The following is a 53769-nucleotide window of genomic DNA, read 5'->3' as shown; positions in this document are numbered from 1 at the left end:
TGTCGGCCGCGTTTGCCGGTCGGCGCAGCATCCCAGATCATCTCGGGATCGAACCAGATTGTCAGCGAGCCTCGACGCTTGAGCGCTTCATTATAGGCTGGCCAGTTCCTGGTCTTGTAGGTCGGGGGTGTGGGTCTGCTCATGTCGTCCAGCTACCACGCTGGATTCACGACATGAATCCCTCACAGGATTTGTGCAACAGAGCCAGGCTCAGCCCAAGACCCGATTTCAACCAATTTCAGTTCAAAGTTTCATCCTATTGGCGAATAGCCGTGAGAAATCCGCCTGCGCGCCCCAAAGCTGCCACGATTCGGTGCCATTTCAGACGCTGACCGTTAAGGACAGGAGTCCCTGATGCCAAAGATCGAGCTGCCGAAAATCGAATCCTCCTCGCTGCTGACGCAGATCAAGGAGCGCAAGAAATCCTTCGTCCTGGCCGGTGCGACGCTCGTCTGCGCCCTGGGGGTTGGATATGTCATGCAATACACGCTGCCGGGCATGTCCCGTCAGGCTGCTGCAACGGGTCCTGTCGACCTGACCGGCATCACCCCCACCTCGTCCAGCAGCCTCGGCGCGCCGCGTGCCCCCATTGTCTCGGGCAATGCAAGCCCGCAAGCCGCTTTTGCGGGTGGCTCGCCCACCTTCCTGTCCGGCGCACCCATTGCCGCAAGCGCTGCACCTGTCGCCTACGTCAGCCCGCCGAGCACCGCACCGGCGCCCATCCCTTCAGAGACGCCGCAGGTCACACTGGCCGCTGCCGAACCTCTGGCAGAGGCCATGCCCGACGCTCCCGGCACCGAGGCTGCGACCGGTTTCGCCTGCGACGTGACCATGGAAGCCAAGCCCGCCGCAGGCGCGCTGATCGACGTCACGCTCCTTGCGCCCTGCCACGGTGCAGAGCGGGTCACCCTGCATCACCAGGGCATGATGTTCACTCAGGTCATGAGCAAGGACGGCACCCTGTCCGCAACCCTGCCTGCATTGTCCGAACGGGCACTCGTGATCGCCTCCTTCGCGTCCGGCGCCGGGGCCACCGCGATGACCGACGTTCCGACACTGCCGCTTTATGATCGCGTGGCCGTTCAATGGAAGGGCGACGCCGGGCTTGGGCTGCACGCCCGCGAATTCGGCGCGGCATACTTCGGTGCCGGGCATGTCTTCTCGGGCGCGCGTGGCGACCTGTCCGCCACGGCCCGCGGCGACGGTGGTTTTCTGACTGTCCTTGGCGACCCGACGTCGCCCGAAGCGCTCCGCGCCGAGGTCTATTCCTTCCCCAAGGGCGCCGCGACCCACGCAGGGACCATCGCCTTGACGGTCGAGGCAGAAATCACGGCATCCAACTGCGACCAGACGATCGAGGCGCAGACACTGGAAATCCGCGAGGATGATGACCTGCGCACCCGAAATCTGACGCTGGAAATGCCGGGTTGCGACAGCTCGGGGGACTTCCTGGTCTTGAATAATCTCGTCGAAGACCTGACAATCGCCTCGAGGTAAGAACAGGCGAACGAGGGCCTTTATGAGCATCCGGCGTGCGGCGATCTTCGCCGCACTTTTCTGCGTACAGGCCTTTGCCAACACCGCTGCGGCACAGGACGTCACCCTGCGCTCGAGCGATGGGTCCATTCAGCTCGAGGGGAATCTTCTGGGCTTCGACGGTCAGTTCTACCGTATCGACACCAAGTTCGGCGTGTTGACGGTGGATGGCTCCGGCGTTTCCTGCGAAGGGATTGGCTGCCCCTCCCTCATCGACTACGTCGCCGAAATCAGCATATCCGGTTCTGCCACGCTGGGCCGCGTCATGCTGCCCGCGCTGATCGAGGCCTTTGCCCTGCGCAACGGTCTATCCGCCGAGCGGACCCCAGACGACGACACGCATTTCACATACACGCTGACGAACCTGCGGACCGAAAAACCCGTGGGCCGGTTCCACTTTCGCGTGACCAATACCGACGAGGGTTTTGCCGACCTTCTGGCGGACGAAGCGGACATCGTCATGTCCTTGCGCGAAATCCGCACAGAGGAAGCCCGTCTGGCACGCGAGGCCGGCCTCGGTGACCTCACCCTGGCGAACCGCTCGACCGTGCTGGCGCTGGATGCGCTGGTGGCCATCGTCGCGCCCGGAAACCCGGTGGATCGCCTGTCGCTGTCGGACCTCGTGGCGATCCTCTCCGGCAAGCAGAGCAACTGGCAGGCTTTTGGTGGTCCCGACGCTCCGATCACCGTGCATATGCGTGACGAGACCTCGGGCCTCGCGCAGGGCATTCAGGACAGCCTTCTGAAACCCGCGCGCGCAGCCCTCGGCCCCGCCACGCGGCACAAATCCAACACGGCGCTTTCCGAAGCCGTGGCCAAGGATCCTTTCGGCATAGGCCTCTCATCGTTCTCCGAAATCGGCAACACGAAGCCCCTCCCGCTGTCTGGTCCCTGCGGGTTCCAGATGCGCGCCGCCCGCCGCACCGTGAAAACCGAAGACTACCCGCTCACCGCGCCCGCCTTCCTTTACATCCCGGCGCGCCGCCTGCCCGCGCTGGCGCGCGATTTCCTGCGCTTTACCCGCAGTCCTCCCGCCCAGATCGTCATTCGCCGCGCCGGGTTCGTCGATCAGGCGCCCGAAGAGATCGGCCTCGACCTGCAAGGCGACCGATTTTCCAACGCGATTCTTGTCACCGAGGGCAACGCGGGCCTGGCTGAGCTGCAACGCATGACAAAGACGCTGACACCACTGCGCCGCCTCACCACATCCTTCCGCTTCGAACCGGGATCGTCGCGTCTGGACGCGCAGTCGCGCTCCAACGTCCTGCAACTGGCCCGTGCGCTCGAGGCCGGAACCTACGACGGGCGGCAGTTGCTGTTCGTGGGCTTCTCGGACGGTCAGGGCCCTGCCGATGCCAATCTCAGGATCGCCGCAAGACGTGCCGAGGCCGTGCGGATCGCCGTGGAACTGGCTGCTGAAACTGCCGATCTGCAGCGCGTCCAGATCGGCTCTGACGCCTTTGGTGAGGCCATGCCCATGGCCTGCGACGACACCTCTTGGGGTCGCGAAGTCAACCGCAGGGTCGAGATATGGGTGCGGTGAGGCCCCTGTTTCTTTGGTTTCAGAAATACCCTCGGGGGAGTCGCTCCGCAGGAGCGGCGGGGGCAGAGCCCCCTACAGCAACCCCTCGGACCGGAAACTGATTTCCGAGGATTTGCCGATAATCAGGTGGTCGTGGATGACGATTCCCAGCGCCTCGGCGGCCGCCTGGATCTGCTCTGTCACGACGATATCGGCCTCGGAAGGCGTGGGGTCGCCGGACGGGTGATTGTGCACAAGGATCATGGCCGTCGCATTCAGTTCCAACGCCCGTTTGACGACCTCCCGCGGGTAGACCGGGACATGGTCGACCGTACCGCGGGCCTGTAGCTCATCCGCGATCAGCACGTTTTTGCGGTCAAGGAACAGCACGCGAAACTGCTCGATGTCGCGATGCGCCATGGAGGTCTGGCAGTACTCCAGCAAGGCCGCCCAGCTGCTCAGCACGGGTTTCTTCATGACCCGCGATTGCGCCAACCGGTGCGCGGCGGCTTCGATGATCTTCAATTCGCAGATCACCGCGTCGCCCACGCCCTTCACTTCGGCCAGACGGGACGCCGGCGCAGACAGCACCGCGTTGAAATCACCAAAAACCTCCAGCAGTTCCCGCGCGAGGGGTTTGACGTCGCGACGCGGAATGGCGCGAAACAGTACAAGTTCCAGCATCTCGTAATCCGGCAAGGCATCGGCACCCCCGACAAGGAAACGCTCGCGCAGGCGGGCCCGATGGTCGCGGATATAGGATGGCTGCCCTTTTGCTTCGGGGCCCGCGTCTTCGGGAACCTCGTCGTGCGCAAAAAGCGCAGCTTGGGAATCAGAGAAATGGCGGATGCGGCTCATATCCACAGCCTGCGCCCGTCTTGGTGAACAGGCGGTTAACGCGCGTCCTGCGTCTGCCGCTTCTCCTCGCGGCGATTGTAGGTCACGACCCGCCAGACGTAGATCGCCAGCAAACCGACGACCACCGCCGTGGATATGGGGTTCAGCCACTCGCTGACCGTATCATAGCCCCCCTCCAGCCAATAGCCCGCAAGGGTCAGAGCGGTGGTCCAGCCTACGGTGCCAACCGCGCTGAGCCCCAGAAACCACACACGCGGCATCCGGCGCACCCCGGCGGGGACCGAGATCAAGGTCCGGATGGTGGGGATCAGTCGCCCAAAGAGCACCGCGCTCCCATCGTGGCGATCAAACCAACCATTCGCACGGTCAAGTTCGTCCGGAGAGACCGACAGCCAGCGGCCATGTTTCTGCGACAGATGGCAGATGCGGTCAAAGCCGATCTTGCGCGCGATCCAGTACCAAAGGTACGCCCCCGCCAGAGAACCTGCGCTGCCCGCCGCGATCACCAGAACCAAAGACATGTCGCCCCGAGCGGCATTGAACCCGGCCAAAGGCATGATGAGCTCTGAGGGGATGGGCGGAAAGACGTTCTCGAGAAACATCAGCAGGGCGATGCCAAAGGCCCCCATGCCGTCGATAAGGCTCGTGATCCAGTCGAACATGTCCAATCATCCATAAACAAGGGGCCCACAGGTTGAACCCGGGCCCCTTGCGATTCGTTCCATTCTGGCGCGACACGATTTTTCGCAGGCCCGGCGACTTTCTTGCGAAAGCCGCGTTCAGCGCTGAAGGGTGTCCACTGGACACCCTTCCGGGCGCGCCTCACCCCTTCATCGAATCCCAGAAGTTCTTGACCGAGCTGAAAAAGCTCGAGCTTTCGGGGTTGTTGTCCTCCGACAGTTCGTCGAATTCCTTCAACAGTTCCTTCTGCCGGGCCGTCAGGTTGACCGGAGTCTCGACCGCCAGCTCGATGAACATGTCACCGGCAACACCGCCACGCAGGGCGGGCATGCCCTTGCCGCGCAAGCGCATCTGGCGACCGGACTGCGACCCAGCCGGGATCTTCACCCGCGACCGGCCACCGTCGATGGTCGGAACCTCGATGTCACCGCCCAGCGCCGCGTCGGTCATCGACACGGGCACGCGGCAATGAAGCTCGGTCCCCTCGCGTTCAAAGATCTTGTGCGGCTCCACCTCGATGAAGATATACAGGTCTCCCGGAGGCCCCCCGCGCATCCCCGCCTCGCCTTCGCCCGCCAGACGGATCCGGGTCCCGGTTTCCACGCCGGCCGGGATGTTCACCGACAACGCGCGCTCCTTCTGAACGCGACCGGCACCGTGGCACTTGCCACAGGGGTTCTTGATGATCTGGCCCAGGCCCGAGCAGGTCGGGCAGGTCCGTTCGACGGTAAAGAACCCTTGGGTCGCGCGCACCTTGCCCATGCCCGAACAGGTCGGGCAGGTCGTGGGCTCGGACCCGCCTTCGGAGCCGGTGCCGTTGCACTGGCCGCAGGCGACCGAGGTCGGCACGTTGATCGTCTTGGCGAGACCGGAGAACGCGTCCTCCAGCGACACACGCAGATTGTAGCGCAGGTCCGCACCACGCGCCGCGCGTTGCCGCCCGCCGCCTTGCCGCCCGCCCATGAAGTCGCCGAACAGGTCGTCGAACACGTCCGAAAATGCGCTGGCAAAGTCGGGGTTGCCCCCCATGCCACCGCCCGGACGCGGGCCACCGCCCATGCCGCCCTCGAACGCCGCATGGCCGTAACGGTCATAGGCCGCCTTCTTGTCAGCGTCCTTCAGGACCTCGTAAGCCTCGTTCACTTCCTTGAACTTGGCCTCGGCGGTCGGGTCATCCTTGTTGCGGTCCGGGTGCAGTTCCTTGGCCTTGGCGCGATACGCCTTCTTCAGCTCGTCCGCCGAAGCGCCCTTCTTTGCCCCCAGAACATCGTAATAATCACGCTTGGACATTCATGCCCTCCTCTAATCGAAAGGGCCGGTCCGGCGGTACGGACCGGCCCCTCGATGTGGTTCCGAGAGCGGGATCAGCCGCGCTTGTTGTCGCCCAAGTCCTCGAAGTCAGCATCGACGATGTTGTCGTCGTCCGAGCCGCCGCGGGAGGAGCCGCCCATGTCGACGTCGTCATTGCCGCCTTCGGCCTGCGCCTTGTAGATCGCCTCGCCCAGACGCATCGCCGCCTCGGTGACGTTCTGGATGCCGCCCTTCAGCTTGTCAGCCGAAATATCGGACTTCTCCAAGTCGTCCTTGAGCGACGCCAGTGCCAGTTCGATCGCCTCGACGGTCGAGGGGTCAACCTTGTCGCCATGCTCCTCGATCGACTTCTCGGTCGAGTGGATGAGGCTCTCGGCCTGGTTCTTCGCCTCGACAAGCTCCTTGCGGGCCTTGTCGGCATCGGCGTTTTCCTCGGCCTCGCGCACCATGCGCTCGATGTCATCATCCGACAGACCACCGGACGCCTGGATCGTGATCTTCTGCTCCTTGTTGGTGCCCTTGTCCTTGGCCCCAACCGACACGATGCCGTTGGCGTCGATGTCGAAGGTCACTTCGATCTGCGGCATGCCGCGCGGCGCGGGCGGGATGTCCTCGAGATTGAACTGGCCGAGCATCTTGTTGTCGGCAGCCATCTCGCGTTCACCCTGGAACACGCGGATCGTCACGGCGTTCTGGTTGTCCTCGGCGGTCGAGAAGACCTGGGACTTCTTCGTCGGGATCGTCGTGTTGCGGTCGATCAGGCGGGTGAAGACACCACCCAGCGTCTCGATGCCCAGCGACAGCGGGGTAACGTCGAGCAGAACCACGTCTTTCACGTCACCCTGCAGAACACCGGCCTGGATGGCGGCGCCCATGGCGACGACTTCGTCCGGGTTCACACCCTTGTGAGGCTCCTTGCCGAAGAACTTGGTCACCTCTTCGATGACCTTCGGCATACGGGTCTGACCGCCGACCAGCACGACTTCGTCGATGTCGGAGGTGGTCAGGCCTGCGTCCTTCAGGGCCGCCTGGCAGGGCTTGATCGACGCCTTGATGAGATCACCCACCAAGCTTTCCAGCTTGGCGCGGGTCAGCTTCATCACGAGGTGCAGCGGCGTGCCGCCCGAGCCCATCGAGATGAACGGCTGGTTGATCTCGGTCTGGGTTGCTGAGGACAGCTCAATCTTGGCCTTTTCCGCAGCTTCCTTCAGACGCTGCAGCGCCATCTTGTCCTTGCGCAGGTCGACCGAGTGCTCTTTCTTGAACTCGTCCGCCAGGTAGTTGACGATCCGCATGTCGAAGTCTTCGCCACCCAGGAAGGTGTCGCCGTTGGTCGACTTCACTTCGAACAGGCCGTCGTCGATCTCGAGGATGGTCACGTCGAAAGTACCGCCGCCGAGGTCATACACGGCAATGGTCTTCGCGTCCTTCTTGTCGAGACCGTAGGCCAGCGCGGCCGCGGTCGGTTCGTTGATGATGCGCAGCACTTCGAGGCCCGCGATCTTGCCCGCGTCCTTCGTGGCCTGACGCTGTGCGTCGTTGAAATAGGCCGGAACCGTGATGACCGCCTGGGTCACTTCCTCGCCGAGGTACGATTCAGCGGTTTCCTTCATCTTTTGCAGCGTGAAGGCCGAGATCTGCGAGGGCGAGAACTTCTCGCCACGGATTTCGACCCATGCGTCGCCGTTGCCGCCGTCCACGATCTTGTACGGAACGATGTCCTTGTCCTTCGTCACCTCCGGGTCGGTGGTGCGACGGCCGATCAGGCGCTTGACTGCAAAGACGGTGTTTTCGGGGTTCGTCACTGCCTGACGCTTTGCCGGCTGACCGACCAGCCGTTCGTCTTCGGTGAAGCCCACGATGGACGGCGTGGTGCGCGCGCCCTCTGCGTTTTCGATCACCCGGGCTTGCGAGCCGTCCATGATGGCGACGCAGGAGTTGGTGGTCCCGAGGTCGATGCCGATAACCTTACCCATGTTTTCGATCCCTTATCCTGTTCAAGGCGATACCACGAGGCGATGGACCCATTTTGGCGTCCTTACCCCGCATTTCATGACGCTGGCAGAACCCTGCCATCGCGTTCGGACGACATATAAGGAGGCCCCCCCGCTTTGCCAAGCGCCTGCCCCCACGCAAATTCACGGAATCTTGTCGTTTCCGTCACGGGCACTCCTCCTGCCTGCCGATCCCAACGATTCTCAACAAAGTGGGGGCGATATAGCGGGAATTCCTTGGCAACCGGTTTCCGCGCGCCCACAAACGGCGCATGACCATGATCGACATAAAGGACTTTCGGGTCTTCCCCGGCCACCTCGACCGCCCCGCACAAGAGACCCTCGTCGCGGCGGTGCGTGATGTCCTGCGGCACGCGCCCCTGTTCCGCCCCCGGACGCGGCGCGGACCCATGTCGGTGCGGATGTCAGCGGCGGGCGATTTCGGCTGGATCAGCGACCCGAAGGGCTATCGCTACGAAGCTCACCATCCCGACGGGCAGCCATGGCCGCCAATCCCCGAGCCGGTCATGAGCCTCTGGCGCGATCTGGCCGACTGCCCGCGCGACCCCGAATGCTGCCTCATCAACTGGTACGACGGCGACGCCCGCATGGGCTTGCATCAGGATGTGGACGAACAGGATTTCGACTGTCCGGTGCTGTCGGTGTCACTGGGCGACGAGGCGCTTTTCCGCATGGGCGGCACGGACCGACGCGATCCGACCACGTCGCACTGGCTGAAATCCGGCGACGTGGTGTTGCTGAGGGGCGCGTCCCGCCGCGCCTTTCATGGCATCGACCGGCTGCGCCCCGGCACCTCGACCCTGTTTCCCGATGGCGGGCGGCTGAACCTGACGCTGCGGGTGGTGACCTAGTCGGCCAGCGAACAGCACCCGGCGTAGGTCGGCCCCTGCGCGCCAGTGACGATCACCGTCACGTCCAGCGCGTAACTCCGGTCAGACATGCCGTCGCTACATTGCGCCGGTTGCACGACCACCGCCAGTTCCCGCGCGGCCCCGACACCGCGCAGCACGTGTTTCTCGACCATGGCAGGAGCCCGCTCCAGCGCGCCCACCTGGAACACATCCACCAGCGGCGAATCCGGCTTGCGCAGCCGCGCGGTGTCGCCCGGCGTGATGTCCAGCTCCCAGAAAGGTTCGGTGCCAAAGCAACGCAGGCCCTTCGCATCGGCCAAAGGCTCTGCCGGACGCGGTTCGAGGAACTTCAGCGAGGCCCAACCGGCCACCTCCCCGGTGTTGACCTGCGCCCAGTTGCCCTGCACGCCCAGCACCTCGACCCGCTTCTGGTCATGCGCCAGCGCGCCGACGACTCCGTGGTTCACCCCCGGCCCTGCCCGCACGTTCAGCGCGTCATCCGCGCCCACGCCCGACACGTCATACAGCGCCGGGAACCCCTCCTGCGCGTTCGCCACCGAGGCGGCGCAGATCATCACGAAGGCCAGAACGAAACGCAGCATCCAGATTACCCTCTCCCGCGCCCGGGACACATGCCCCTTAGCGGCGCGCGCTCCACGAAGCCGAGGCATGTTTGCGAGTGTAGAATTCACCCATCAGCCCGATCATGAGCAGAACGATAGACACGTAAAAGGCATATTCCCAGCTTGAATTTCGCGGATTGTAGTTGGCGAAGGCATAGCCGCGCGACTGGTCGATAGTGTGGAACAGCGGATTCCAGTCGAACATCACCAGCATGTAGCCGGGCAGCGTGTTCGCCACGAACATCTTGCCCGAGGCGATCATGTTCGCGCGCTGGAAAATGGTCGAGATGATGCTGATCGGCGTGGGCGCCCAAGGCTTTGCCGCAAGGAAGACCATCCCGATCGACGCCCCCGAGAACCACGACAGGATCAGCATCCCCAGACAGCCCATCGGGTCATGGATTTCCGTCATCACGAAGGGATTGAAGGCCACATCATAGACGAACAGGATGCAGATCAACGACAGCACCTGGATATACAGCGTCGACAGCATGGCGCTGATGATGGCGATGGCCGTGTTCATCGGCGCATGCTGCATCATCGGACTGGCTGGCCCCTCGGACCCGGCGACAGCGCCCAGCGTCTTGGAGAACGTCATGTACAGGAAGATTCCCGTCATGATGTAAATCAGGAAATCGCCCCGCACCGCATTCCCGCGCATCCCCATGATCGAGAACATTGCAAAGAAAGCGAGCACAAAGATGATCGTCTGCAGCAGGTTCATGAAAATCGCCATGACGGCGTTGCCATGGGCCTTGCGCACGGAACGTACTGCGTTGTGATAGATGAGTTCGGCGATGTTCACCGCCGATTGCAGGTTGGATTTCGGTCGCGTGGTTTGAAACATGGGATGCCCCGCTCGTGCGGCCCGTGACCGCTGTCTGCCTCTCGTCTACGGCATGTATGACGATTTATCGTTATCTTGCCGTTTATTGTTATCCGCAGCATAAGGCGCGGCAGGCATCAAATCAATAAAGCGTGCAGATTGCGGGCAAAGGAGACTTTCATGAACTATTCCGAACTGACCACGATCATGCGCCGCCTCGCCATCGAAGCCGGCAACAAGATCATGGAGATCTACAATGCCGACGATTTCGAGGTAAAGACGAAGTCCGACGCCTCCCCCGTGACCGAGGCCGACGAAGCCGCCGACGCCCTGATCTCGGCCGGCCTGCGCGCTGCCTTCCCCGATGTCGCGCTCGTGACCGAAGAGCAGGCCGCATCGCACAGCGTCGATGCGATGACCTTCCTCATCGTCGATCCGCTCGACGGGACCAAGGAATTCATCAACCGCCGCGGTGACTTCACCGTCAATATCGCGCTGGTCGAGGAAGGCGTCCCCACCCGTGGCGTCGTCTATGCCCCGGCGCGCGAACGCATGTTCTACACCAATTCCGTCGGCCACTCGGTCGAGGAAACCGGCCCCTTCGACCTGGACACCGTGGGCGAGGTGAAAGACATCCGCGTCACCGAACCCGATAATGGCGCGCTGATGGTCGTGGCGTCGAAATCGCACCGCGATCAGGCGACCGACGATTACATCAACCTTTACAATGTGAAGGACATGCGCTCGGCAGGGTCCTCGTTGAAGTTCTGCCTCGTGGCGACCGGCGAGGCAGACATTTACCCGCGCCTTGGCCGCACGATGGAATGGGACACCGCCGCGGGCCACGCCGTTCTGGCGGGCGCGGGCGGCCGCGTCGTCCGCTTCGACGACCACACGCCGCTGGCCTATGGCAAGGCCGGGTTCGCCAACCCGTTCTTCATCGCCTACGCGCCGGGCGTGGACCTGAAGAAAGGCTGATGCAGCCGCCGGTCAGCATCGTCGTCGTCAGCAGGCATCGCCCCGATGCCCTGACCCGTTGCCTGACCGGCATCTCCCAACTCGATTACCCCGATTTCGAGGTCATCATCGTCGCCTGCCCTAACGGGATGGCTGCGGTCGCGGCACACCCCTTGGGCGAATACGCCAAGACCGTCGCCTATGACGAGCCCAACATCAGCGCCGCCCGCAATCTGGGTATCGCGCAGGCGGCGGGCGAGATCGTGGCCTTCATCGACGACGACGCCGTGCCGGAGCCGCTCTGGCTGTTCCACCTCGCCGCGCCCTTCGCCACCGAGGACATCGCCGCCGCCGGGGGCTACGTGCTGGGGCGCAACGGCATTTCCTTCCAATGGCGCGCGCGCACCGTGGACAGCACCGGCAGCGCCACGGCCCTGGATGTGAACGACACCCGCCCCACCGTCCTGCACCCCGCCAACGATCGCGCGATCAAGACCGAGGGCACCAACATGGCCGTCCGCCGCGACGTGCTGGCCGAGATGGGCGGCTTTGACCCGGCGTTCCGCTTCTTCCTCGACGAGACCGACCTGAACATGCGCCTTGCCCGCGCGGGCCATGCCACCGCCATCGTGCCACTGGCGCAGGTCCATCACGGCTTTGCTGCCTCTGCCCGCCGCACCGCAGACCGCACCCCCACCGACCTGACCGAGATCGGTGCCAGCCAGCAGGTGTTCCTGCGTAAATACTGCCCCCGCGCCGCCCGCGCCGCCGCATGGGACAGCTTTCGCGCCGATCAGCGCCTGCGCCTGCTTCGGCTGATGCAGCGCGGCCCCCTTCAGGCCGACGACGTGGCCCGCCTTCTGCGCGGGCTGAAAAAAGGCGGCACCGACGGCATGGGGCGCCCGCTCGACGAAACTCCGCGCATCGCCCGCGCCCCGGAGGGCTTTCGCCCCTTCCCCGGCCGTCCCGGAGCACCGCGCCGCGCCATGACCGGGCGTCTCTGGCAGTCGCGCAGATTGCGCAGCGAAGCCGCCGATGCCGCCGCCGCCGGAGACATCGTCACCCTGATTCTCCTCGACCCCAGCGCGCGCTATCACCACGTCCATTTCTCCCCGGAAGGGGTCTGGGAACAGTCCGGCGGCCTTTTCGGAAGGAGCCTTCGCTCTGCTTCCCTGATTCAACCGTGGCGTTTCTCACGCCGCATTGCTGCAGAGCAGCATCGAGTCGCCCCGGTGCGCGGTCATTTTCCGGACAGATTCACGAATTAGTATGAAATATTGACCTTCGGGGAACCAAACCACTGGTGTTTTCGCTTAATAAAAGCAAAGGTCGTTAGCAAAATACGCGGGCTTTGCCCCATGTTTATACCGTAGCAACGAAGGAGCAGGCGGATGCGTAAAAAGGTCACGAAGGCGATCTTCCCGGTCGCGGGCCTTGGAACCCGCTTCCTTCCGGCGACCAAGTCGGTCCCGAAGGAAATCATGACATTGGTGGACCGCCCGCTGGTCCAATACGCCATCGACGAATGCCGCGCCGCCGGCATCAAGGAATTCATCTTCGTCACCTCGCGCGGCAAGGGCGCGCTCGAGGACTACTTCGACGTGGCCCCCACGCTGGAGCAGGAACTGAAGAAGAAGAACAAGGACGACCTGCTGGAAATCCTGAAGTCCACCAACATGGACTCCGGCGAAATCGCCTACATCCGCCAGCACAAGGCGCTTGGCCTCGGCCACGCCATCTGGTGCGCCCGCCGCCTGGTCGGCAACGAACCCTTCGCCGTTGTTCTGCCCGACGACGTGATCGCGGCGGAAAAGCCCTGCCTCCAGCAGATGGTCGAAGCCTACGAGGAAACCGGCGGCAACATGGTCGCCGCCATGGAAGTCCCGCAGGAAAAGACCAAGGCCTACGGCGTTCTCGACATCGAGGACGACATGGGCTCGCTGGTCAAGGTCAAGGGCATGGTCGAAAAGCCTGAACCGTCCGAGGCGCCGTCCAACCTCGCCGTGATCGGCCGCTACATCCTGTCGCCGCAGATCTTCAAGAACCTGAACCAGAAGAAGACCGGTGCAGGCGGCGAGATCCAGTTGACCGACGCCATCGCCGAGGAAATCGGCAAGGAAGAAAGCGGCGTCTACGGCTACCGCTTCCGCGGCCAGCGGTTCGACTGCGGTTCGAAATCGGGCTTCCTGCAGGCAACCGTCGCCTTCGGTCTCGCCCGCGACGAGTTGCGTGATGACCTCGAGGGCTTCCTTCAGGAAATCATGGCCTCGCGCAAGGCCGCCGAGTAAGCGGACGAACCATGACCACTGTACTGGTAACAGGCGGCGCGGGCTATATCGGCTCGCACGCCTGCAAGGCTTTGAAGGCGGCGGGCTACACGCCCGTCACCTACGACAATCTCGTCACAGGCTGGCAGGACGCGGTGAAATTCGGCCCCTTCGAACAGGGCGACCTGATGGACCGCGCCCGGCTGGACGAGGTCTTTCGCATCCACCAACCCGTTGCCGTGATGCACTTCGCAGCCCTCAGCCAAGTCGGCGAGGCCATGGCCAAGCCCGGCATGTACTGGCGCAACAACGTGGCCGGTTCGCTGACCCTGATCGAGGCCGCCGTGGCTGCAGGTTGCATGGACTTCGTTTTCTCCTCGACCTGCGCCACCTACGGCGAACACGACAACGTCGTTCTGGATGAAAACACCCCGCAGGAACCGCTGAACGCCTACGGCGCCTCGAAACGCGCCGTGGAAAACATCCTGCGCGATTTCGAGGCAGCCTACGGTCTGCGCTCGGTGATCTTCCGCTACTTCAACGTGGCCGGCGCCGACCCCGAGGGCGAAGTCGGCGAACATCACCGCCCGGAAACCCACCTGATCCCTGTCATGCTCGAGGCCGTCGACGGCCAACGCGCCGCCCTGACGGTGCATGGCACCGACTACGACACGCCGGACGGCACCTGCATACGCGACTACGTGCATGTCTGCGACCTTGTGGATGCACATGTACTGGGCCTGAAATGGCTGGCGGATGGCAAGGGCAGCCGGGTCTTCAACCTCGGCACCGGCAAGGGCTTCTCCGTCCGTGAGGTCATCACCTCCGCACGCGCGGTGACCAACGCCGAAGTCCCCCATTCCGAGGGTCCCCGCCGTGCAGGTGACGCCACCAAACTGGTGTCTGGCTCGACCCGTGCCGCGCAGGAACTGGGCTGGCAGCCGCACCGCTCGACCATGCCGCAGATGATCGCCGACGCTTGGCGCTGGCACAAGAACGGCCATTACGACAAGTGACCAGGTCGGATGCGAGGGGCCAGCCCCTCGCGCTCCCCGGAGTATTTGACCCAAGAATAAGCAGGAACGCACCCTTGTCTTCTTCTTGGTCAAAATACTCTGGGGGTTCGGGGGCTTTGCCCCCGAGCGGTCGCCTGAGCGGAGCGAAGGCGAAACCGGACAGGTGGACAAGCGCCCCGCCCCGGCCTTAACTGGCGCCATGACCCGCCTGCTCGACCTTTCCCGCCTCGTCAGCCGCGCCGGACGCCCGCTGACCGGCGTGGACCGGGTAGAATTCGCATGGCTCGACCATCTTCTGACGGTGGACACTCCGCTTTTCGGACTGGTCCGTTCCGCCTTCGGCTACATCCTTCTGGACCGCGCGGGCTGTGCGCGCTTGCGGGATCGCATTACCCAAGGCGGCTGGGGCGCGCCGGATCGGCTGTCGCGCCTCAAACGCATGGACCCGATCCGCGCCGGGGCGGAGGCCGAACTGCGCCGGATCGCCATCGCCCGAACGCTATCGCCCGGCCTGCCCCGGATGCTGCGCCGCCACCTGCCGCGCGGCGTGCATTACATCAACACGGGCCATACCAACTTCACCCGCCGCCTGATCCGCGCGCTCGACCGTCTGGGCGCACGCAAGGCGGTGCTGATCCACGACACCATTCCGCTGGACCACCCCGAATACCAGCGCGACGGCACGGTCGAGACCTTTCGCAGCTTCCTCGCCCGCGTGGGAGAGCATGCCGACCTCATTCTCTGCAACTCGCACCAGACGGAACGCGACCTGCATCGGCATCTGCCGCAGGTCCCCGAGACCCTCGTCACCCCGCTTGGCGTCGACCTGCCGCAGCCCGGAACTGCGCCCGAAGGGCCTTGGACGCGACCTTACTTCGTCACCCTCGGCACCATCGAGCCGCGCAAGAACCACGCCCTGCTGCTGGACCTTTGGGAGCAGGGAATCGACGCCGACCTGCTGATCCTTGGCAATCGCGGATGGGAGAACCATGCCACCTTCGCCCGACTCGACGCGCACCCGCCTCGCGTGCACGAAATCGCAGACCTCCCGGATGAGGCGGTGTTCGCCCTGATCCGCGATGCGGCAGGCTTCCTCTTTCCCAGCTTCGCCGAGGGCTACGGCCTTCCTCCGATCGAGGCGGCGAGCCTTGGAGTGCCGATTCTGTGCAACAATTTAGGTATTTACCGGGAGACTTTGGGTGATATTCCCGCTTACGCAGATGTACAGAACGTATATTTGTGGCACAAAACAATCGGGCAAATGATTGCGGATTATCACGCCGGGCGGAAACAATCGCCGGAGTTTGCGCCCCCGACTTGGGCGGCGCACTTCAACACGGCTTTAACCCGCATCTGATAGCCCAAGGGGACGCGCCCGCCAAAAGGCGGGAAAAGGGCAGGCAATTTGGGCGCATGGCAGTCATACCGGCTGAGGCTTCAACGCAGGCGTTGGCGCATTCGCGCCTTTCGCAAGCGTCGTGACTTGCGTCCTGTTGCCAACCGAACGGACCAGCTGCGGCCCTCGGACCTGTTGGTGTTCTCGACCCAGCGCAACGAGGGCGTCCGCCTGCCGTACTTTCTGAAGTACTACCGCGACATGGGCGTGAACCACTTCTTCTTTGTCGACAATGATTCCACAGACGGGTCGCTGGACTATCTGGCCAAGCAGCCCGATGTCTCCGTCTGGACGACGAAGCAAAGCTACAAGCGCTCGCGCTTTGGCGTCGACTGGATGAACTGGCTGTTGATGAAATACGGCCACGACCACTGGTGCCTGACCGTCGACCCGGACGAGCTGTTCCTCTATCCGTTCTGCGACACGCGCCCCCTGCGCGCGCTCACCGACTGGCTGGATGCCTCGTCGATCAAGTCGTTCAGCGCCATGCTCTTGGACATGTACCCCAAAGGCCGGTTGGACCATCATCCCTACAGCCCGGGCCAGGACCCGCTGGAGGTCGCCAGCTGGTTCGACGCCGGCAACTACACGATCCAGAAGAACCCGCAGTTCGGGAACCTCTGGATCCAAGGCGGGCCGCGCGCCCGCATGTTCTTTACCGAGACGCCGGAACTGGCCCCGGCTTTGAACAAGATCCCGTTGGTGCGCTGGGACCGGCGCTATGCCTACGTGTCATCGACCCATAACCTGCTGCCGCGCGGGTTGAACCAGGTCTACGACGAATGGGGCGGGGAAAAGGCCTCGGGCGTGCTGCTCCACACGAAGTTCCTCGACACCTTCAGCGCAAAGGCCGAGGAGGAGTTGGAGCGCCGCCAGCACTACGGCGCATCACGCGAATACATCGCCTATGCCGAGGGGGTGAAGGAGAACCCCGACCTCTGGTGCAAGTGGTCGGAAAAGTACATCAACTGGCGACAGCTGGAGATCCTCGGGATCATGTCCAAGGGGAACTGGGCATGAGTGCGCGCGCGGGGACCCCGACATGAGTGTCGGCATCGTCATGCTGGTGCACACTGCCTTTGACCGGGCCGAGCAGGTCGCGCTGCACTGGGCGCGCGGCGGCTGCCCGGTGGTGATCCACGTGGACAGCGCCGTGCCCCGGTCAAGGTTCGACGACTTCCGCGAACGCCTGTCCGCCGTGCCGGGCATCCTGTTTTCCAAACGCCACCGCTGCGAATGGGGCACATGGGGGCTGGTCGCCGCCTCGCAGGACGCCTCCGAACTGATGCTGAAATCCTTCGAGGAAGTGCGCCACGTCTACCTCGCCTCTGGCTCCTGCCTGCCGCTCAGGCCCGTCGAGGAACTGGTCAGCTACCTAGCGGAACGCCCCCGCACCGACTTCATCGAAAGCGCCACCACGGCGGACGTCCCCTGGACCGTCGGCGGGCTGGACCACGAGCGGTTCACCCTGCATTTCCCCTTCAGCTGGCGCAACAACCGCTTCCTTTTCGACAAGTTCGTCGAACTGCAACGCCTCACCGGCTACAAGCGCCACATCCCCAACGGCATCATCCCGCACATGGGCAGCCAGTGGTGGTGCCTGACGCGCCAGACCCTGTCCGCCATCCTCGGGGACCCGGAACGCCGCCGCTACGACGCCTATTTCCGCCATGTGTGGATTCCGGATGAATCCTATTTCCAGACGCTTGCCCGCCTGTATAGCACCCAGATCGAAAGCCGCTCGCTGACGCTGTCGAAATTCGACTTCCAGGGCAAACCGCACATCTTCTACGACGATCACCTGCAACTGCTGCGCCGATCCGACTGCTTCGTCGCGCGCAAGATCTGGCCGCACGCGGATCGTTTGTACGAGGCGTTTCTGACCGACCCCAACCGCGCCATGTCGCGGCAGGAACCCAACCCCGGCAAGATCGACCGCATCTTTGCCAAGGCGGTGGACCGCAGGACGCGTGGCCGCCCGGGCCTGTATATGCAATCGCGCTTCCCTAACTGGGGGTGGGAAAACGGCGTCACGGCTGGCAAATACTCCGTCTTCCAGGGCTTCTCCGAGCTGTTCATCGACTTTGAACAATGGCTCTCCCGCGCCACCGGCGCACAGGTCCACGGCCACCTCTACGGACCGGCACGCGCCGAATTCACCGGCGGACAGACCCTCATCAACGGCGCGCTCTCGGACAATGCTCTGCTGCGCGACGCCAACCCCAAGGCCTTCCTGACCAACCTCGTCTGGAACACGCGCGGCGAACGCCAGTGCTTTCAATACGGCCCGCGCGACAATCCGAAAATCCTCTATGCCATGGCCACCGACCCCAACGCCCAGATCAGCGTGATCTCGGGCGCCTGGGCCGTGCCGCTGTTCAAATCGAACGCCAATTTCGCCGACATCCGGGCCGAGGCGGCCAAGCTGCAAAAGGTCGAGTCCAAGATGCTCGACACGCTCCGCTCTCCGGATGTGAAGGCCCGCATCCGCATCTGGTCCATGGCGGAATTCATCGAAAGCCCCATGGAGCCGCTTCAGGTCATCATCGACGAGATCGGTCAGAAATCCCTGCGCCGCCTCGCCGAGGCACCGCGACTGGAAAACCTTGTGGGCTTCGGCCAGTTCCTGCAAAACCTGAAAAACCAGGGCATGCACCCCTACCTGATGGGCGACTTCCCCGTCGACCCGGCCCGGCGCAACACGCGCTCAGGCACGCGCAAGCCCTACCTGGTCAAGAAATGACCGGGCCAACGGATAAAGGCGCCCTGAATGTCCCAGTTCGACTGCTTCGTGATCTTCGCCGAAATGCGCACCGGCTCCAACTTCCTCGAAGCGAACATCAACGCCTTTGACGGGCTCTCCTGCCTGGGCGAAGCCTTCAACCCGCATTTCATCGGCTATCCCAATTCCGAGGACGTGCTGGGCATCACGCAGGAGGAACGCGACCGCGACCCGACCCGCCTGCTGAACCAGGTGCGCATGGCAACACCTGGCGCGCTGGGGGGATTCCGCTACTTCCACGACCACGATCCGCGTGTCCTTGACACGCTGCTGACCGATCCGAAGATCGCCAAGATCGTGCTGACCCGGAACCCCGTCGACAGCTACGTCAGCTGGAAGATCGCCCGCGCCACCGGCCAATGGAAGCTGACCAACGTGAAGCGCCGGAAGGAGGCGCAGGCCCATTTCGACGCCCGCGAGTTCGAGGAACACGTGGCCGACCTGCAGGCCTTCCAGGTGCAGATCCTCAACACGCTGCAACGCACGGCGCAGACGGCCTTTTACATCGACTTCGACGACCTGCACGATCTCGAGGTGATGAACGGCCTCGCCCGCTGGCTGGGCTGCAAGGACCAGAAGGACAGCCTGAACACCGCGTTGAAGCGGCAGAACCCGGAACCCGTCTCGGAAAAGGTCGAGAACTTTGACGAGATGGAGCGCGCGCTGACACGCCTTGACACCTTCAACCTGACGCGCACGCCGAATTTCGAACCCCGCCGCGGCCCGGTCGTCCCCGGCTACCTCGCCTGCGCCGAGACGCCGCTGCTCTACATGCCGATCCGCTCCGGCCCCGAGGCCATGGTCGCTGACTGGATGGCGGCCCTCGACGGCGTAAAGGTCAACCAGCTGACCAAGGACTTTTCCCAGGGCACGCTGCGCGCCTGGAAACGAGACCGTCCGGGGCATCGCAGCTTTACCGTGATCCGGCATCCGCTGGCCCGCGCACATGAATGCTTCTGCTCCAAGATCCTCTCGACCGGCAAGGGTAGCTTCAAGGGCATCCGCCACACCCTGCGCCGCGTGCATGCCCTGCCCATCCCCGAGGGCGAGCCCGGCGCCGACTACGATGAAAACGCCCACCGCGAGGCCTTCACCGCCTGGCTGCGCTGGGTCAAGGCGAACCTCGCAGGCCAGACCGCTGTGCGCGTCGATGGCCACTGGGCGACGCAATCACAATGCCTACAAGGCATGGGCGACTTCACCCTGCCCGACATGGTCATCCGTGAAAGCGAGGCAGACACATACCTGCCCGCCCTCGCCATGCAAGTCGGCCACCCGGCTCCGGCCGACCCGAAACCGCATGCAAACGCGGCACCCTTCAGCCTGGCGCAGATCTACGACGACCAGATCGAAAGCCTCTCCCGCGATGCCTACCAGCGCGACTACGTCATGTTCGGCTTCGACGACTGGACCTGAAGGCGCGCGCTACGCGCGCACATATGCCTCGTTCGTCCGCCTCCGGCGGCCTCCTCGGGTTTGCCTCCGGCAGGGGTATTTATGAAACCAAAGAAGCTAGACGCCACGCCCCTGCTTCTTTGGTTTCATAAATACCCTCGGGGGAATCGCTTCACAGAAGCGATGGGGGCAGCGCCCCCAGAACCTCGTGACGACACCCGCACAACGCAGGGATAGAGGCTCGCCGAGGGTCGGCGGGCGGGCGAATTGCCGAAGGCAAGAGTCCCGCGCGCAGACCCGCAGCAGTCAGGCGGCCTTCACGGCCTCAGCTTCAGTCAGGATGGTGTAAAGGGTAGCCGGTTCCGGGTTGGCGCGCAGCTTCGTGCACAGACCCGCATCGCGCAGCGTGCGCGAGACCAGTGCCAACGCCTTGAGGTGTTCAACCCCGGCTTCCTCCGGCGCGAACAACGCAAAGACGATGTCAACCGGCTGCCGGTCCACCGCGTCGAAGTCGATCGGTTTTTCCAGCAGCAGGAAGACACCCAGTACTTCCTCCAGCCCGGCGATGCGAGCATGGGGCAACGCCACCCCGTGGCCCACGCCGGTGGGCCCCAGGGTTTCGCGTTCGAGCAGGGCTTCGACCAGCGTCTGGGCATGAAGGCCATGCGCGCTCTCGGCGAGGTCGGCGATGTCATGCATCAGCCGCTTCTTTGAGGAACACGAGGCCATGACCTTCACGGCCTGGGGTTTCAGCAGATCGACAAACTTCATGTGTGTGCCCTGTGGGTCAACGGGTCAGCGCCCCGACAACCGTTTGGATCACGGATCGATCCAGCCGATGTTGCCGTCTTCGCGCCGGTAAACGACGTTCACCCCATCCTTCTTCTCGTTCCGGAACACCAGCACCGGGGCGCCGGCCAGTTCCATCTGCATCACTGCTTCGCCCACGGACAGCGACGGGATCTTGGTCTCCATCTCTGCGACGATGATCGGCTGAAGCGACTCCGGTTCGGCCACATCGTCGCCGTCGCCGTGACGAGCAAGGATGTTATACGCGGCCTCGATCATTTCAACCGGCTCTGTACGGTCCTTGTGGTGATCTTTCAACCGCCGTTTATAGCGACGCAGCTGTTTGTCCATTTTCTCGACGCAGGCATCGAAGGCAGCGTAGATCTCGGTCGCATGCCCCTTGGCGGCAGCGTTCAGGCCGCTCGACAGGTGGACGACGGTCTCGCAGACATATTCGTGGGCCGACTTGGAAAAAATAACGGTCGCGTCGGTCGGGCGCTGCGAATACTTGTCCAGCGCCGAGCCGAGCTCGGTCTTGACGTGGGTTTGCAGTGCATCGCCAATATCGATCTGTTTGCCCGTGATCTGGTAACGCATGTTCCGTCCTTCTCTTTATTAGCACCGACAAATCGGCCGGGGCGACGGGCCCCTTGGTGGAGTCATCGGTTCAGGAAGGGCGCCCCGCTGCGGCATGTGCACGACCGTGGCCCGAAGCTCGGGAAACTGTCGTTCTGCCATGCCGCGATACAAAGCACCATGTCTTCATTTGGAGGTGAAAGCCCTTCGCCTGTCAATCGAAACCGATAGGAGAACTGTGCCCTTCAGGGTGAAATCTGCCCTTGATTTGCATCAGAAACTGACAGGTTGTTAACACTCGCCACGCGAAGGTGTCAGGCCAGACGGAAATTGTCGCCAAGGTAGACCCGGCGCACATTCTCGTTCTGCACCACTTCTTCGGGGGTGCCCGACATCAGCACCTGACCGTCGTGCAGGATGTAGGCGCGGTCGACCAGGGCGAGCGTCTCGGCCACGTTGTGATCGGTGATCAGCACGCCCAGGCCGCGAGTTTTCAGATCCGCCACGAGGTGCCGGATATCCCCGACCGAAATCGGATCGACCCCGGCAAAGGGTTCGTCCAGCAGCAGGTACTTCGGGTCCGCCGCCAGACAGCGCGCGATCTCCACCCGTCGCCGCTCCCCGCCCGAGAGCGCCAGCGCGGGCGCGCGGCGCAGATGCTCGATGGAGAACTCGCCCAGCAACTCCTCCAACCGCTCGCGACGGCGCGTCGCGTCGCGCTCCGCGATGTCTAGAACCGCGCCGATGTTGTCCTCGACCGACAGCCCGCGGAAAATACTCATCTCCTGCGGCAGGTAGCCGATTCCCATCCTCGCACGGCGGTACATCGGCAGATAGGTCGCGTCGCGCCCGTCGATCAGCACCTGCCCGGCGTCCGGGTTCACCAGACCGGCGATGGCATAGAACGACGTGGTCTTGCCCGACCCGTTCGGACCTAGCAAGGCGACCACCTCGCCCCGATCCAGCCTCATGGTCACGTCGCGGATCACGACGCGCTTGCGGTAGGCCTTGCGAAGGTGGTTCACCCGCAGACCGCTTGACCCTTCTGTCACCGTCAGGTTGGGGCGCGCCATTACTGGCCCTCCTCCTGCCGGATCACCGTCTTCACCCGTCCGGTCATCTGCGCCGTTCCGGTATCGAGGTTCACCACCATCCGTTCGGACGTCAGCGCGCTCTGGCCCTGGGTCAGCAGCACGTCGCCCGACATCACGACCAGTCCGTCCTCGATGTTGTAATCGGCGCGCTCTGCCTCGGCGGCCTCTTCACCGCTGACAAGCACCACCCCGCCGGTGGCCTCCATGCGCTGGATCTTGTTCTGATCCTCGGAAAATATCACCAGAACGCGCGGCGCCGCCAACCGCATGTCGCCCTGCACGATGACCACGTTGCCGGTATACAGCGCCGTCCCGTCCTTCTGGTTGACCGCCAGATTGTCCGCCGTGACCTCGACCGGAGCACTGGTGTCCTGCTGCAACCCGCCGCCAAAGGACACGTTCGCCCCCTGCGCGCTGGCCGCGAGGGGCATCAATGTCTGGAAAAGCAAGCAGAAAATCGCCGCTCGAAAGGGTCGCGTCATTCTTCAATATCCTTGTCTGGCGGCTGGTATATCATCTTGACGCCCTGCGTGAACAGCATTTGCACGTCGCCCTCGTCACCTTCGGGACGGATTTCCATCTTCCCGGCTTCGAGATGGCCCAGCGGCCCGTCCCCGGTGACCGCCCCGTCCGAAACCGCCTCCACGCGGTCCAGCGCCGACACCATCGCCTCTGTCACCAGCGTGTAGCCCTGGCTGTTGTTGATGTTGACCCCGCCGTCCAGATAGATGCGGCGTTCGCCGTCGCGCATCGTCGCCTGCACCGCGTCCAGGTCGATCGCCGCACCGTCCTTCAGCAGCAGCCGGGCGCGCAGCGCGTCCGCCTCGACATCGCCGCCGTCGAGGGGGCGGGCGCGCCGCGCCGTCATGGTCAGCACGTCACCGCTGCTCGTCGTTCCGGAGTAATACGGAGAAGACACGCCCGGAGTTGCCGTTTCGCCCTGCTGCAGCGCATCCGCAAAAGGCATGCTGTCCAGGTCATCGCGGCTGTCCGACAAAAGAAAGAGCATGGACAGCAGGCCCAGCGCCGCAAGTGGCAGCAGGATCTTCAACCAGGCGATCACCCGGGAATATAAGCCGTCGCCGCGCGCCATCTCGGTCTCAGGCGTGGGCAAAGATGTCGGTGTCGGGCCACCCTTCAAGGTCCAGCCGTGCCCGCATCGGCAGGAAGTCGAAACAGGCCTGCGCCATCTCCAGCCGCCCTTCACGTTCCAGCATCGCGGCCAGCGCCGCGCGCAGCCGATGCAGGTGCAACACGTCCGAGGCGGCGTAATCCATCTGCGCCGAGGTCAGCTTTTCCGCGCCCCAGTCCGACGATTGCTGCTGTTTCGAAATGTCCACCGACAGCAGTTCCTGCGTCAGCGTCTTCAGCCCGTGACGGTCGGTGTAGGTCCGCACCAGGCGGCTGGCGATCTTGGTACACCAGACCGGGGCGGCCAGCGCCCCAAAGCTGTGATACATCGCAGCAATGTCAAAGCGCCCATAGTGGAACAGCTTCAGCACCTCCGGGTCCTCCAGCAGCCGCGCGAGGTTCGGCGCCTCGGTCTGGCCCTTGGCGATCTGCACCAGATGCGCGTTGCCATCCCCCGCTGAAAGCTGCACGACGCACAGCCGGTCGCGGTGCGGGTTCAGCCCCATGGTCTCGCAGTCGATGGCCACGACAGGCCCAAGGTCGAGATCGTCAGGCAGGTCGCCCTTGTGCAGATGGTTGGCCATGGCTGTGCGTATCCCGTCCTTTTCGACTGTTCCGCACATATCCGCAGGGTGCCCTGCTTTCAACAGTCCGGACTTGGGCAGCCCGCCACATTTCGCCGAGGGAATCGGAGAATAAGGCGTCCGAGGGGCGATTTGAGGCCCAAATGTGGCCGCTTGCGGTCGCGATTCGGGCGCCACACTTCACGGAAACCGCAGCACTGTAACATTTCGTGAACATCCTCACTCACTCAGAAATTGTTAGAAACAAAGTGTTCAGAAATCCGAAGCAGTTAACCAATCTTCGGTTTGCGTCGGGGGACACCAAAATCACGAAATGGCGAGTCCGCCTCCTCAGTCGCCGCGATTGCCGCTTTCGTCACCAACGATCACGCCCCTTGCCAAAGTTTGAATGTGTGCAGGAAACAAAAACGGGTGGGAATGACCGCCAGTTTCTCCCCTGCGACAGGACCCGCCAAAGAGCTATCCCTTAGCGCAACGCTCGATTCTGCAGCGCAGGGATGCAACAATGCCGCAACAGCACAACCCAAAACCCCCACGCCCAACGCCGCCAAAACACTTCCATTTCAACCAAAACTTGTGCGCGCAAGCGTTCATTGACGGAAACGTGGCATCTGGGCATAACGGTCTGGTCGAGCGGATTTGACAAAGTCTTGCCACAATCCGCACTAACACGGCACTTGGGGGTTGGTGCTTCCACACGGGAGTCATTGGGTACGTCTGCTGCGATCTGCCTTGGATTTTAATTGGTGAACTGAACGGGGCCTGAACCGCCCTGCCGGCCATGGCGCTATCTGCTGCGCCCGGCGAAGCCATGCCAAGTCCAAGCCTGTCCTGCCGATTTATCCGCTCCGTCAACGCATGACTGAGGGAGGTCATCTTGACACTGCACATTCGCCAGCCGCTGCCGACGGCGACCATCGAGAACCTGATCGAAGATGCCCTCTTCGTTGCCGCCCAGCCGACTCCGTACCGCGACAGCTTGAAGCGCGCGCTGGACGTCACCCTCGTCCTGCTGGCCGCCCTGCCTGTCCTGATGATCACCGCGGTCTTTGCCGTGCTGGTCGCCCTCGACGGTAACAACCCGTTCTACACCCAGACCCGCGTTGGTCGGAACGACCGCGCCTTCCGCATGTGGAAGCTGCGTTCCATGGTGCCGAACGCGGACGCCCTGCTGGAAGCCCACCTGTCCGCGAACCCCGACGCCCGCGCCGAGTGGGATCGCGACCAGAAGCTTCGCCATGACCCGCGCATCACGCCCATTGGCCGCCTGATCCGCAAGACCTCCATCGACGAGCTGCCGCAGCTGTGGAACGTGCTCATCGGGGACATGTCCCTCGTCGGTCCGCGCCCGATGATGCCCTCGCAGAAGCCCATTTACCCGGGCACCGCCTACTATTCACTGCGCCCCGGCATCACCGGTTTCTGGCAGACCTCCGTGCGCAACGAATCCAGCTTTGCCGAGCGCGCCCGCTTCGACAGCGACTACCTGCGCGACATTTCCTTCGGCACCGACCTGCGCGTCCTGCTGAAGACCGTGCGCGTCGTGATCCACGGCACCGGCTGCTGACCTCTATCGGGCGTCTCTCTCGATCTCTCTCAACGCCCACCGACAGGCCCCGCCCCCAACGGCGGGGTCTTTCAGTTTGGATCGCCTACCCCGTGACGCCGACAATCGCGCCATAGATCGTCTCCGCCCGCGCCCAAGGCGTGCCCATAAGCAGGCTGCGGCGTCCGACGTCGTCCAGTTCGTCACACCGGTCGATGTCGGTGCCCTGGTTGTACGCGCCCATGCCGACAAAAACGTTGCCGGGCTTCCAGCACATGGTGTTCGCGACAGTCGTCCAGGCCCCGGCACGCCCCGGTCCATGCTGCATGTCCTTGGCCTGACGCGCGGCAAAGGCGACATCCTCGCCAAAATAGTTGAACACCTCGATCGTGCGGCTCCAGTCGTCCCTGTTGAACCCGTACCCGGCGGCCCAAGTCGCAAAGAGACGGATCTTTGCCCACGGCACGATATGGCGGCGATGCAACTGGTTGAGAACCCCAGTGGTCAGGGCCGTGGGGTGATGGGTCAGGAACTGCGCCAAGGTGGTCTCGCGCGCAAATGGCGTCTCTATGAAGCGGTCCAGCAAGTGACGGGAGAAGGCGGCGGGCTTTGCGGGGCGTTCCGTGGATCCGGTCCAGTTGTAGGATGAACCGCCGGTGTGGGTGACAGGCATTTCAGGCTCCTTTGCGATGATCTGCAAATTGTGCGCCCGATACCGCGATACGCGAAGAACTCTTACCGATGTACAATCAAAAACTGTACACTGGACCCAAACTTCCCGCGCCTGCGCCTCTACCCCGCGTTCACCTCCGCCTGCATCACCTGCCGTCCGTCCGGCCCCCGCACCCACATGCGCGACCCGTTGCGACACAGTGTGGCGCTCTCGTGGTGCATCAACGCCGAGGTCCCGCGAAAGCGGAACGTCCTGACAGCCTCCTGCCGCTCCGCCAGCAGCAACAAGCGTTGCGCCAGCAGCGGCCCATGCACCACCAGCCCGTCGTAGCCTTCGGTCCCGCGCGCATAGTCTTCGTCGTAATGGATACGGTGCCCGTTGAAGGTCAGCGCCGAGTAGCGGAACAACACGGTCGGGTTGAACCCGACCTCCTCGCGCGTCACCTCGTCCACCGGGGCCAACGGTGGCGTGGGCTTGGGCGCGTCCAGCGCCGCCTCCTCGCGGTACACGAGGTCCTGCACATCGCGGATGCACAGCGCGCCCTCCTGCCAGACCTGATGCTCCAGCGTCACGAACCCCAGCGCGCCCGAGCGCCCCTCCTTACGCGCGACCTTCACGCGCCGCGTCCGCTTCTCCGCCACCACACCAGCACGCAGGGGAGCGAGGAATTCCAGCTGTCCCCCCGCCCACATCCGGCGCGGCAATCCCAGATCGGGGATCAGATCATCCCCGGTGCGCGGATGCCCGTCCCGGCCCAGCCGACCCGGCGGGCGCGCGTCCCAGAAATAGACCTGATGAAAGAATGGCGGCAGCGGAGTGCCCTCCGCGATCTCTCCGGGCAGACCCAGCGTCGCCAGCAAGGCCTGCGCGCGGGCCGGGTCCATGACGTCGGTTTGACGGCGCTCGGGGGTTTGGTCATCCTGCATGGGCATCTCCCTTTGCTGCCCGAGGTATCGCCCATGCCCTTCAAGGTCCAGTCGCTCGACCACCTCGTCCTGACCGTTGCGGATATGGACGAGACCTGCGCCTTTTACACCCTGCTCGGCATGCAGGTGGCGGACTTCCAGCCCACCACGGGCGCGCCGCGCAAGGCGCTGCACTTCGGCACGCAAAAGATCAATCTCCATCCTGCCAGCGGCCCGTTCGACCCAAAGGCCGAATACCCGACCCCCGGCTCCGCCGATCTGTGCTTTCTCAGTGATACGCCCATCGACGACTGGGTCAGCCACCTGCGCGCGCAGGGCATCGAGATCGAGGAAGGCCCCGTCCCGCGTTCCGGCGCGCAGGGGCCGATCCTCTCGATCTACCTGCGCGACCCGGACGGCAACCTGATCGAGATATCAAACCCGGCCTAGCGCTCGGCTGCGCGGCGCAGGTCGGCCATCAACTCGTCCAGCAGCTTGATCGCCACGGGGTCGGTCAAACGCCCCTCATCGTCCCACTTGGTCGAGGTATTGCCGACCATGACCTCCGGCCCCGGCAGCAGCAGCGGGCGAAAGGCCGTCAGGCACAGCCGCGTCATCGCCTGCGACCGTGGCCCGCCCGCAGCGCCCGAGGCTGCCGACATCAGCGCCACGGGCTTGTCCCGCCACGGCGTGCCGCCCGTCCGGCTGATCCAGTCCAGCGCGTTCTTCAGCGCGCCCGAGATGCCCTTGTTGTACTCTGGCGTGGCGACGATCACCGCATCCGCCTGCGCGATCTGGTCGGCGGCGCGCGTCACCTCCTCCGGAATGCCCGACCCGTCCTGCATATCCTGATCGAACAGCGGAAAGCGGATGTCGATCTCGGTATACTCCGCCGCGCCAAAGCGCCGCGCGGCCTCGGCCAGCAGCAGGCGGTTGGTAGAGGCGGCGCGCAGCGACCCGCAAAGGCCGACAAGGTTCAGAGTGGTCATGGAAACTCCCGGTCCGTTTCCCTGACTATCTAAACGAAAAAGCGCCGCGACAAGGCGCGGCGCTTTGGAATTGCTCTGAAAGCCGGATCAGGCGTTCGGCAGGATCACGATTTCCACGCGACGGTTCTGCTGCTTGCCTTCCGGCGTCAGGTTCGACGCGATCGGCTGGTCCTCGCCACGCCCGATGACCTGGATACGGCCCGCCGGCACACCCTGCGAGATGAACACGTTGGCCACGGACTGCGCGCGGCGCTGCGACAGATTCTGGTTGTACGCCGCATCGCCATCCGAGTCGGTGTGGCCGATGACCTGCACCGTGGTGTTCGGATACTGCAGCAGCGAAGAGCCCACATCCTTGATGTCGCCCAGCAGGCCGCCGGACAGCGACGCGCTGTCGGTGGCGAACAGGATGTCCTGCGGCATGGTGACGATCAGGCGGTCGCCGGTGTTCTGGATGCCGACGTTGTTGCCCAGCTGCGCGCGCAGTTCGGCTTCCTGCTTGTCCAGCTGGTTGCCGATGGCGGCACCGGCGGCAGCACCGATCAGGGCGCCCGCGACGGTTGCGCGATTGCGCTCGCCCACGTCATTGCCACCAGCCAGACGGCCAGCCACGGCACCCGCAGCCGCGCCGACCAGCGCGCCGGTCTTTGCCTTGGCGTTGGGGTCTTCGTAGCCGGTCGGGCCGGTGGTGCAGGCCGTCAGGCCCAGAACGGCGACGGTGGAAAGCAGGATGGTTGAGCGGATCATAGTCTACTGTGCCTCTGGTATTGGAGCCCCGCCCTTCGCGGGACGTTGTGATGCTGAATGCTTAATGCCACAGCAGGGAAGAAGGTTCCCGCACAAATGATCCGTTGCGGCCGGATTTGGCGGCAATTCGCCCATTGCCAGGCCCCGGGGGAGCCATTTGGGAGAGGTTTCGCGGCGAAACATCCTTGGGGTACAGATGGTTAACGAAACGTTGCCTGCCCACGGCATCGGCCCGCCCGTCTCTTTGGTATAGTTTCCCTGTCGCGGATGGCCCCGACAAAAAGATGCCGCTAAAGCGCGCCAACAAACAGTTGTTGAGGTGTTTACCATGAAGAAAGTCCTTGCCTGCGCAGTGGGTTGCGCGCCTGCCCTGTTGCCCGATGCGCTAAGCCTCGGGATGCAGTTCAGCTATTGGGGCGCGGCGCTGTCCGGCGTTTTGCTGGCCGTGGCGCTGGTGCATTACAAGCCCTGGCGGAACACCGAGGACCCGCAGGCCGAAAAGGGGCTGGAGGTGGTCGGCGTCCTTTCGCTGGCCTTTGTCGTCTCGGTCGCCTTCACCGTCTACCAGCTGGGCGCCAAGAAGACCGTCACCGCCGAGCTTGCCCCGGAACTGGCCGCAGCCTTTGCCAAGGTCGCGGGCACGCAGGACGAGCTGCGCGACATGATCGCGGCGGCCGACGAACGCACGCAGGCGGTGCAGCGGGTGGTCGAGCTGGAAGCACAGCTGAACACCGCAGAACGCGCATTGGCGGCGAATGAACGCAATGCACAGGAACGCGAGCGGGAATTGCAGGCAGAGTTCCGGGCGAAGGTGCAGGAGATGCAGGCGCATATGGCGGAAGACGAGGAAGAAGCGCTGAACGAGGTCCTTCTTCTTCTCAGTCCCGGAAACTTCAACACTTACCTCAGAGACGCCCTGCCGGGCTACATCAACAAGAATGACGTGGAGTTGATCCAAAAGTGGACCGAGGCGACCGCCGCCGACCTCGATGCCTCGGCGGGTCCCATTACGGCCTCCACCTTCATGGCGCGCCCGAGGCCTGTTGATTTCGCGCTTCGATTGGGCACATCGGACGGTGTCGAGCTATGGCACCACGAAGACAGCTTTTCTGTAGAGGACCTCATTAGCGAAGGAACAGATGCGTGGACGGCGGAAACGGTCGTTGGAGCAGTCGCGCTCTCCGCGGAAACCTTGCAGACAGGGGACTATTTTTTCTGCATGACAGTCACCGACAGGGATACAGGCGACAAATGGACCGCCTGGACGGTCGAAACCTTCGAGCTGGAGACCAAGGAAATCGAGGTGCGCGACACGGTCATCAACACCCTGCCCCGATCCTGGACGCACAGCCACACGGCGGATGCTCGGCCTTACAAGGCAGCGCTCGACGCCTTTTGTGGCGCCTGAACCCGCGCTGACGACCAACGAGATGATACAGCCCCGGTGAGACCCACCGGGGCTGTCGCGTTTCAGAATACGAATGCCCCGGCGTCGACGAAGGCCTGAACGTCCAGCGCCTCGCCCGTCGCCGCCATGGCGATCTCTGCCGTGTCACCTTCGGGCGCGAACTGGATCAGCGTCCACATCTTCACCTGCCGCAGGCTGATCTGATCTGCCGAGATGCCCAGAAGGCTCACGTCGATCCGGTCGCCCCCGGCGATGTCGAGGTTGCACATCATCACGTAGTCTTCGAGCATGTCGGTAAAGACGAAAGTATCCGCCCCCGCTCCGCCATCCACCCGGTCCCCCGATCCGACAAAGATCAGGTCGTCGCCGTCATTGCCTTGCAGGCTGTCCGCGCCGTCGCCACCAACGATAATGTCATTGCCTCCGCCGCCGCGCAGCTGGTCATTGCCCGCGCCGCCAAAGATCACGTCATCGCCGTTCCCGGCCTTGACGAAGTCATCCCCCTCCCCCGTCAGAAAGGACCGCCCCGTCTCGGCGTCGAGATCGTGATAGATCAAGAAGCGGTCGTCGCCCCCGGTGCCCAGCGCCTCCTCTGCAATCGCGTGTTCGAGGTCCGCGAGGATCACGTCCCAGCCCGGCGGGGTGTTGAGACTGACCACCTCCAGCGGGTCCACCGGCGTCCCCAGTCCGGCGATCACAGCCTCTACCGGCTGATCGGGATAGGCGAACTGCCCCGCCCAGCCTTCCATGTTCGGTGTCACGGCCCAGACGCTGGTGTAGCTCTTCATCACCCCCGCGTACCAGGTGTTGCCGGGCATGTCCTCCGCCCCGAAGGACCCCACCACGGCCCCGTCGATCCTGAAATCGGCGCGGTCTTCCATCACCTCGATCTCGTACAGGTGGAACCCTTCGGCCGCGTCAAAGCCCAGATCCACCGTGTACGGCCCGTCTGCATTGCTTTGCGCCTGCATCACGTGCCGCCCGTCGGCGTCGAGCATATGGACGTTCAGCTCTACCCTGGTGGTGTCGCCCTTCACGAACTCGAAATCGAACTCGATCCAGTCCTGCGTCTGGTGGAACGCCTTGTAAGTGAACATGGCAAAGACCACGCCTTCGGGCAGAACCGGCGCCTTTGCCAGCCAGCTCCAGGTGCCATAGGTCGCCCGCACGGCAGACTGGAATTCGGCCCCGTCGTAGGGCGTGGCCCCGTCAGATCGGTCCAGGACCATGCGGATGGTGCCATCCCCCGGTTGCGTCACGTTGTCAGCGGACCACCCCATGAGGCTGCTCTTGCCCCATGTGCTGATGATCCAGTCGTCCCGGTTCCAACTGGACTGAGCCAGCGTGATAAGAGTTTCGTCTCCAGCCTTGTTTACGGCTTCATAGGTCACTGCAGCGCCCCCGTTTTTTGCCTGCGTTTCGATGACGAGCGCAAACAATCACAGGGCATAACGGCGCAAACCCGACGCTCGCGGGGCGTTTATCTGATCCGGGTTTAATCCGAGCTAACGTGACATCTTTTGCGGTCCTATCGGGCGCGCATCACGCTTCCAGCCGGGCGGCTTCCCAGGCCAGAAGGGCGCGTTTTACCGGCAAGCCCCAGTGATACCCGCCAAGCCCGCCCGACTTGCGCAATGCGCGGTGGCAGGGGATCAGGTAGCTGATCGGGTTGCGCCCCACCGCCGTGCCGACGGCACGCACGGCCTTTGGATGGCCGATACATTGGGCGATCTCCGAGTAGGTGGTGACATGGCCCGAAGGGATTCGCATCAGCGCCTCCCAGACCTTGATCTGGAACGGCGCGCCGATCATGAACAGCGGGACGTCGCCCTTGGCCTGACCAAAGGCCGCCTCGACCCAGGGCCGCAGCGGGTCCGGGTCCTCGACATAGGTTGCGCCGGGCCAGCGCGCGGTCAGATCCTCCATCGCCAGGTCCGGCGTCGTCTCTGCCATGAACCCGATCCCGCAGATCCCCCGGTCGGTGCCCATCACCAGCGCAGGCCCAAAGGGGCTGTCGAAGGTGCCGTACCGGATCACCAGCCCCTCGCCGCCCTTGGCATACTCGCCGGGGGACATGGCCTCCCACCGCAGGAACAGGTCATGCAGCCGCCCACCGCCCGACAGGCCGGCGGCATGAGAGGCCTCCAGCGTGGTAAACCGCTCGTCCAGCAATGCCTTGGCATGGCCCAGCGTCAGGTACTGCTGCAACCGCTTCGGAGAGACCCCGGCCCAGCGGCTGAACAGGCGTTGGAAATGCGCCGGGCTCATCTTCATTTCCGCCGCCAGCGCATCCAGAGAAGCCTGCGGCCCCAGCCGGTCCACCGCTTCGATGGCGCGGCCCATCACGGCGTAATGATAGCTCTGGTCGGTATCGGGCATGGCAGTCTCCTTTGTGGTCAGACTAGCGCGGGGCGGGGGCGCGATGCAGCCCGGAACTTGCGCTTTTGGCGGGCGATCGCGGGTCTCCCCCCGCTGGGTGAAGCCCCCGAAAACACGCTCGCGCGCGACGCCCGCGCGGGCGCTTGCGATACGGGGCGCAAGCGGGCATAGGTCGGGCATGGCAAAGCAGATGGATTATCACACCCTGCGCGAGGTCTTTACGCGCTTTCGCGACAGCGAACCCGAACCCAAGGGCGAGCTGAACCACGTCAACGCCTACACGTTGGTCGTGGCGGTTGCCTTGTCCGCGCAGGCGACCGACGCGGGCGTCAACAAGGCGACGGAAAAGCTGTTCCAGATCGCCGACACGCCGGAAAAGATGCTGGCCCTCGGGCTGGACGGCGTGACCGAGCACATCAAGACCATCGGCCTGTTCCGCAACAAGGCCAAGAACGTCATCAAGCTCAGCCAGATCCTCGTCGATGAATACAACTCCGAGGTTCCCTGCTCCCGCGCCGCACTGGAATCGCTTCCGGGCGTTGGCCGCAAGACGGCGAATGTCGTGCTGAACATGTGGTGGCACTATCCGGCACAGGCGGTCGACACGCATATCTTCCGCGTCGGCAATCGGGCAGGCATCTGCCCCGGCAAGGACGTGGTCGCGGTCGAGCGCGCCATCGAGGATCACATCCCCGTCGACTTTCAACAACACGCGCATCACTGGCTGATCCTGCATGGCCGGTACATCTGCGTGGCACGCAAACCCAAATGCGGGGCCTGCATCATCAGGGACCTGTGCCAGTACGAGGACAAGACCGAATGAAAAAGTACCAGCTCGCCGGGATCGGCAATGCCGTGGTGGACGTGATCGCCCGCGCCGATGACAGCTTTCTCGACCTCATGGGCATCGAGAAGGGCATCATGCAACTGATCGAACGCGAACGCGGCGAGACGCTGTATGCCGCCATGGGCAACCGCGTGCAGACGCCGGGCGGGTCTCTGGCGAACACCATCGCGGGCGCAGGGGCGCTGGGGCTGAAGACGGCGTTCTTTGGCCGGGTGAAGGATGACGCGCTGGGGCGGTTCTACGCGGATGCGATGACCAACGAGGGGATCGCCTTCGTCAACGCCCCGGTCGAAGGTGCCGAACTGCCGACCTCGCGCTGCATGATCTTTGTCACCCCGGATGGCGAGCGGTCGATGAACACCTACCTCGGGATTTCCTCGGAACTCGGGCCGGAGGACGTGGCCGACGAGATCGCCGCCGACTCCGAGGTGATCTTTCTCGAAGGTTACCTGTTTGACAAGGACAAGGGCAAAGAGGCCTTCCTGAAGGCCGCGCGGGCCTGCAAGGCGGCGGGCGGGAAGGCCGGGATCGCCATCTCCGACCCGTTCTGCGTCGAACGCCACCGCGCCGACTTCCTGACCCTGATCGAGAACGAGATGGATTTCGTCATCGGTAACGAGGCCGAGATCCGCTCGCTCTACCAGAACGACGACCTCGAATCCGACCTCGCCGCTGTCTCCGCGATCTGTCCGCTGGTGGTCTGCACCCGCTCGGGCGACGGCGTGACCATCGTTCAGAACGGCGTGCGCACCGATGTCCCGGTGAAAAAGGTCGTTCCCGTGGATGCCACAGGTGCCGGTGACCAGTTCGCGGCCGGGTTCCTCTATGGCCTCGTGACGGGCCGCGAGATGGAAACCTGCGGCCGCATGGGCACCCTCGCGGCGGGCGAAGTCATCGGCCACATGGGCCCGCGCCCCGAGGCCAGCGTGCAGGCCCTGTTCAAGAACGCCGGGCTGCTCTGAGCCACCGGCCTCTCCGACCCGTGGAAATCGCGACACGTCACGCGCTTTTCACGGGTTTTTCACGAGTGCGTCCTTTCCGATCCAATCTCCGCAAGAGTAGCCTGTACAAAGGAAACTATTGAGTTCCGGAGATTTTATGAACCGCTATCTCGTTCTGCGTGATCGGACCGACAATTGGCGTCGGTCAGAGGTGCCGCTTGAAGTCTCCCTGGCGCCGCGCCACCCCGGCGTGCCCGCAGAACCGCAGATCGACGGGCTTGAACTGTCGCCAGAGGAACTGCGCGACATCGTCCGCGATCCGAAGAACCTGACCGTTGCCCCGGTCATGCCGACGCGCATGGTCAACCCGGAACCGCTGGACGATCTGCGCGCCGATGACGTGGTGCCCGGCTGGGGGCTGAACGCGGTGGGGGCCAACCGGACCCAGGCCACCGGCGCCGGAGTGCGCGTGGCGCTGCTGGACACGGGTATCGAACGCAGCCACCCGGCCTTTCATGGGGTCAGGCTGACCACCCACGACTTCGTCGGCACCGGGATCAGCGACGCCAACGGCCACGGCACCCATCTGGCCGGTACGATCCTTGGCCGCGACCAGGGCGGCACGCGGATCGGCGTGGCGCGCGGTGTCACGGATATGCTGGTGGGCAAGACCCTTGCGGACAACGGTCTGGGCCGATCCGACATCTTCCTGAACGCCGTGCTCTGGGCGATGGAACAGAAGGCCGACATCATCGCCTTCGCGCTCAGCTTTGACACGGCCGCCCATGTCGAAGCGCTGACCACCGCCGGCTACCCCCGCGTGCAGGCCAACACGGCTGCCGTGAACGCCTATCGCGGCAACCTGCGGCTCTTCGAACTGATGATGGACATGCTCGCCCCCAAGGACGGCCCCCTCTTGCTGGGAGCGATCGGCAATGACAGCATGCGCGTGATCTCTCCCACCTTCGAGACGGGGCCTTCGGCACCGGGTGCCGCGCGCCACGTCATTGCCACCGGCGCACACGGCCCCGGTCCCGACGGCGCCATGGACCAACTGGAACCGGCGCTGTTCTCCAATCTCGGTCCGGCGGTGGTGGCGCCGGGGGTCGGCGTGGTCTCGGCCAGCCTCGGTGGCGGGCTGCGCACGCTGAACGGTTCCTCCATGGCCATGGCCCACACCGTCGGCGTCGCTGCGCTTTGGGCCGAGGTCATGCGGGCAGAGGGCGAGACCGTGACCGCCCGCACCCTCGCGGCAAAGCTCGTCTCGACCGCCACGCGCAAAGGGTTGCGCAAAGGCCAGACGGTCCTCGATTGCGGTCACGGGCTGGTACAGGCCCCGCGCGGCACGCTGGACTAAACCGCGATCTCGCCGCGCAGGGCCGCGTCGATGGCGGCCTGCCCGAACTGCAACCCGCATTCGAACTTGCCGAACAGGAAGTCGTCGTTCGCGCCCGAGGCCAGACCCTTCTGGATGCCTTCACCGATGACGAAGTCCTCCTCGAACACCACCCGGATCAGGTCGTAGTTCTTGGTGAAATAGCGCTCGGCCTTTTCGGTCGCGGGGGCTTCGGCGATCAGCATCATGCATTGGAACACGCAGGTGCCCGGCCCGGTGGGGATCACCGTGTGGATGTAGACGTGGTCCGTCTGCACCTGCACGAAATTCGCCGGGAAGATGTAGTTCTGCGTCATGAAGTACTTGCGGTACTCCCATTCGCTTTCCGGCTTGTCGCGCAGTTCCACGATGTTGGGCTGCGGCAGGGCGTGGCGCACATGTGGGTTGAAATTCAGGTGGACACTCTGGTTGTCGAGGTAGCCCGCGCAGGCGGTGTCGCGGTGGGCGTGGCAGAAGTGGTAGCTTTCCTGAAAGCCCTCCAGCAGCAGCCGCCAACTCATGTTCTTGTGCAGCTCCCACTTGCGGAAGACGTGGTGCGTGCCCAGCGACAGGCCGTTCAGCTGCTCGGCCAGCGGCGCCAGCCACGCGTCGATATCCACCTCGTGATCCGGCACCGAAGGCATGACCCAGATCAGGCCGAAGCGTTCCCAGACGGGCAGTTCCTTCAGCCCGATCTTGGACTTGTCCACGCCGTCAAAGCCGAAGGCCTGCGGCATCCCGCGCAGCTTGCCGTCCAGCCCGTAGGTCCACGAATGATAGGGGCAGGAGAAGGTCCGCGCCTTGCCGCAGGGCTTGTCCTCCAGCCGCGCGCCGCGATGGCGGCAGACATTTAGGAAAGCCTTCAGCTCGCCGTCCTGCGTGCGCGTGATGAGGATCGGCACGCCGGTGGCGTCATGGGTGAGGAAATCGCCCGGCTCCGCCAGATCAGAGACATGCCCCATGACCAGCGGGAACTTGCGGAACAGCGTGTTGATCTCTTTGTCCAGCTGCTCGGGGCTGGTGTAGTTGGTGACGGGATTGGCCATCACCTCGGGCAGCATATGGGTGGTCTTGGTCTCTGCCATCTCCAGGATTTCCCGGATGATGTCGCGTTCCTGCGTGCTGATGGCCATTTCGTCACTCCTCCTGCACGGCCGCCCGTCCCCTTGCGGCGGGACGGGCCTGACGCCCATCCCTTCGAGTTGCTGCATGTATTGGACAGGCAGCACGCATCACGCAATACGCTTTTGCCTACGGATTGGTGTGACACGTTGCGTCAGAGCCTTTGGCGGTCAGTGCGCCTCCGCCCAGTTCGGACCTTGGCCCGCGTCGACCACCAGCGGGACGTCCAGTTTCACCACCGGATCGGCGGCGTTCTCCATGACGTCGCGCGCGACTTTGACGAGGTCGTCGACGGCGTTGGTCTCCACCTCGAAGACAAGTTCGTCGTGCACCTGCAACAGCATGGTGGCGGGGATGCCCTTGATGGCCTCGGGCATGCGGACCATGGCGCGGCGGATGATGTCGGCGGCGGTGCCCTGGATCGGGGCGTTGATGGCGGCGCGTTTCGCGAACCCCGCGCGCGGACCTTTGGCACCGATTTCCGGCGTGTGGATGACGCGGCCAAAGAGGGTTTCGACGCGCTTGTTCTGTTCCGCGAACTTGATGGTGTCGTCCATGTATTGCTTGATGCCGGGGAAGCGTTCGAAATAGCGGTCGATGAAGCCCTGCGCCTCGGCGCGCGGGATGCGCAGGTTGCGGGCGAGGCCGAAGCCCGAGATGCCGTAGATCACGCCAAAGTTGATCGCCTTGGCCTGGCGGCGGATGTCGGGAGTCATCTGGTCGAGCGGCACGTTGAACATCTCGGACGCGGTCATGGCGTGGATGTCCTGGCCCTCGCGGAAGGCCTGTTTCAGCGCGTCGATCCCCGCCATATGCGCGAGGATGCGCAATTCGATCTGGGAATAGTCGAGCGATACCAGCACCTTGCCTTCGGGCGCGATGAAAGCCTCGCGGATGCGGCGGCCTTCCTCGGACCGGACGGGGATGTTCTGGAGGTTCGGTTCGGACGAGGCCATCCGCCCGGTCACCGCCCCGGTCTGCACGTAAGAGGTATGCACGCGCCCGGTGTCGGGGTTGATGTGCTCTTGCAACGCATCCGTGTAGGTGGATTTCAGTTTCGACAGCTGCCGCCAGTCCAGCACGCGGCCCGGCAGGTCGTGTTCCGTGGCGAGATCCTCGAGCACATCGGCGGGGGTGGAGTATTTCCCGGTCTTGCCGGTCTTGCCACCGGGCAGTCCCATCTTGTCGAACAGGATCTCGCCCAGCTGCGCCGGGGAGCCGACGTTGAACTTTTCCCCGGCGAGCTCGTGGATCTCCTCCTCGAGCATCGCCATCTTTTGACTGAAGGCGTTGGACATGCGCGACAGCACGTCGCGATCCACCTTGATCCCGGCCATTTCCATGCCCTTGAGCACGGGGACCAAGGGCCGTTCCAAGGTCTCGTACACCCGCGTCACCCGCGCGCGGTGCAGCTGCGGCTTGAAGGTCAGCGCAAGGCGCAGGGTGATATCCGCATCCTCGGCGGCATAGCCCACGGCCTTGTCGATCGGAACCCGGTCAAAGGTGATCTGCCCCTTGCCCGTCCCCAGCAAGTCCTTGATCGGAATGGGGGTATGCGCCAGATAGCGCTCCGACAGCGCGTCCATGCCATGCCCATGCAACCCGCCGTGCAGCGCGTAGGACATCAGCATCGTATCGTCGAACGGCCCGACCTCTATGCCGTAGCGGCTCAGCACCTTGGCATCGTATTTCATGTTCTGGCCGATCTTCATCACGGCGGGGTCTTCGAGCAGCGGTTTCAACACCTTGAGCGCATCGTCCAGACCGATCTGCCCCGGCGCCTTTTCCTCGGAGGCGAACAGCCCCTCGCCGCCCCCTTCCGCCAGATGCCCCAAGGGGATGTAGCAGGCCTCACCCGGCGCAACCGCCAGCGACACGCCCACCAGATCACAGAGCATTTCGTCCAGACCCGTCGTCTCGGTGTCCACCGCGACCGTCCCCAGATCCCGTGCCCGCGCGATCCAGCGCTCCAGCGCCGCCATGTCCGACACGCACTCATAGCTGGACGGATCAATCGCGGGCCAATCCGGCGCCGCCTCCTCGGCCACGGCCGCCTTGGGCTCGGGGATGGCGGGTGCCTCCACCCCGGCGCTCTCGGCGATGCGCTTGGTCAGGGTGCGGAATTCCATCTTGGTCAGGAAGGCCAGCAGCACCTCCGGGTCCGGCTCCTTTACCTCCAGATCATCCAGACCAAAGGGCAGCTCCATCTCGTCGTCCAGCTTCACCAGCTTCTTAGACAGCTCGATCTGGTCGCGCTTCTCGATCAGCGTCTCACGCCGCTTGGGCTGCTTGATCTCCTCCGCGCGGTCCAGCAATTCCTCCAGCGACCCGAACTCGTTTATCAACAAGGCCGCCGTCTTGATCCCGATCCCCGGCGCGCCCGGCACGTTGTCCACCGAATCTCCGGCCAGCGCCTGCACGTCCACCACGCGCTCCGGCCCAACGCCGAACTTCTCGATCACGCCGTCGCGGTCGATGCGCTTGTTCTTCATCGGGTCGAGCATCTCGACCCCATCGCCCACCAGCTGCATCAGGTCCTTGTCCGAGGACAGGATCGTCACCCGCCCCCCGGCCTCGCGCCCCATGCGCGCCAGCGTCGCCATGATGTCGTCCGCCTCGAAGCCCTCCATCTCCTTGCAGGCGATGTTGAAGGCCTCCGTCGCCTCGCGCGTCAGCGGGATCTGCGGGCGCAGGTCCTCGGGCATGGCCTCGCGGTTGGCCTTGTACTGGTCATACAGATCGTTGCGGAAGGTATGCGAGCCCTTGTCGAAGATCACCGCCACATGGGTCGGCGCATCCGGCCCGTGGTTGTCCTCGACGTAGCGCTGCAACATGTTGCAAAAGCCGGACACCGCCCCGATGGGCAGCTCGTCCGACTTGCGCGTCAACGGCGGCAAGGCATGGAAGGCCCGAAAGATATAGGCCGATCCGTCGATCAGATGCAGGTGACAACCCTTGCCGAAAGCCATGGCGCGCGCTCCTTCAAAGCGTTTCGGGTTTGACGCGAAACGCTGGTCCGCCGCCAGATGTGCCACGCACAGCGCCCGAGGGCCAGCCCCGGAACGCCCTTCACGTCAGGGCAAAGGTGTCAGACCTTGCCTTCGAAATCCTTGTGGACGAGCTTGGCATCGCAATAGGGGCATTCGACAAAGCCCTTGTCCTCGGGGATCTGCAACCAGACGCGCGGATGGCCCAGCGCGCCCTCGCCCCCGTCGCAGGGAACGCGATAGGCTTGCACGATGCGGGTCTCGGGGGCTTCGGTCGTCATGGCGGTCCCTCTTCAGCGATAACCTGAACTCGACAGCGTTATGACCAAAGCCGCGCACGGGGGCAAGCCTGCCCAATGCCGCGCCCCAGCTTCTTCTTGGTAAAAATACTCCGGCCGGAGGCAGCTCCGAGGCGCAGCCGAGGTATCCAGCGCGCGGCGCAGCCGCGCTCGATCAGATCACGGCTGGTAGGCCGCCAATGACAGCGTCACCGCATAAGGCGTGGGCGTCCAGCGCCCGAACCGCACTCCGGCCTCTGCCAGAACCTCCGCCACCCAGACATTGCAGGTGCGCAGCAGGTGAAACCTGCCCCGCGCTGCAAAGAACCGGTCATAGGCCGTGAACCCGGCCCCGGCGATCAAATCCGGCTCCGGCGCGCTCGCCAGAATCGCCGCCCTGAGGCGCGCATACTCCGCCTCGGTCAGGTCCAGGGGCCGCCCCCTCGGCCCCGGCCCTCCGGCCACCGACACATGCAGCACCGACCGATCCCCGGTCACGGCGCGCCACACAGGTCCCGCCTGCACGTCGGCATAACCGCCCGTCGCGGTGTAAAACGCCCGCGCGCCCCAGCCCGCCACGATCCACGCTGCCCCGGGATCGCCCAGCGGCACACCCGCCGCCGCAGCGAAATCAAACGCCGCCCGCGTTTCGGCATCGTTGGGCAAGAGAAAGTCGTAGTGAATCGGCCCCGCCACCAGCCAGACGGTGACCGGCCCGTCACCGCCGCCCGCGTGACCGTTGGGCCACAGCGCGCCCACCACGGCGGCCAGCAGGTAGATCGACACGAAAACGGGCCCCGCCAGCAGGGCCCGCCATAACCACCTCACCCGGGTCACGCCGGTTGCAGCATCCGGCCCAGACGCCGCCCTGCCAGCACGTGTACGTGCAGATGCGGCACCTCCTGCACGCCGTTCTCGCCCGCGTTGGCGATCAGTCGCCAGCCATCGGCCTCCAGACCCTCCATCCGGCAGACCTCGCCCACGGCACGGATGTAATCGACGATCTCAGCGTCCGACGCCTCCTGCGCGAAGTGGTCAAAGCACACATACGGCCCCTTGGGGATCACCAGCACATGCACCGGAGCCTGCGGGGCGATGTCCCGGAAGGCCAGCGAATGCTCGGTCTCCAGCACGGTGTTGTTGGGAATCTCGCCGCGCAGGATCTTCGCAAAGATGTTCTGGTCGTCGTAGGTATGGGCCATGTCGTCCTCATGTGCAGATTTGCCCGCATCAAGGCGCAAATCCGGACGGGGCGCAAGCCACCTGCCTTAGCGCACCCGCTCGACATACCCACCGAAACCACAGGCCGCGCCGTGCAACGATGTGCATTCCGGTCCGGGCTTCAGATACATGTAAAACGCGCCATCCACCTCAAGCCGCACGGCGCAACCATCCGTCTTGTACCCACTCGACAGCAGGAAAACCTCGCCACGCGGGTTCCGCGCCAGATGCCCCTCGACGAAGCCCACGCAATTCGCCGCCTTGAGGAAGATCGCCGCCTCGCGCCCATCCACAACCACCCTCAGCCGCCCGTTGTATTCCGCCGAACCTTCATAGGTGCCGCTCTTGGGAAAAGGCTCCGCCGCCAAAGGCGCGGCCATCAGCAACAAGACGAAAAGGAACCGCATGAGCCGCCTCCGGAGAAAACCCCAGTCTCGGCGGTGGCAATGAAAAAGCCGTTAAATCCCCATGTCCCGCGCCTTGAGCGCCGCCTCGACCCGGTTCCGCACCTGCAACTTCTGCAAGATGTTGGTCATGTAGTGCTTCACCGTCTTTTCCTGCAAATCCAGTGCGCGGGCGATTTCCTTGTTGCTCTGGCCCGTCGCCACGAGCCGCAGGATGGACACCTCGCGTTCGCTCAGCCCCTCGTCGTCGGTCTCCCGCCGAGCGGATCGGTCCTGCATCGCCGCCAGTACCCGGGCCGCCAGCGCGGGCGAGACGTAGGAATTCCCCTCCGCCACGTTGAGCAGGATGCCGGTCAGTTCGTCCGCCGCCACGCCCTTCAGCGCGTAGCCCCGCGCCCCGGCCTTCAGCGCGGCGATGACGTCCTCGTCGGCCTCCGACACGGTCAGCATGACGATGCGCACCGCCGGAAAGCGCCGGGCGATCTCGGACGCGGCCTCCAGCCCCGAGCCGGGCATGGAGATGTCCAGAAGCGCGATGTCGGGCATATGCGCCTCGACCGCCGCCACAGCCTCTTCAGCCGATCCGGCCTGCGCCACCACGTCGAAACTGCCGTGTTCCTGCAAGGTCAGCACCACGCCGCCGCGAAACAGCGGGTGGTCGTCGGCCACGACGATCTGCACGCGCCCGGTCAAGCCAGCGCCTCGGCATGCAGGACCATGGACAGATGGGTGCCCATGCCGGGGTGCGTCTCGACGTTGAATTCGCCGCCGATGCTTTCGACCCGTTCGCGCAGCCCGTTCAGGCCAAGGCCGATGCCCGCCGTCTGCTCCATGTCGAAGCCCGGCCCGCGGTCCGTCACCGCCACCATCAGGCAGCCACCTGCCCACCAGGCATTGACCTCCACCGGAGCCTCCGGCGCATGGCGAAAGGCGTTCATCAGCCCTTCCTGCACGAAGCGGTAGATGCAGATCAGGATCGGATGCGGCAGCACGGCGGGCAGGTCGGTGTCGCCGAAACCGCGCACGACTCGCGCGCCGGTCCGCCGTTCATGCGCGTCGATGGCCATTTCCAAAGTTTCCGCCGCAGACCGCCCGCTGAGCACCGGCAGGGTCAGCCCCCGGCACAGGTCGCGCACGTCCTTCAAGGCCTCGTCCAGCGTGGCGCGCAGATTCTGCGCCTCGGGGTCGTCCTTCGCCACCGAGGCGCGCCGCATCAGCGCATCCAGCCGCAGCGAGGCCAGCGCAAGCGCCTGCGCCGGACCGTCATGCAATTCGGCACTGACCCGGCGCATGTAACGCTCATTGGTCTCGGCCCCACGGCGCGAGGCATCCTGAACCCGCGTCCTAAGCGCCTCGTTCTGCGCGCTGACCCTCGCCAGTTCCGCCAGCTGCCCGGTCAGGGCGCGCGTCTGGCTGGCGATGGTGCGACTGCCCGACCGCACGATGCCAAACAGCGCGAGGAAGGTCACCAGCGTCACCGCCGCCACCACGGCCCAGGCGCGAGCATGGGCCGCGCGCAGGTCTGCCTCCAGCTCGGTTGCATCGAGGTAGAATTCCGCCACGGCGATGATCTCTCCGCTCAGGATCGAATGGATGGGGTTGTAGACCTCCAACAACGCCACACCCTGCTCGCGCTCGCGCGCGTTCTCGGCGTCGGTCAGGTCGTCGAAGGAGGCGTTCAGATGCCCCTGCCACGCCTCGCGCAGGTCCTCGCTGGGGTCGAAGATCTGTCCGATCAACTCGGGATCGCTGCTGAAGGCGATCAGCCCGTCATGGCGCCAGATCTTTACCCCGACGACCCGTTCCGACAGGGGCGACTGCATCAAAAGCGCCTGCATCCGCGCAATGGTGTCGGGCGACAGGCGTTCGGCGTCCACCAGTTCCTGGCTCAGCGGTGCGATGAAGCTTTCCATGTAGACGGCGCTGGAAATGGCGGAATTGCGCACCACGCCGTCCTCGATGGAACGGCTGACGATGCTGCCGGTCACCAGCATCCCCACAAGCGTCACGAGGCTCCCCGTCAAGGCAAAGCGGTGGTGCAGGGGCAAGGCCCGCACGCGCGACACGAGGTGTCCGAGCCGTGCCCTGAGGGGCGTCCGCTCTGCCTCGATCTCTGTCACGACGGTCATTGCCCCTGCTTTCCGTGAGTGTCGTCCTCGCCATCAGGCCGCCTGCGCCGCTGTTGCGCAAGCCCTTTCAGACCTTGGTCCGAAGCGCTGCACGACAGACGTCCGACCCGCCTCAGCAGAGGTCTACCCCCCGTCGCGCTCTTTTCCCGGGTGTGTTTGGCTGGTCTCAGCCGGGCAATGACGCCCCGCCCAAGGCATTCATTATCGGAGGAGAAGACCATGACCACAAAGCTGCACACGTCACTGTTGGCCCTCGTCGCCAGCGCATTGGCCCTCGGCCTGCCCGCCACCGCCAACGCGGCGGCGCCCGGCTTTTCCGTCGCAAAGGGGTGGACGGTGAACCGCGCGACCGACGCACCGATCCTGGCCCGCCGTGGGCGCGGTGCCGACGATGGCGCGGACCATGACGCAGGCGACGACCGCCGGGGACGCGGGCGCGGCACCGATGATGCGGTCCTCCCCTTCACCCCCCGCTTCAGCCTTGCCAAGGGCTTTGGCTCGGACGACATTTCGGGGATGATTATCCTCGCCCGCCAGGGCCGGGACGGCGATGATCGCGGCGGCGACGATCGGGGACGCGGCGGGGACGACTCCCGTGGCGGCGACGACCGCGGCCGGGGCCGGGGCAGCGACGATGGCCCCAACCACGACGCAAACGATGACCGTGGGCGCGGTCGCGACCGGGGCTTCGACGACAGCCCCAGCCGCAGCGCGAATGACGATCACGGCCGGCGCGGGCGGGGTGCCGACGATGGCGCGGCCCACCACGCCGGGGGAGACGACCACCGGTCGCGCAGCCGCACGGGCGGCACGGCCAGCGGACCGGGCTATTACATCGCCGAGGACGGCTTTACCCACATCCGTCGCGGACGTGGCACGGACGATGGCCCCAACCATCGCTGACCGCGCTGCGACCCGGGCGCGGGCCTGAATCCCAACCCGGACACAAGCCCACGCCCGAACGGGTCAGCCCTGCCACGCCGTCCCGGCGTGCCCGGCTGGCCCGTTTCCGTTCTGGACTCCGGGCCCCGGATCAATCCGCGAAAAGGTGATCCAGCCTGACAATATCCTGCGCCACGCCCTCCGGCACGGTCAGGAATTCGGCAACGGCACGTGCGTTGATCTCCATCGGGTCGATTTCGCGCATATGCATGTGGTGATCGAACTCCGCATCCCGGATGCGATCCGACTCGTGGATCATGTCATTGCGCACCGTTGGCAGCAGGCGTTCGATGGTCTCACGCGGGGTGCGGTCGCCCGCCAGACCGACGCGCATGGCATGGCCGATCAGGTAATCGTCCGAGAACTGGCACTCGATCTCCAGGAACCGCGTCGTGGACCGGTCGCGCCCGAAATCCTCCAGCAGGTCAAGGTTCGCCGGGTCCATGCAGACCAGCAGCCGATCCGTTTCATAGTAATCGAACAGCATCCGCATCAGCGCCCGGCGGTGGCGGTGGCGTTTGCCCATGGTGGACTGAATGCCGCCCAGATCGGGCAACTGGCAGCTGTCCTCGTTGAACAGGTATTCGACGCAGGGGATATTGGTCATCTTGCGCACGCGCTCCACCAGTCGCTTGGCGACGTGCCATTTCTTGCAGACCACGATCAGCAGCTCGCGCTCGCGGCCCAGCGAGCTTTCCTTCTCCCAGAAACGCGGCGCGAAACGGCGCCCGATCCGGCCCTTGCCGGACAGGAACTTGAACAGCGACCGCCCCTCGTTGGAGATCTGGAACTTTGCCCCCTCGGACGAGAACAGCACGCCCAAGCGACGCTTCAGCTCCAGCGCCTCGGGGCTGATCTTGCGCGCAAACAGAAAGTCCTGGCTCAGCAACAGATCGTAGTGGTCGTTGTAGAACACCACCGGCATCCCGTATTCCGTGAACATCAGGAAGGTCAGCGTGCGGCTTTCGATCTCGTGTTCGGGCACGAGGTGGCGCACAAGCGTCTGGAAAAACGTCTCGTCAGGGATCCACGTGGTCGAGAAGAACCGCATTACGTCCCGACGCTTGCGCGTGAAATCGAGGATCCACTCGATCGTCCGCCGCCGCAGGCACCACCATTGGGACCCGATCATCACGTCGATGTCGTGCGGGATCTCGCGCGTCATCCCCAGCCGTTTCTGCGCCTCGAACATCCAGTAGAACCGCCGCTTCTGCGTGCGTTCGTTGAACCAGTGACGGTAGATCAGCCGCTCTTCCTTCCAGCCGGTCTTGATCCAGTCGGAATTGAAGTAATCGAAGCTTTCGATGTAGTCCTTGTCGTGCTTGTCGAGAAAGTCGTGCGCGTATTCCGCCGACTTGATCGCCATGCAGTCCCCCGACAGCATGTAGAAATGTGTCGCGCGGGGAAAGGCATCCACCGCCGCCTCCACCGCCTTCAGCGTCGCAGCCACCAGCGACCATTCCCCCCAGCCACACCTCACGCGCTTCCGGGCAAAGGCGACATTCGGGTTGTTCTTCAGGGCATTGCGAATCTTTGCGTAATGCTCGGGGCTGGCGGAAGCGTCAAAGTGAATGGCCATGTAGTCGCCCACCGCGGTCAGGCTCTGCGCCTGGCGGATGATGGCGTCTGGGTCCTTGTGACACAGCAGGATGAAGGCAATTTTCGCCATTCAGGAAACGGTCTGCCTTAGTTTTGCCAGATTGTTTATGGTATTAGAGGTGAACGGGCGTTGAATAAACCGTAAATCTTTGGTTTTTTGGCATAGCTGCGCCGCAGCACACCAAAGAACAACAGGCAACCGGGGCAGAGTTACATGGGTTTTCCAGGAACGTGGATGACCGAGAGCGAGAGCGTGGTGTATCGGGTCGTCCCGAAATGCGCCTGCTCGACCATTGGTCAGATCATGTATTACTCCGATCATGGCGAATTCTTCGACGGTGACATCCACGACGCCACGGCGGGGATGCACAAATGGGCCATCGAAGACAGCCAGCCGAAGATCAAGGCCAACGTCAAGACGCGCACCTCCTATACGTTCACATGCGTGCGCAACCCGTACACGCGTATCCTTTCGTCTTTCTTTGACAAGATCTGCGGCATCCAGCGCAACGGGCGGCGGTATCGCGGCAACCTCGTGCCGCTGCTGATCCAGAAATACGGCATCGAGGTCGGCGGCGACGACGGCAAGGACGACTTCGACCAGATCCGCAGCTTCCGTCGTTTCCTGCTGTTCGCCCGCGACACTATCCGCTGGCGCCGCCCGATGGAGCCGGACATCCACTGGTCCGCCATGTCGGGGCATGTCAGCACGTTCATCGTGAACGGCGGCAGGTATAACAAGATCTTCTGGACCGAGAAGTTCAACGAGGGGATGCAGGAGGTGCTCGACCACATCGACACGCCGCATGCCATCGACCTGGCGACCATCCCGCGCTTCAACGAATCCGAAGGCCACGGGCCCAAGCGCGCGCATCCGGTCGAGGACTACTTCGACGACCTGTCGATGCATCTGGTGTACGAGATCTACAAACGCGATTTCGACCTGTTCAAATACGATTTCGAGAACCCGGGCAACAAGATGCCCACCGCCGAGATCGACCTGGACGAGGTCCACGCCAAGCTGGGCGACTGATGCGCGGAAGCTGCCTCTGCGGCGCGGTGTCCTTTACGGTCACCGGGGGACCGGCGGCCTTCTATCTGTGCCATTGTTCGCGCTGCCGCAAGGGCAGCGGATCGGCCCACGCGGCGAACCTGTTCGTGCCCGGCGGGCAGATCGCGTGGTCTGGCGGCCCGCGCGCCCATTACGCGGTGCCCGAAAGCCGCCACCAACGCTGCTTTTGCCCCACCTGCGGAAGCGCCCTTCCGGTCGAGGCCACAGACCTGCTGGTGATCCCCGCAGGGGCGCTGGACACTCCGGTCGCGCTGCGCCCCGCAGCCCACATCTGCTGCGCCGACCGTGCAGAATGGGACCATGACCTGAACGACGTTCCCAACCTTCCGGGGCTTCCCGGCTGACAGACGCCTGTCATGGCGCCGCTGGCCTGTCGGGATACTGCCTGTCAGAATACTGGCACTTCGGGATGCCGGGCTGTCCTGCAACCGCGGCACCCCGTGAGGCTTTGCGATGCGGCTTACGCTTCCATCGCCTTGATCATGTCAACGCGCGTGCCATGGCGGCCGCCTTCGAACTCTGTCTCCAGAAACGCATCCACGATCGCCAGCGCAAGGCCCGGGCCAACCACCCGCTCGCCGATGGACAGGATCTGCGCGTCGTTGTGTGCACGTATCATCCGGGCCGAGAACTCGTCGGCGCAGACGCCGCAGCGGATGCCCTTCACCTTGTTCGCGGCCATCATGATGCCCTGCCCGGTGCCGCAGAGGATGATGCCGAACCGGCAATCGCCGGAGGCGACCTTTTCCGCCGCCGCCTGACCGTGCAGCGGGTAATGCGTGCTTTCGGGCGTGGTCGGGCCGATGTCCACGGCCTCCCAGCCCTTGGCCTCGATATGCTTGGCGATCTGCTGGCGCAGGGCGATGGCGGCGTGATCGGACGACAGGACGATGCGCTTGTTCATGGGCGGGCTCCGTGTGGCAGGCGGGGATTTGTCAGGCAGCCCCCTAGCACGGAGCCCGCCCTTTGCCCAGCGCTACGCCGCCACCAGCAGCGACGCGATGCGGGCGCCATAGTCGCGGGCCGAAGCGAGGTCGCCCACGGTCGGCCCCTGCTCGGGCGTGCTGTCAGAGGGCGACGTCGCCAGCGCGCCCAGCGATCCGCCGGCCCAGTTCGTGTCGGCATGGGTCGAGGCCAGCGCATTGGCCGGCATCTGCCCAAGGCTGACCCACAACCCGCCATGCTGCGCGGCAAAGGTGGCAAGCCAGAGCATCGTCATCGCCTTGTCGCCATTGGTCGAGGCCGAGTTGGTAAACCCGCCCATCAGCTTGCCGGACCAGCTTTGCGTCATCCAGCGCTTTGACGAGGTATCGGCGAATTTCTTGAACTGCCACATGACGTTGCCCATGTAGGTCGGGCTGCCAAAGACGATGGCGTCGGCGGTGTCCAGCGCCTCCCAGCCCTCCTCGGGCAGGGTCCCATCGGCGTCCAGCTTCCACAGCCGCGCGGCATTTCCGCCACCCTCTGCCAAGGCCTGCGCCTGCCGGTCGGTATGGCCGTAGCCGGATGTGTAGACGATTTCGATACGGGGCATTTTACTCTCCTGTTTACGGGTATCGTCGGCCGACACAGGAGAGGTTAGGCCCTTTACTTTCTTATGGTAAGTAGGCACCAATTGGTAACTAAAGGGATTTCGCGAACAAATCTGTCAGGAGGCCACGGATGGGCAAATGCGACGTCGAACAGGTGCTGCGCCTGCTCTCCGGGCGCTGGACGCTGTACATCCTCTGGCGGCTCGACGACCGTGGCCCGCAGCGGTTCAACGCGCTGCAAAAACTGATCCCCGGCATCTCGCAGAAGGTCCTGACCGAGCGGCTGAAAACGCTGGAATCGGCGGGCCTCATCCACCGCGACTACAAACCCACGGTCCCGCCCGAGGTCACCTACAGCCTCACTCCGCGCGGGGTAGAACTCCGCGCCACGTTGGGCGAGATTGCGCAGGTCAGCCGCCACTGGGCGGAGGATGGCTGGACGCTGGAGGGCGGATTTCCCACGCCCGCCTGACCCCGCAAAGGAAAAGGGCGGGACCGAAGCCCCGCCCGAATCATCGCGATGCGCCCCCCCCCGTCAGACCGAGGGGATGGCCACCATCAGCCCCTGCTCCTGCAACTGTACATGCGCCTCGTCGAGGCTCTTCCACGCGCGTTCGATCAGGGTGTCGATCTCGGCATGGCTGATCACCAGCGGCGGGGAAATGATCATGCGGTCATAGACATGGCGCATGATGAGGTTGTTGGCAAAGCACCGCTCGCGCGTGATGAAGCCCGCGGTCCCAGCCTCGGCGGCGAACTTCGCGCGGCTGGCCTTGTCCGGGGTCAGCGCGATGGAGCCCATGAGGCCGACGATCTTCGCCTCGCCCACCAGCGGGTGCGCGGTCAGGCTCTCGAACTTCTCCTTGAGGTAAGGCGCCACCTCGTCGCGTGCGCGGTCAACGATGCCTTCCTCGTCCAGCAGGCGCAGGTTCTCCAGCGCCACCGCGCAGGCCACGGGATGCCCGGAGTAGGTGTAACCGTGGTTAAACTCGACGTTGCCGATCACCGCCGCGACCTTGTCGGACACGATCGACGCGCCGATGGGCTGGTAGCCCGAGGACAGGCCCTTCGCCACGGTCATGATGTCGGGACGGATGTCCATGGTCTGCGAGCCGAACCATTGGCCGGTGCGCCCGAAGCCGGTGATGACCTCGTCCGCGATCAACAGGATGCCGTACTTGTCGACGATGCGCTGGATTTCCGGCCAATAGGTCGCGGGCGGCACGATCACGCCCCCGGCGCCCTGGATCGGCTCTGCGATGAAGGCCGCCACGGTGTCCGGCCCCAGTTCGAGGATCTTCTCCTCCAGCAGTTGCGCCCGCGCCAGGCCGAAGTCCTCCGGCGACATGTTCCGGCCCTCGAGATACCAATGCGGCTGCTCGATGTGGTGAATGCCGGGGATCGGCATGCCGCCCTGCGCGTGCATCCCCTTCATGCCGCCCAGCGACCCCGAGCCCACGCAGGACCCGTGGTAGCCGTTCCAGCGCGAGATCACGTTGTGCCGCCCCGGCTGGCCCTTCTCGTCCCAATAGGTGCGCACCATGCGCAGGTTGGTGTCGTTCGCCTCGGAGCCCGAGTTGGCAAAGAACACGTGGTTCAGATCGCCCGGCGCCAGTTCCGCCAACCGCGCCGCGAGGTTGATCGCGGGGACGTGGCTGGTCTGGAAGAACGTGTTGTAGAACGGCAGTTCGCGCATCTGCCGCGCGGCGGCCTCGGCCAGTTCCTCGCGGCCATAGCCCACGTTGACGCACCACAGCCCGGCCATGGCGTCGAGGATGCGGTTGCCGTCCGAATCGTTCAGCCAGCACCCCTCGGCCCGCGTGATGATCCGCGCGCCCTTTTCACTCAAACCCTGCGCATGGGTGAACGGATGCAGGTGATGCGCGGCGTCCAGCGCCTGCAACTCGGCGGTCGGGGAATTCGGGGTGAGGATGTTCATAAGCGCCTCCTTGGGTCTCGTCCGGAGAATATGATCAAATTATGCACTGTCAATCGAATCAGGCTGCGCAAGCCCCGCCTTGCGCAGCCCGTGGGGTGAGCGCCCGCACCGCGTCAGCGGCGAAGTGTCCGGGGGACACTTCGGGGAGCGAACGGGCGAAGCCCCGGGATGTCTTTCCAGAGGAAAGGCACAGCCCACTCCCTCACCATACCGAGCGCAACACCAGACCGCGCGTCCCGAACCGCAAGCGACCTCCGTGGCGTCCGCCCTCACGACACTGGGCAACCCCAAAGGGGGGCGCTGCCCCGTCTCCTACGGAGGTACTTGGACCAAGAAGAAGCACAAGAGACCCCCCAGTTTCTTTGGTTTCCCAAATACCCTCGGGGGAGTCGCTCCAAAGGAGCGACGGGGGCAGCGCCCCCAACCTCCCAGCCCTCCGAAACCAAACTGCCAGAGAAGATTATTCTTCAAAGGGATGGCCGGGGTGGGCGGGACGATTTTGGCGGCAGCCAAAGAGGTACGCCGCCCCGGAGCTAGGACGGCACGGGATAAGAAACTCAGACCGCCGCTGCGATCATCTCCATGCCCTGCCGCACGTCTCCGCGCACGGCCTCGGCGGCCGCCTCGGCGTCGCCCACCTCCAGCGCCACCAGCACCTCCTTGTGCAGGTCACGCAGGGACCGCGTGCCAACCTGTCCGCAGACCACCCGCAAGGATGGCCCGAATCGCAGCCACAGGCTTTCGGTCAGGGACGTCAGGATCGGCGCGGCCGCCTGCGCGTTCAGCGCCGCGTGAAAGGCGAAATTCTCGCGCAGGTAAGCCTCGACGTCGCCGCGCGCGATGCCCCGGTCCAGCCGCGCGTCGATCTCGCGCAGCAGGGCGATCGCCTCGGGGGTCGCCCGTTCCGCCGCCCGCGCCGCAAGCCGCGGCTCGATGGCCAGCCGCGCCTCTGTCAGGTCCTCCACCGCCGCCGCCGTCAGCACCGGCACCACGATGCGCCGGTTGCCCAAGGCCTCCAGCGCGCCCTCGGCTGTCAGCCGCCGCAAGGCCTCGCGCACCGGGGTCATGCCCGCGCCCAGCCGCTCCACGATGCCCTGGATCGTGACGGGTTCTCCCGGGGCGAGCGCACCGAACAGCACCATGTCACGCAGCGCGCGATACACCTGTTCATGAGCCGGGACACCTGCACCGGACGCACGCTCCGCCTCATCTTTCACCACGTGCCTCCCCCTTGCGCATTTCCTGGATCGTCGGCGCTTGCGCCCGCTTTAACACCATGGAAACATCGCCCAAGTTGCCACATCTTGCAACTTATGATCAAAATCCTGGTACGGGGGCCGACAGACGCCCCGCGACCGACGGGAGATACCGCATGACCCAGACCAAACTGCCGATCCTGGCAACGCTCACCGCCTCGATGCTGACCGCCACCATGGCTTCCGCCGAGGAAGTCCGCGTCTACAACTGGTCCGATTACATCGACGAAGCCCTGCTGGAGAAGTTCAAGACCGAGACCGGCATCGACCTCGTCTACGACGTCTTCGACAGCAACGAACTGCTGGAAACCAAGATGCTGGCAGGCGGCTCCGGTTACGACGTCGTCGTGCCCACCGGCACCTTCCTGCAGCGCCAGATCATGGCCGGCGCCTTTCAGAAGCTGGACAAGTCCAAGCTGCCGAACCTCGAAAACATGTGGGACGTGATCGAAGAACGCACCGCCAAGTACGACCCCGGCAACGAATATGCCATCAACTACATGTGGGGCACCACCGGCATCGGCGTGAACGTCAACAAGGTCAAGGAAGTCCTCGGCGAAGACGCGCCGCTGGACAGCTGGGACCTGGTGTTCAAGCCCGAGAACATGGAAAAGCTGGCCTCCTGCGGCGTCCACTTCCTGGATGCCCCGGCGGAAATGCTGCCCGCCGCGCTGAACTACATCGGCGAGGACCCCGACAGCCATGACCCGGCGGTCATCGAAAAGGCCGAAGGCGTCTACACCCCGATCGCGCAATACATCCAGAAATTCCACAGCTCCGAGTACATCAACGCGCTGGCCAACGGCGAGATCTGCGTGGCCGTGGGCTGGTCGGGCGACATCATCCAAGCGCAGTCCCGCGCCGCCGAGGCCGACAACGGCGTCGAGATCACCTACGTCATCCCCAAGGAAGGCGCCCAGATGTGGTTCGACATGATGGCCATCCCGGTCGACGCGCCGAACCCGGACGCCGCGCACAAGTTCCTGAACTTCATCATGGACGCGCAGAACATGGCGGACGCCTCGAACTACGTCTATTACGCCAACGGCAACAAGGCCTCGCAGGCGCTGCTGAACGAGGACGTCATCGGCGATCCCTCGATTTACCCGGACGATGCGACCATGGCGAACACCTACACCACGACTCCCTACGAGCCGAACGTGCAGCGCGTTGTCACCCGCCTCTGGACCAAGATCAAGTCGGGCACCTGACCGGTCTCCCGGACCAGATCCCAAAGTGAAACACCCGCCCCGGCCTTGCGCCGGGGC

General features: G+C 64.3%; 53 protein-coding genes and 1 pseudogene. 22 read left to right on the top strand and 32 right to left on the bottom strand.

Features of this window, described 5'->3' with window-relative positions; translation table 11 throughout:
- Positions 1–143: pseudogene (locus tag ACP16H_RS22045) on the bottom strand (IS5/IS1182 family transposase); the annotation flags it as partial.
- A gap of 211 nt (positions 144–354) precedes the next feature.
- Between ACP16H_RS22045 and ACP16H_RS22040 the strand changes: the two are divergent.
- Both ACP16H_RS22040 and ACP16H_RS22035 read left to right on the top strand, forming a co-directional pair.
- Positions 355–1497, top strand: a complete 1143-nt coding sequence (locus tag ACP16H_RS22040) for a translocase (protein WP_425074387.1) — start codon at positions 355–357, stop codon at positions 1495–1497.
- 22 nt (positions 1498–1519) lie between these two features.
- Positions 1520–3079 (top strand): phosphate ABC transporter substrate-binding/OmpA family protein, encoded by a 1560-nt coding sequence (locus ACP16H_RS22035; RefSeq protein ID WP_425074386.1) that lies wholly within the window; start codon positions 1520–1522, stop codon positions 3077–3079.
- Positions 3080–3151: 72 nt separating this feature from the next.
- Here ACP16H_RS22035 and radC read toward each other — a convergent pair whose 3' ends face one another.
- The 4 genes from radC to dnaK form a co-directional block, all read right to left on the bottom strand.
- The gene (gene radC / locus ACP16H_RS22030; RefSeq protein ID WP_425074385.1) at positions 3152–3916 is read right to left on the bottom strand and encodes a RadC family protein; all 765 of its coding nucleotides are present in this window, start codon (positions 3914–3916) and stop codon (positions 3152–3154) included.
- Between the two features lie 35 nt (positions 3917–3951).
- A complete protein-coding gene (locus ACP16H_RS22025) occupies positions 3952–4578 on the bottom strand; it encodes a DedA family protein (protein WP_425074384.1) in 627 nt (208 codons plus the stop codon).
- A gap of 160 nt (positions 4579–4738) precedes the next feature.
- Complete coding sequence (dnaJ, locus tag ACP16H_RS22020) at positions 4739–5887, bottom strand: molecular chaperone DnaJ (protein ID WP_425074383.1); 1149 nt, start codon at positions 5885–5887, stop codon at positions 4739–4741.
- Positions 5888–5961: 74 nt separating this feature from the next.
- Positions 5962–7884, bottom strand: coding sequence for a molecular chaperone DnaK (gene dnaK / locus ACP16H_RS22015; RefSeq protein WP_425074382.1), 1923 nt, complete (start codon positions 7882–7884; stop codon positions 5962–5964).
- Positions 7885–8174: 290 nt separating this feature from the next.
- On the opposite strand from dnaK, the gene ACP16H_RS22010 reads away from it, so the two are divergent.
- A complete protein-coding gene (locus ACP16H_RS22010; RefSeq protein WP_425074381.1) occupies positions 8175–8774 on the top strand; it encodes an alpha-ketoglutarate-dependent dioxygenase AlkB family protein in 600 nt (199 codons plus the stop codon).
- Here the strand turns inward: ACP16H_RS22010 and ACP16H_RS22005 are convergent.
- Complete coding sequence (locus ACP16H_RS22005) at positions 8771–9376, bottom strand: COG3650 family protein (protein ID WP_425074380.1); 606 nt, start codon at positions 9374–9376, stop codon at positions 8771–8773. The two genes, ACP16H_RS22010 and ACP16H_RS22005, sit on opposite strands and share 4 nt — an antisense overlap.
- Positions 9377–9413: 37 nt before the next feature.
- A complete protein-coding gene (locus tag ACP16H_RS22000) occupies positions 9414–10244 on the bottom strand; it encodes an ABC transporter permease (RefSeq protein ID WP_425074379.1) in 831 nt (276 codons plus the stop codon).
- 159 nt (positions 10245–10403) lie between these two features.
- On the opposite strand from ACP16H_RS22000, the gene cysQ reads away from it, so the two are divergent.
- From cysQ to ACP16H_RS21960, 8 genes are all read left to right on the top strand, one after another.
- Entirely contained in the window at positions 10404–11201 is a 798-nt protein-coding gene (cysQ, locus tag ACP16H_RS21995) for a 3'(2'),5'-bisphosphate nucleotidase CysQ (protein WP_425074378.1), read from the top strand.
- Complete coding sequence (locus ACP16H_RS21990; RefSeq protein ID WP_425074377.1) at positions 11201–12448, top strand: glycosyltransferase family 2 protein; 1248 nt, start codon at positions 11201–11203, stop codon at positions 12446–12448. Before cysQ ends, ACP16H_RS21990 begins: the two co-directional genes overlap by 1 nt.
- Positions 12449–12571: 123 nt before the next feature.
- Positions 12572–13468 carry a UTP--glucose-1-phosphate uridylyltransferase GalU gene (galU, locus tag ACP16H_RS21985; RefSeq protein WP_425074376.1) on the top strand — a complete coding sequence of 299 codons (897 nt, stop codon included), beginning with the start codon at positions 12572–12574 and terminating at the stop codon, positions 13466–13468.
- Positions 13469–13479: 11 nt separating this feature from the next.
- The gene (galE, locus tag ACP16H_RS21980) at positions 13480–14463 is read left to right on the top strand and encodes a UDP-glucose 4-epimerase GalE (RefSeq protein WP_425074375.1); all 984 of its coding nucleotides are present in this window, start codon (positions 13480–13482) and stop codon (positions 14461–14463) included.
- Between the two features lie 199 nt (positions 14464–14662).
- Positions 14663–15820: a glycosyltransferase family 4 protein gene (locus ACP16H_RS21975; protein WP_425074374.1), complete on the top strand. Its 1158-nt coding sequence runs from the start codon at positions 14663–14665 to the stop codon at positions 15818–15820.
- A gap of 72 nt (positions 15821–15892) precedes the next feature.
- Positions 15893–16879: a glycosyltransferase family 2 protein gene (locus tag ACP16H_RS21970; RefSeq protein WP_425074390.1), complete on the top strand. Its 987-nt coding sequence runs from the start codon at positions 15893–15895 to the stop codon at positions 16877–16879.
- A 22-nt stretch (positions 16880–16901) separates the two neighbouring features.
- The gene (locus ACP16H_RS21965; RefSeq protein WP_425074373.1) at positions 16902–18602 is read left to right on the top strand and encodes a beta-1,6-N-acetylglucosaminyltransferase; all 1701 of its coding nucleotides are present in this window, start codon (positions 16902–16904) and stop codon (positions 18600–18602) included.
- Between the two features lie 27 nt (positions 18603–18629).
- Complete coding sequence (locus ACP16H_RS21960) at positions 18630–20057, top strand: nodulation protein NodH (RefSeq protein WP_425074372.1); 1428 nt, start codon at positions 18630–18632, stop codon at positions 20055–20057.
- 285 nt (positions 20058–20342) lie between these two features.
- Here the strand turns inward: ACP16H_RS21960 and ACP16H_RS21955 are convergent, their stop codons facing one another.
- From ACP16H_RS21955 to ACP16H_RS21930, 6 genes are all read right to left on the bottom strand, one after another.
- Positions 20343–20807 (bottom strand): PTS sugar transporter subunit IIA, encoded by a 465-nt coding sequence (locus ACP16H_RS21955; RefSeq protein ID WP_425074371.1) that lies wholly within the window; start codon positions 20805–20807, stop codon positions 20343–20345.
- A 48-nt stretch (positions 20808–20855) separates the two neighbouring features.
- Positions 20856–21422, bottom strand: coding sequence for a ribosome hibernation-promoting factor, HPF/YfiA family (gene hpf / locus ACP16H_RS21950; RefSeq protein WP_425074370.1), 567 nt, complete (start codon positions 21420–21422; stop codon positions 20856–20858).
- A gap of 293 nt (positions 21423–21715) precedes the next feature.
- A complete protein-coding gene (lptB, locus tag ACP16H_RS21945; RefSeq protein ID WP_425074369.1) occupies positions 21716–22474 on the bottom strand; it encodes an LPS export ABC transporter ATP-binding protein in 759 nt (252 codons plus the stop codon).
- Complete coding sequence (gene lptA, locus ACP16H_RS21940) at positions 22474–22977, bottom strand: lipopolysaccharide transport periplasmic protein LptA (RefSeq protein ID WP_425074368.1); 504 nt, start codon at positions 22975–22977, stop codon at positions 22474–22476. Before lptA ends, lptB begins: the two co-directional genes overlap by 1 nt.
- Entirely contained in the window at positions 22974–23588 is a 615-nt protein-coding gene (lptC, locus tag ACP16H_RS21935; protein WP_425074367.1) for an LPS export ABC transporter periplasmic protein LptC, read from the bottom strand. Before lptC ends, lptA begins: the two co-directional genes overlap by 4 nt.
- 7 nt (positions 23589–23595) lie before the next feature.
- Positions 23596–24210, bottom strand: coding sequence for a ribonuclease D (locus tag ACP16H_RS21930; protein WP_425074366.1), 615 nt, complete (start codon positions 24208–24210; stop codon positions 23596–23598).
- A gap of 877 nt (positions 24211–25087) precedes the next feature.
- Between ACP16H_RS21930 and ACP16H_RS21925 the strand changes: the two genes are divergently transcribed.
- Positions 25088–25777, top strand: coding sequence for a sugar transferase (locus tag ACP16H_RS21925; protein WP_425074365.1), 690 nt, complete (start codon positions 25088–25090; stop codon positions 25775–25777).
- 85 nt (positions 25778–25862) lie between these two features.
- On the opposite strand, the gene ACP16H_RS21920 is transcribed toward ACP16H_RS21925, so the two are convergent.
- Positions 25863–26429: a hypothetical protein gene (locus ACP16H_RS21920; protein WP_425074364.1), complete on the bottom strand. Its 567-nt coding sequence runs from the start codon at positions 26427–26429 to the stop codon at positions 25863–25865.
- 119 nt (positions 26430–26548) lie between these two features.
- Complete coding sequence (locus ACP16H_RS21915) at positions 26549–27355, bottom strand: FAS1-like dehydratase domain-containing protein (protein ID WP_425074363.1); 807 nt, start codon at positions 27353–27355, stop codon at positions 26549–26551.
- A gap of 33 nt (positions 27356–27388) precedes the next feature.
- On the opposite strand from ACP16H_RS21915, the gene ACP16H_RS21910 reads away from it, so the two are divergent.
- Positions 27389–27784, top strand: coding sequence for a VOC family protein (locus ACP16H_RS21910; RefSeq protein WP_425074362.1), 396 nt, complete (start codon positions 27389–27391; stop codon positions 27782–27784).
- Here the strand turns inward: ACP16H_RS21910 and ACP16H_RS21905 are convergent.
- Together ACP16H_RS21905 and ACP16H_RS21900 are read right to left on the bottom strand one after the other, a co-directional pair.
- The gene (locus ACP16H_RS21905; protein WP_425074361.1) at positions 27781–28323 is read right to left on the bottom strand and encodes an NADPH-dependent FMN reductase; all 543 of its coding nucleotides are present in this window, start codon (positions 28321–28323) and stop codon (positions 27781–27783) included. The genes ACP16H_RS21910 and ACP16H_RS21905 overlap by 4 nt on opposite strands.
- A gap of 87 nt (positions 28324–28410) precedes the next feature.
- Complete coding sequence (locus ACP16H_RS21900) at positions 28411–29070, bottom strand: OmpA family protein (RefSeq protein ID WP_425074360.1); 660 nt, start codon at positions 29068–29070, stop codon at positions 28411–28413.
- 328 nt (positions 29071–29398) lie between these two features.
- Between ACP16H_RS21900 and ACP16H_RS21895 the strand changes: the two genes are divergently transcribed.
- On the top strand, positions 29399–30478 hold the full coding sequence (locus ACP16H_RS21895; protein WP_425074359.1) for a hypothetical protein: 1080 nt from the start codon (positions 29399–29401) through the stop codon (positions 30476–30478).
- Positions 30479–30540: 62 nt separating this feature from the next.
- Here ACP16H_RS21895 and ACP16H_RS21890 read toward each other — a convergent pair whose 3' ends face one another.
- Together ACP16H_RS21890 and ACP16H_RS21885 are read right to left on the bottom strand one after the other, a co-directional pair.
- On the bottom strand, positions 30541–31869 hold the full coding sequence (locus ACP16H_RS21890) for a family 16 glycosylhydrolase (RefSeq protein ID WP_425074358.1): 1329 nt from the start codon (positions 31867–31869) through the stop codon (positions 30541–30543).
- Between the two features lie 151 nt (positions 31870–32020).
- The gene (locus tag ACP16H_RS21885; protein ID WP_425074357.1) at positions 32021–32857 is read right to left on the bottom strand and encodes a methylated-DNA--[protein]-cysteine S-methyltransferase; all 837 of its coding nucleotides are present in this window, start codon (positions 32855–32857) and stop codon (positions 32021–32023) included.
- A 178-nt stretch (positions 32858–33035) separates the two neighbouring features.
- Between ACP16H_RS21885 and nth the strand changes: the two genes are divergently transcribed.
- The 3 genes from nth to ACP16H_RS21870 all read left to right on the top strand — a co-directional run bounded on the left by nth (position 33036) and on the right by ACP16H_RS21870 (position 36002).
- On the top strand, positions 33036–33680 hold the full coding sequence (nth, locus tag ACP16H_RS21880; protein ID WP_425074356.1) for an endonuclease III: 645 nt from the start codon (positions 33036–33038) through the stop codon (positions 33678–33680).
- Positions 33677–34666: an adenosine kinase gene (locus ACP16H_RS21875; RefSeq protein WP_425074355.1), complete on the top strand. Its 990-nt coding sequence runs from the start codon at positions 33677–33679 to the stop codon at positions 34664–34666. Before nth ends, ACP16H_RS21875 begins: the two co-directional genes overlap by 4 nt.
- 136 nt (positions 34667–34802) lie before the next feature.
- On the top strand, positions 34803–36002 hold the full coding sequence (locus ACP16H_RS21870) for a S8 family serine peptidase (protein ID WP_425074354.1): 1200 nt from the start codon (positions 34803–34805) through the stop codon (positions 36000–36002).
- On the opposite strand, the gene ACP16H_RS21865 is transcribed toward ACP16H_RS21870, so the two are convergent.
- From ACP16H_RS21865 to ACP16H_RS21830, 8 genes are all read right to left on the bottom strand, one after another.
- The gene (locus ACP16H_RS21865; protein WP_425074353.1) at positions 35999–37153 is read right to left on the bottom strand and encodes an aromatic ring-hydroxylating oxygenase subunit alpha; all 1155 of its coding nucleotides are present in this window, start codon (positions 37151–37153) and stop codon (positions 35999–36001) included. The genes ACP16H_RS21870 and ACP16H_RS21865 overlap by 4 nt on opposite strands.
- 159 nt (positions 37154–37312) lie before the next feature.
- Entirely contained in the window at positions 37313–40111 is a 2799-nt protein-coding gene (gene polA, locus ACP16H_RS21860; protein ID WP_425074352.1) for a DNA polymerase I, read from the bottom strand.
- 119 nt (positions 40112–40230) lie between these two features.
- Entirely contained in the window at positions 40231–40410 is a 180-nt protein-coding gene (locus ACP16H_RS21855; RefSeq protein WP_425074351.1) for a zinc-finger domain-containing protein, read from the bottom strand.
- A gap of 177 nt (positions 40411–40587) precedes the next feature.
- Positions 40588–41193, bottom strand: coding sequence for a TIGR02117 family protein (locus ACP16H_RS21850; protein WP_425074350.1), 606 nt, complete (start codon positions 41191–41193; stop codon positions 40588–40590).
- A 47-nt stretch (positions 41194–41240) separates the two neighbouring features.
- Positions 41241–41609, bottom strand: coding sequence for a histidine triad nucleotide-binding protein (locus tag ACP16H_RS21845; RefSeq protein WP_425074349.1), 369 nt, complete (start codon positions 41607–41609; stop codon positions 41241–41243).
- Positions 41610–41675: 66 nt separating this feature from the next.
- Positions 41676–42035 (bottom strand): hypothetical protein, encoded by a 360-nt coding sequence (locus ACP16H_RS21840; RefSeq protein ID WP_425074348.1) that lies wholly within the window; start codon positions 42033–42035, stop codon positions 41676–41678.
- 51 nt (positions 42036–42086) lie between these two features.
- Positions 42087–42725: a response regulator gene (locus tag ACP16H_RS21835; RefSeq protein ID WP_425074347.1), complete on the bottom strand. Its 639-nt coding sequence runs from the start codon at positions 42723–42725 to the stop codon at positions 42087–42089.
- On the bottom strand, positions 42722–44161 hold the full coding sequence (locus ACP16H_RS21830) for a sensor histidine kinase (RefSeq protein WP_425074346.1): 1440 nt from the start codon (positions 44159–44161) through the stop codon (positions 42722–42724). The genes ACP16H_RS21835 and ACP16H_RS21830 overlap by 4 nt, the downstream gene beginning before the upstream one ends.
- A 219-nt stretch (positions 44162–44380) precedes the next feature.
- Between ACP16H_RS21830 and ACP16H_RS21825 the strand changes: the two genes are divergently transcribed.
- Positions 44381–45064, top strand: a complete 684-nt coding sequence (locus ACP16H_RS21825; protein ID WP_425074345.1) for a hypothetical protein — start codon at positions 44381–44383, stop codon at positions 45062–45064.
- Positions 45065–45194: 130 nt separating this feature from the next.
- Here the strand turns inward: ACP16H_RS21825 and ACP16H_RS21820 are convergent, their stop codons facing one another.
- The gene (locus ACP16H_RS21820) at positions 45195–46772 is read right to left on the bottom strand and encodes a DUF5928 domain-containing protein (RefSeq protein WP_425074344.1); all 1578 of its coding nucleotides are present in this window, start codon (positions 46770–46772) and stop codon (positions 45195–45197) included.
- A gap of 144 nt (positions 46773–46916) precedes the next feature.
- On the opposite strand from ACP16H_RS21820, the gene ACP16H_RS21815 reads away from it, so the two are divergent.
- Both ACP16H_RS21815 and ACP16H_RS21810 read left to right on the top strand, forming a co-directional pair.
- Entirely contained in the window at positions 46917–47735 is an 819-nt protein-coding gene (locus ACP16H_RS21815) for a sulfotransferase family protein (RefSeq protein ID WP_425074343.1), read from the top strand.
- The gene (locus ACP16H_RS21810) at positions 47735–48118 is read left to right on the top strand and encodes a GFA family protein (protein WP_425074342.1); all 384 of its coding nucleotides are present in this window, start codon (positions 47735–47737) and stop codon (positions 48116–48118) included. The genes ACP16H_RS21815 and ACP16H_RS21810 overlap by 1 nt, the downstream gene beginning before the upstream one ends.
- 116 nt (positions 48119–48234) lie before the next feature.
- Here the strand turns inward: ACP16H_RS21810 and rpiB are convergent, their stop codons facing one another.
- Together rpiB and ACP16H_RS21800 are read right to left on the bottom strand one after the other, a co-directional pair.
- Complete coding sequence (gene rpiB, locus ACP16H_RS21805) at positions 48235–48678, bottom strand: ribose 5-phosphate isomerase B (RefSeq protein ID WP_425074341.1); 444 nt, start codon at positions 48676–48678, stop codon at positions 48235–48237.
- Between the two features lie 72 nt (positions 48679–48750).
- Complete coding sequence (locus ACP16H_RS21800) at positions 48751–49308, bottom strand: flavodoxin family protein (RefSeq protein ID WP_425074340.1); 558 nt, start codon at positions 49306–49308, stop codon at positions 48751–48753.
- 128 nt (positions 49309–49436) lie between these two features.
- Here ACP16H_RS21800 and ACP16H_RS21795 point away from each other — a divergent pair, with 128 nt between their 5' ends.
- A complete protein-coding gene (locus tag ACP16H_RS21795; RefSeq protein ID WP_425074339.1) occupies positions 49437–49778 on the top strand; it encodes a winged helix-turn-helix transcriptional regulator in 342 nt (113 codons plus the stop codon).
- Positions 49779–49841: 63 nt separating this feature from the next.
- Here ACP16H_RS21795 and ACP16H_RS21790 read toward each other — a convergent pair whose 3' ends face one another.
- Both ACP16H_RS21790 and ACP16H_RS21785 read right to left on the bottom strand, forming a co-directional pair.
- Positions 49842–51245 (bottom strand): aspartate aminotransferase family protein, encoded by a 1404-nt coding sequence (locus ACP16H_RS21790; protein ID WP_425074338.1) that lies wholly within the window; start codon positions 51243–51245, stop codon positions 49842–49844.
- 557 nt (positions 51246–51802) lie between these two features.
- A complete protein-coding gene (locus tag ACP16H_RS21785; protein WP_425074337.1) occupies positions 51803–52462 on the bottom strand; it encodes a GntR family transcriptional regulator in 660 nt (219 codons plus the stop codon).
- 155 nt (positions 52463–52617) lie between these two features.
- Between ACP16H_RS21785 and ACP16H_RS21780 the strand changes: the two genes are divergently transcribed.
- Positions 52618–53712, top strand: a complete 1095-nt coding sequence (locus ACP16H_RS21780; RefSeq protein ID WP_425074336.1) for a polyamine ABC transporter substrate-binding protein — start codon at positions 52618–52620, stop codon at positions 53710–53712.
- Positions 53713–53769: the final 57 nt, after the last annotated feature.

The sequence above is a fragment of the Sagittula sp. S175 genome, from assembly GCF_049800975.1.
In the GTDB taxonomy this organism is placed as follows: Bacteria; Pseudomonadota; Alphaproteobacteria; order Rhodobacterales; family Rhodobacteraceae; genus Sagittula.
Note: the sequence above shows the minus strand (reverse complement) of the source record. Positions and strands in the feature narration are given on the sequence as shown.

Coding starts and splice junctions, on each gene's coding strand:
- ACP16H_RS22040 (WP_425074387.1), top strand. CDS start 355: ATGCCAAAGATCGAGCTGCCGAAAATCGAATCCTCCTCGCTGCTGACG.
- ACP16H_RS22035 (WP_425074386.1), top strand. CDS start 1,520: ATGAGCATCCGGCGTGCGGCGATCTTCGCCGCACTTTTCTGCGTACAG.
- radC (WP_425074385.1), bottom strand. CDS start 3,916: ATGAGCCGCATCCGCCATTTCTCTGATTCCCAAGCTGCGCTTTTTGCG.
- ACP16H_RS22025 (WP_425074384.1), bottom strand. CDS start 4,578: ATGTTCGACTGGATCACGAGCCTTATCGACGGCATGGGGGCCTTTGGC.
- dnaJ (WP_425074383.1), bottom strand. CDS start 5,887: ATGTCCAAGCGTGATTATTACGATGTTCTGGGGGCAAAGAAGGGCGCT.
- dnaK (WP_425074382.1), bottom strand. CDS start 7,884: ATGGGTAAGGTTATCGGCATCGACCTCGGGACCACCAACTCCTGCGTC.
- ACP16H_RS22010 (WP_425074381.1), top strand. CDS start 8,175: ATGACCATGATCGACATAAAGGACTTTCGGGTCTTCCCCGGCCACCTC.
- ACP16H_RS22005 (WP_425074380.1), bottom strand. CDS start 9,376: ATGCTGCGTTTCGTTCTGGCCTTCGTGATGATCTGCGCCGCCTCGGTG.
- ACP16H_RS22000 (WP_425074379.1), bottom strand. CDS start 10,244: ATGTTTCAAACCACGCGACCGAAATCCAACCTGCAATCGGCGGTGAAC.
- cysQ (WP_425074378.1), top strand. CDS start 10,404: ATGAACTATTCCGAACTGACCACGATCATGCGCCGCCTCGCCATCGAA.
- ACP16H_RS21990 (WP_425074377.1), top strand. CDS start 11,201: ATGCAGCCGCCGGTCAGCATCGTCGTCGTCAGCAGGCATCGCCCCGAT.
- galU (WP_425074376.1), top strand. CDS start 12,572: ATGCGTAAAAAGGTCACGAAGGCGATCTTCCCGGTCGCGGGCCTTGGA.
- galE (WP_425074375.1), top strand. CDS start 13,480: ATGACCACTGTACTGGTAACAGGCGGCGCGGGCTATATCGGCTCGCAC.
- ACP16H_RS21975 (WP_425074374.1), top strand. CDS start 14,663: ATGACCCGCCTGCTCGACCTTTCCCGCCTCGTCAGCCGCGCCGGACGC.
- ACP16H_RS21965 (WP_425074373.1), top strand. CDS start 16,902: ATGAGTGTCGGCATCGTCATGCTGGTGCACACTGCCTTTGACCGGGCC.
- ACP16H_RS21960 (WP_425074372.1), top strand. CDS start 18,630: ATGTCCCAGTTCGACTGCTTCGTGATCTTCGCCGAAATGCGCACCGGC.
- ACP16H_RS21955 (WP_425074371.1), bottom strand. CDS start 20,807: ATGAAGTTTGTCGATCTGCTGAAACCCCAGGCCGTGAAGGTCATGGCC.
- hpf (WP_425074370.1), bottom strand. CDS start 21,422: ATGCGTTACCAGATCACGGGCAAACAGATCGATATTGGCGATGCACTG.
- lptB (WP_425074369.1), bottom strand. CDS start 22,474: ATGGCGCGCCCCAACCTGACGGTGACAGAAGGGTCAAGCGGTCTGCGG.
- lptA (WP_425074368.1), bottom strand. CDS start 22,977: ATGACGCGACCCTTTCGAGCGGCGATTTTCTGCTTGCTTTTCCAGACA.
- lptC (WP_425074367.1), bottom strand. CDS start 23,588: ATGGCGCGCGGCGACGGCTTATATTCCCGGGTGATCGCCTGGTTGAAG.
- ACP16H_RS21930 (WP_425074366.1), bottom strand. CDS start 24,210: ATGGCCAACCATCTGCACAAGGGCGACCTGCCTGACGATCTCGACCTT.
- ACP16H_RS21920 (WP_425074364.1), bottom strand. CDS start 26,429: ATGCCTGTCACCCACACCGGCGGTTCATCCTACAACTGGACCGGATCC.
- ACP16H_RS21915 (WP_425074363.1), bottom strand. CDS start 27,355: ATGCAGGATGACCAAACCCCCGAGCGCCGTCAAACCGACGTCATGGAC.
- ACP16H_RS21910 (WP_425074362.1), top strand. CDS start 27,389: ATGCCCTTCAAGGTCCAGTCGCTCGACCACCTCGTCCTGACCGTTGCG.
- ACP16H_RS21905 (WP_425074361.1), bottom strand. CDS start 28,323: ATGACCACTCTGAACCTTGTCGGCCTTTGCGGGTCGCTGCGCGCCGCC.
- ACP16H_RS21900 (WP_425074360.1), bottom strand. CDS start 29,070: ATGATCCGCTCAACCATCCTGCTTTCCACCGTCGCCGTTCTGGGCCTG.
- ACP16H_RS21895 (WP_425074359.1), top strand. CDS start 29,399: ATGAAGAAAGTCCTTGCCTGCGCAGTGGGTTGCGCGCCTGCCCTGTTG.
- ACP16H_RS21885 (WP_425074357.1), bottom strand. CDS start 32,857: ATGCCCGATACCGACCAGAGCTATCATTACGCCGTGATGGGCCGCGCC.
- nth (WP_425074356.1), top strand. CDS start 33,036: ATGGCAAAGCAGATGGATTATCACACCCTGCGCGAGGTCTTTACGCGC.
- ACP16H_RS21875 (WP_425074355.1), top strand. CDS start 33,677: ATGAAAAAGTACCAGCTCGCCGGGATCGGCAATGCCGTGGTGGACGTG.
- ACP16H_RS21870 (WP_425074354.1), top strand. CDS start 34,803: ATGAACCGCTATCTCGTTCTGCGTGATCGGACCGACAATTGGCGTCGG.
- ACP16H_RS21865 (WP_425074353.1), bottom strand. CDS start 37,153: ATGGCCATCAGCACGCAGGAACGCGACATCATCCGGGAAATCCTGGAG.
- polA (WP_425074352.1), bottom strand. CDS start 40,111: ATGGCTTTCGGCAAGGGTTGTCACCTGCATCTGATCGACGGATCGGCC.
- ACP16H_RS21855 (WP_425074351.1), bottom strand. CDS start 40,410: ATGACGACCGAAGCCCCCGAGACCCGCATCGTGCAAGCCTATCGCGTT.
- ACP16H_RS21845 (WP_425074349.1), bottom strand. CDS start 41,609: ATGGCCCATACCTACGACGACCAGAACATCTTTGCGAAGATCCTGCGC.
- ACP16H_RS21840 (WP_425074348.1), bottom strand. CDS start 42,035: ATGCGGTTCCTTTTCGTCTTGTTGCTGATGGCCGCGCCTTTGGCGGCG.
- ACP16H_RS21830 (WP_425074346.1), bottom strand. CDS start 44,161: ATGACCGTCGTGACAGAGATCGAGGCAGAGCGGACGCCCCTCAGGGCA.
- ACP16H_RS21825 (WP_425074345.1), top strand. CDS start 44,381: ATGACCACAAAGCTGCACACGTCACTGTTGGCCCTCGTCGCCAGCGCA.
- ACP16H_RS21820 (WP_425074344.1), bottom strand. CDS start 46,772: ATGGCGAAAATTGCCTTCATCCTGCTGTGTCACAAGGACCCAGACGCC.
- ACP16H_RS21815 (WP_425074343.1), top strand. CDS start 46,917: ATGGGTTTTCCAGGAACGTGGATGACCGAGAGCGAGAGCGTGGTGTAT.
- ACP16H_RS21810 (WP_425074342.1), top strand. CDS start 47,735: ATGCGCGGAAGCTGCCTCTGCGGCGCGGTGTCCTTTACGGTCACCGGG.
- rpiB (WP_425074341.1), bottom strand. CDS start 48,678: ATGAACAAGCGCATCGTCCTGTCGTCCGATCACGCCGCCATCGCCCTG.
- ACP16H_RS21800 (WP_425074340.1), bottom strand. CDS start 49,308: ATGCCCCGTATCGAAATCGTCTACACATCCGGCTACGGCCATACCGAC.
- ACP16H_RS21795 (WP_425074339.1), top strand. CDS start 49,437: ATGGGCAAATGCGACGTCGAACAGGTGCTGCGCCTGCTCTCCGGGCGC.
- ACP16H_RS21790 (WP_425074338.1), bottom strand. CDS start 51,245: ATGAACATCCTCACCCCGAATTCCCCGACCGCCGAGTTGCAGGCGCTG.
- ACP16H_RS21780 (WP_425074336.1), top strand. CDS start 52,618: ATGACCCAGACCAAACTGCCGATCCTGGCAACGCTCACCGCCTCGATG.